The following is a 57,671-nucleotide window of genomic DNA, read 5'->3' as shown; positions in this document are numbered from 1 at the left end:
ACCGGCAACGCTCTGCTCAACGATGACAGTGTGCGTAAAGCTTACCTCGGCGGTTAATGGACGGATCGTATGCGCTTGTTGGTCATCTCCCTGCTGGCACTCTTTGCCAGCCTATCCCTGCTGATTATCGGCAACTCCTTTCTAATTACCCTACTCGGGCTGCGCTTCAGTCTGCTCGGGATTGACCCTTCCACCATCGGTATCGTCATGGTCTGCTATTCGGCGGGCTTTGTGATCGGTTCGCTCTATGCCGACCGGGTGGTACGCCGTGTGGGTCATATCCGCGCGTTTGCAGTTTTTGCCGCACTCGCCGGTATGGCTGCTCTGATCTACCCGATGACGTATAACGTCTGGTTCTGGGGGCTGTTGCGCGCACTCGGCGGCTTGTCCATTGCCGCCCTGTTCATCATTATCGAGAGCTGGTTCAGTGCCGTTGCCACCAACAGCAACCGCTCGACGATATTTTCGCTGTACCAGATTGCCGCCTATTCCGCGGCCGCTGGCGGACAGCTGCTGATCGGCAACGGCAACCCGATCAACTACACCCTGTTCTCGCTGGCAGCCCTGTTTATCGTGGCGGGGATCATTCCGCTGTCGCTGTCACGGATGCAGTCCCCGGAAATCCACGAAAACACCGAACGCATGTCGCTGCTGCAACTGATCCGGCTGGCCCCCCTCGGCGTTGTGGCCGCGTTCACCAGCGGCATTTTCCTGGGCTCCTTTTATGCTCTGGTGCCTCTGTTCGCCAGTTTAACCGGACTTGCCAGCGATCAGGTCTCGATCTACATGTTCGCCTCTATCCTGACGGCCATGCTCTTCGCCTGGCCGATCGGCTGGATCTGCGACCGAGCCAAGCGCAGCCACGTTCTGCTCGCCATTTCCACGCTCGCCGCTGTCGCCTGTACCGCCAATATTCTGGTGATCGATATGGCTTTCACTTGGCGTCTGGTCGCACTCTGCGCCTGCATGGGACTGGCTTCCACGATCTACTCGATCGCAGTGGCCATCACCAATGACATGATGGACAGCTCACAGATCATTGCTGCCAGCTCGGGGTTGATGCTCAGTTATGGCCTCGGCAGTGTCTTGGGGCCCCTGCTCAGCTCGACCCTGATGGAATATAGCACCCCGGTCGCCCTGTTCCAGACACTGGCCGCCGCGCTGACCGCGATGGCTGTCTTTACCCTGTACCGCCAGTACCGTGTACCGCCGCTACCGGTTGCCGCCCAGGAGCATTTCATCACCGCCATTCCCGACGTCCACGGCATGCCCGAGATGGACCCGCGTAACGAAGAGTTCGTGGACACGCCAATCGAGGAGCTGTTCAAGGATGAACCCGTCGAAGTGGAAACCGGGAACGAAGGTGAGTTGATGCCAACCGATAACAACATCGCCGCAGCGTCAACACAAACCGACGCCCCCACTGAGTCTGAAGGCCACGCCGATCAGCCCCGCAATGCGGGTGGCTGACGCACGGCTATCAGTTGCTGTGCGACACGCGTGAAGCCGCCGCCGACCTGCGTGTCGTCCCAGCGTTGCAGACACAGCATCTGCTGCTGCGGTAGCCACTCGATCACATTGAACGAATTGGCGATATCGGCACGTACGCGACGGGAGATTGCGGTCCCCGCCTGTGCCGTCCAGCATTGAGGCGGTATGCCCGGATAGCGATGCTCAAGATCGGCAAAGAACGGGTAATGAATGTGGCCAGCCAGATAGAGTTGCATGCCGGCAGCCGTCCACGCCCGCACCGCCGCTTCGGCACCCGCCGCCACATTCTGTTCATCGGTCGCCAACACCGCATCCACCGGATGATGTCCCATCACGATTTTCACCGTCGCCGTACTGGCCCGCAGGTATTGACTCACGGACGCGATGGTCGCCGCACTGAAGCCACCATCAACATGCTTGCCCGGACGCGTGGTATTCACCCCCACCACCAGCACATCGCCGTTATCATAGACCGGAGCCAAACGGTGGCCGAATATGCGCCGATAATGGGCATACGGCTGGCTGAAACGCTGCCATAGATTGAACAAGGGCAAGTCATGGTTGCCCGGCACGGCCAGCACCGGTACCGCCGGCAGCTGGTTCAGAAACCGGCGGCAAGCCGCAAACTGTGCTCGCCGGGCCCGCTGGGTAATATCACCACTGAGCAAGATCACATCCGGCTGCAGCTGCTGTACACGTGCCACCAGTGCAGCCACCACAGCCGGCTGCTCCGTACCGAAATGCAGGTCGGACAACTGGATCAATCGCATTGCACAGCCTCCGCCGGCACCAGGCAACGATAGGCATCCGGCTGTACTTCCAGGCGCAAGGGCGAACGGCAGCGGTGCAGTTCACCATCGACCGCAACCAGCAGGCGTCGTCGTCGGGTCGAGACCTGCAGCTGGCGCGTCAGGAAATAGTCCAGCGCATCCAGACGCTTCAACTCGCCCTTGAGGCTGGCCCACAGATAGCGGCACAACGCCAGCAGGGAGTCCGACTGCATCACGAATACCAGCATTCCCCCCTGCCTGATTCCCGCTATTTCCGACAGATCGAAATTTTCCAGCTGGGTTGGGCTGACACTGGCCAATAGCATGGGGGCGGTTTCAATTCGGCGTTGGCCATCATGCTCCAGCCACAATCGACGCCCGCGCGCCCGGGTCAGAAACACCCAGATCCCGCTGAGCAGCGACACCCAACGGTTACGGCCGGTGATCGCGCTGACTTGCTCACGGGCGGCAATGATCTTGGGATATACGCCGAGACTGGCACTGACACAGAAAGGAATACCATTGACCCGCGCCAGCACATTGGCCTGTTCATGGCCGTGCAGCAGCACGTCGATAGCGGCCTTGATGGCCACCGGGATACATCGGTCGCGGGCGAAAAAATTGAAAGTGCCGCGCGGAATGACCCCCAGAGTCACACCGGTACCCGCCAAGGCTGTCACCGCCGCATTCAGGGTACCGTCGCCCCCGGCAACTACCAGCACCAGCTCCTCCCGCTCACAGCGGCGGACCAGCCGCGCCAACTGTGGTTGCAACTGATCAGGCTGCAGGCGGATGAGCGCCACCAGCTGCGCGGCCGGTATGTGCATGCGGATCAACGCTTCCAGCTCGGCATCAGCCTGATCACCGGCCGCAGTATTGATGCAGACCAAAAATGTGCGCATTGCCTGCGACTTCATGACTATACTCCTGCATAGGCTCAACACCGGTTATCACGGAACCCGCAACGTGAATGGCGGTCAGAGCTTGAGTTCATCTTCATGGAGAGTCGATAAATGTTTTTTGCCCGTTCCCGCTCAGGTTACCTGACCTCAATCCTTGCAGCCACGGTGCTGTTGTCAGGGTGCAGTACGTTAACCGAACAGCAAACCCACACCGTATCCGGGCAGGCCCTGTACCGCGAGCGTATCACCCTGCCACCGGCCAGCAGTCTGGAAGTGAAAGTGCAGGACGTGTCCCGTGCTGACGCCCCGGCCGAAGTACTGGCCACCCTGATACGCGGCGACCTTGCCGCTCCGCCGTATGCATTCAGCTTCAAAATTCCGGCTGATCAATTGCAACCCGGTCATCGTTACAGTGTCAGAGCCACGATTTCTCACCAGGACCAACTTCTGTTCACAACCGACCAGCATTATCCGGTACTGGCCTCGGGGGACGACACCAACCTGATGCTGGTGATGAAACGGGTCGCCAGCGAACAGGCACGGGCGTCGCTGCAGAATACCTACTGGAAACTGACTCATGTAAACGGCACACCGGTACAGGTCGCCGAGGGCGAACGTGAACCTCACCTGATCCTGAAACAGGGTGACCGGGTACAGGGCTATTCCGGCTGTAACCAGTTCATGGGGCAGTTTTCACAGACCGCCACCCAACTGAGTTTCGGCCCCATCGCCGGTACCATGCGCGCCTGCATGCCCAGCCTGGATTACGAGCGTCCCTTCCTGCAGCTGATGCAGGGCCAGGTCGACTGGTCGGTTGAGGGCGAAACCCTCAAGCTGCACAACCCTGATAACAATATCAGCGCCCGGTTCAAAGCCGTCTATCTGCAATAAACCTAGCATTGAGCCCGCGTTGTGAACCAACAGCTCCGGGCAGCCTGATACCTGTCCTGCGCCCTCGACCGAGGGCGTTTTTTTACCTGAAAAAAAAGTGTTTCCCACGTGTAAGGATTGCACGTCAACGCCGACTAACGATCAGAACACACTAAGCGGCACACGTTTACAACGCGGCCGACACGGGGTTATCCGCCCCACACATCACACGAGGAATAATCATGTCCAATCACACCAAACCGACCATCGCCGCTGTAGGCACCGCATTTCTGCTTGGCCTCGGTGCCACCTCCGCCGTAGCGGCCGATAACCCCTTCGCTGCCCAGCCCCTGAGCAGCGGCTATGCCGAACTGGCTGAAGCCAAGTGCGGTGAGGCCAAGTGCGGCGGTGATACCAAGCCCAAAGCCGATACCGAAGGCAAGTGCGGTGAAGCCAAGTGCGGCGCTGAAGCGACCCCCAAGGCCGATACCGAAGGTAAATGCGGTGAAGCCAAGTGTGGTGGCAACCAGTAATTCCACTGGGCAGCCTGCGCTCCAGGCTGTCCTTCCACACCACCGCTCACTCACGGCCCGCTGACAAGGAGCGCACCATGTATCCCAAGACCCTGCCCCTGCACGGTACCGGCCTCGGCCTCAGGCGGCCGATGCTCAAGGAGCTGGCCGCTACCGACCTGAGCCGCATAGACTTCTTTGAAGTCGCACCGGAAAACTGGATGCAACTGGGCGGACGCCTGGGCAAGCAGTTTCGCGCCCTGACCGAACGCCATGCCTTCAGCGCCCACGGCCTGTCGCTGTCGCTGGGGGGACCGGAACCGCTGGACCTTGATTTCATTGATCAGGTGGGGCACTTTCTGGATCAGCACGACATTCACCTGTACAGCGAGCATCTGAGCAGCTGTAGCGATCATGCCCACCTCTATGATCTGATGCCGATCCCCTTTACCGAAGAAGCGGTACAGTACGTCGCGGCCCGTATCCGTCAGGTACAGGATCGATTGCAACGCCGTATCGCCATCGAAAATGTGAGCTACTACACTCCGCTGGCCACCGCGCTGAGCGAAGCCCAATTCATCAACGCCGTGCTGCAGGAAGCCGATTGCGACCTGCTGCTCGACGTCAATAACATCTATGTCAACAGCGTCAACCACCGCTACGATGCCGCAGCCTTCATGCGCAGCCTGCCTGCCGAGCGGGTGGTATGCATGCATATGGCGGGCCACTACAGAGAAGCCGAAGATCTGCTGATCGACACGCATGGCGCTTCGATCATCGATCCCGTGTGGGCATTATTGCAGCAAACCTATACCCACACCGGCCCCGTCGCGACCCTGCTGGAGCGTGATTTCAACCTGCCGCCACTGGCCGAACTGCTGCAGGAAGTGGCGCAGATCAGACACTACCAGCACGGGAGCGAACATGACCGTCTGCACGCCTGAGCCCGACTTCATCCGCCGTCAGCGCCGGTTCGCGGATCAGATCCGCAACCCCGATCAGCCACTGCCCGAGGGTATCGACGCCCGACGCATGCAGGTGTACGTCGATCTGTTTTTCAACAATATCGCCGGTTTCCTGCAAGGGGCGTTTCCGGTCTACCGCAGCCTGTGTTCGGACAGTTTCTGGCAGGCCGAGGTGCGCCGTTTCATCCAGCAGTACGGTGCCCAAAGCCCGCTGTTCCGTGATCTGGCCCAGGCCTATCGCGACTATGTCGAACAGCATCGGACACCACAACCGGATGATCTGCCATTCCTGCAGGAACTGCTGCACTACGAGTGGATCGAGCTGGCACTGGATATTGCCGAGGATGATCCCTTTGCCGACTGGCCCCCTGTGAATATCTCCACGGAACAGCTGCTGCAGGAACACCCGATCGTCTCACCGCTGGCCTGGTCGCTGGGCTACCAATGGCCGGTACACCGGATCAGCACTGAATGTCGTCCTGACTGCCCGCCCGAGCAGCCCACCTGGTTGCTGGTGTACCGCAACCGAGAAGATGCAGTGAAATTCATCGAGTTGAATGCGATCAGTGCCCGCCTGCTCTGGCGGCTCCACGAAGCGCCAGCGCTGAGCGGTCTGCAGGCACTGGAACAGATGGCCGATGAACTGCCCCATATCCCCCGTGACACCCTCTGCCAGGGAGGCGTGGATCTGTTACAACAATTTCAGCGTGACGGCGTTGTGCTGGGCACCCAGCCGTGCGAAGAGAGGCAGCCATGAACAGCCGACTGACGACCCTATACCGCCCCCTGCAAGGCAGCCTGCAACATGTGCAATGGGGGGATGGCCTGGCACCGCTGCTGCTGCGGCTCTATCTGGCACCGATCATGCTGCAGGCGGGCTGGAACAAGCTGAGTCATTTCGAGGATACCGCTGCCTGGTTCGGCAATCCGGACTGGGGACTGGGGCTGCCCTTTCCTGAACTGCTGGCGGCACTTGCGGCCGGCACCGAATTCTTCGGCGGTCTGTTGCTGTTGATCGGGCTGGCCGTGCGCTGGATCAGCCTGCCGCTGATGGTCACCATGATCGTGGCGGCCGTTACTGTCCACTGGGACAACGGCTGGCTGGCCATCGCCGACCCATCAAGCTGGCTGGCCAATGAACGGGTAATGGAGTCTGCCGAACGCTTGCAGCGCGCTCGCGCCATTCTGCAAGAACACGGCAACTACGACTGGCTGACCGGGCGTGGCTCCGTTGTCATCCTCAACAACGGTATCGAATTTGCCGCTACCTATTTCGTCATGCTGCTGAGCCTGTTCTTCACCGGAGGCGGCCGTTTCACCAGCCTGGACTACTGGCTGGCCCGTCGTACCGGTCTGGGGGTGCAACCGCCGTCAGACGGATAACGGCAGCATGCCCGCCAGCCCCAGCAGCCATAGCACCAGGTTGATACTGAGGAACGACAACGCCGTGGCCACCACCAGCGCCGGTGAACACAACGCCGATTGGCCATAACGCTGACTGATCAGGGACAACACGCTGGCCATCGGCATCGCTGCCATCAGAATGGCGATCGCCTGCATCACCGGATCAAACGGCGGCAACAGCCACACGGCCAGCGCCACCGCCGCCGGATGCAGTAACAGCTTGAACAGGGTCATCTGACCTATATCGGTCATCTGCCCCTTGAGTGAGGTGTTGACCAGGCTTCCGCCGATAACAAACAGGGCAACTGCTGGTGCCGAACGCCCCATCATCCCGACCACCTGATCCAGTGCTTCCGGCAACCGCAGCTCGGCCAACGACATCAGCAGGCCAGCGGCAATCGCCAGCACCAGCGGATTGGTCAGCGTACGACCGAGCATACTCAGTGTATTCTTCAACGCGCCACCGCGGCCGCTGAACAGATCGGCCAACAGCAGGCCCAGCGGTATCAACAGCAACAGGTCCACCAACATGGTCAGCGCCACCGCAACAGCGGCCGCACTGCCGAAAATCTTGCCCGCGACCGCCAAACCGATGAACGCGCTGTTGGCCAGCGTCGACCCTAGCCCTTGAAAGGCGGATGGCCAAAGATCCAGCCCTCGCCCGCGCCAACTGAATACAAAGGTGCTCACCAGCAACACCAGCGAACCCAGTGCGTAGACACGCAGATAATCCAGGTCCAGTGATTCGCTCACCGGACGCGACGCCATCGACTGGAACAGCAGTGCCGGCAGCGCCAGCTTGACCACATAACTGCCCAGCGATGGCAGCGCCGAGGCATTGACCCAGTCCGCCCGCACCGCCAGATAACCGATGGCCATGAGAATGAAAACGGGGGTGGTCAGTAACAGGGTCTGCAACATCGGCAATCATCCAGTAACGTAAAAGGGGCAGCAAGGCCCCCCATTGTGACATTCCCGGAACGCTGTGGGGCGACATTTACTCAGCCGTCCGTTTCATTTTATTCACGGTTGACGTGACCGGTGTGATACCGGATGATCAGGACTCACCAGCAAGGATTCATCATGCAGCCACGATTCAACGCCCCGATTGCCATCCGACGAGCGGACACCCGATGTGCACCGCCGAAGATGCGTCGTGCGCTGATGCTGCCCTGCCACTGATTCGTTTCTGTTATTGTTCAAGGCCGCAGCATTGCTTCTGCGGCCTTTGTCGTTGTAGCAATGCCCGCCGCTGACACGGAGTTATGTATGTCGGTCCCCCTGTCCTATCTTGCCGTGGTGCTGGTCTGGTCGACCACCCCACTGACCATTGCCTGGAGCAGCGAATCGGTTGACCCGGTCCTCGCCGGTGGCCTGCGCATGGCCATTGCCGCCGTGCTCGGCGTATTGCTGCTGCGCCTGTTACGTATCAAGCTGCCGCTGCACCGCCGCGCCCAGACCACCTATGCCTATGCCTCAATCGGTGTATTCGGGGCCATGTGCTGCACCTATATCGCCTCACGCTATGTGCCCTCGGGGCTGATTTCGATCATGTTCGGACTGGCCCCGATCCTGTCCGCCGTGATGGGGCAGTGGCTGCTCGACGAACCCCGTTTTCGCGCCTATCGCTGGATTGCATGCCTGCTGGCTTTCAGCGGCCTGGGGGTCATTTTTACCGATGATGTGGCACTGGGACCGCAAAGCCTGCCCGGCCTGTTGCTGCTTCTGCTGGCCGTCAGCCTGTTCAGCCTCAGTGGCGTCATGGTCAAGCGCAGCAGTGCCCAGATCAATCCGCTGGCGCATACCGTCGGCGCCCTGCTCTGGTCACTGCCCGGTTTTGCCATTACCTGGTGGCTACTCGGCGCAGCACCGCTGGAGATCGACCCCGGCAGCCGCTCGTTCTGGGCGATCATCTATCTTGCCCTGTTCGGCTCGCTGCTCGGCTTCGTCTGCTACTTTCATGTGCTGCGCCACCTGCCACCCAGCACGGTGGCACTGGTAACGCTGATCACGCCGATTTTTGCGTTGATGCTGGGACACTGGCTCAATGAAGAGCCACTGACACCGGGGTTGTGGCAGGGCTGCCTGCTGGTCGTGACCGGTCTGGCGCTGTTCTTCTTCGGTCACCGGCTGCAGCCTGAGCGCCGTTGATGCACCGCCAGACGTACCCGCAATGGGGTAGAATACCCCTTCCCCTCATCGCAGCCGGAGACCGGTCTTGAACCTCTACCTGCAAACCCTGGGCTACACCGCCAATATCGTTGCACCGATCTTTTTCATCCTGTTTCTCGGTTATCTGCTGCGCCGCTGCCGGTTGATCGACGAGGCATTTGTCGCCACCGGCTCCAAGCTGGTGTTTGTCATCACCCTGCCGGCACTGGTATTCATGTCGATTGCACGGATGGATTTTCAGGCCGTGTTCAATCCGCACCAGCTGGGCTATGTACTGGTCGGCATCCTGCTCAGTTTTGGCCTGATCTGGTGGTCGGCGGCACGCTGGATAAAGGCTCCAGAAGATCTCGGCGTGTTCATTCAAGGGGCGTTCCGCAGCAACTACGGCATTATCGGGCTGGCGGTCAGCTTCAACCTGTTCGGTGATGCCGGACTGGCTCAGGCCTCGTTGCTGTTGGCACTGGTCATCCCGCTGTTCAACGTGCTGTCGATCCTCTGCCTGAGCATCCCGATGCAGCGCAGTGAAAGCATGAAGCTCAGCAGCACACTGCTGGAGATCCTGAAAAACCCGTTGATTCTAGCGGTACTGGCCGCATTGCCCATGTCCTGGTTCAGCGTTCCGCTGCCTGAAGTGGTCGCCAAGACCGGCACTTACTTCGCCAACCTGACGCTGCCGCTGGCGCTGCTGACCATCGGTGCTTCACTGAACCTGAAGAGTCTGCATGACACCTCGGCACAGGCCTTCTGGGCCACCGCGCTGAAGTTGGTAATTTTGCCGGTGGTGCTCACCTGCGGTGCCTGGCTATACGGGTTTGACGGTGAAGAGCTGGCGATTCTGATGGTGCTGTTCGGCTGTCCTACGGCTGCGGCCAGTTTTGTAATGGCGCGCGCCATGGGCGGCAATGCCCAGCTGGCCGCCAATATCGTACTGACGACCACGCTGGGATCGGTACTCACGCTCAGTGCCGGTATCTATCTACTGCGCTTGACCGGCATGATCTGAACACGCCTGTAAGAGGTAGGACACTGTATGCTGACATCACTGTTCAACAGCCGTCATGAACGGCTGCTCAAGGCGATCATCGCCAACGATCCCGACAAGGTTGCCCACCACCTGTCCAAACTGGATGCCGAGCAATTGAGTGTGCCCGGCAGCGACGGCCGTCATGCGCTGGAACTGGCACTGACCGACTCGACCCCGCGTACGCTGGAACTGCTGCTGAACAAGGCGGCCCGCCCCCTGCCGCCGGCACGCTGCGGCACACCGCTGGTATGCCTGGCACTGCAGCACAGCGACAGCCTGCCACGGCTGACCCTGCTGCTGCAGGCCGGAGAAGACCCCAACCTGATTCACAGCCAACGCCCGTTGCTGCATCAATGTGTTGAACACTGTGAAACCGCCACTCTGATGCTGCATCTGAGTCGTTTATTGCAACACGGAGCCGATATCGACCAGTCCGATGCGGATGGTTGTACGCTGCTGCAGGGCCTGCTGGCCAACGGCGATCTGCCGCTGCTGCAGTTTCTGTTGCAGTCAGGTGCGCGCTGTGAGGAGGAGTGGTTGACGGCGCTGGAAGATGTGGCGCTGGCCACCCGGTTGAAACGGGTTCTGGATGACCTGCGCATACGCCAGATGATGCTGGGCGGCTGATCAGCCGACGGCGGCAATACCCAAACGTGGAATTTCAATCGCCGGGCAACGGTCCATGACCACTTCCAGCCCGGCCGCTTCGGCCCGCTCGGCGGCCTCTTCATTGATTACGCCCAACTGCATCCACACCGCCTTGACCCCTTTCTCAATCGCTTCATCAACCACATAGCCGGCATCCACCGAATTGCGGAAGATATCCACCATATCCACAGGCCCCTCGATATCGGCCAGCGAAGCTACCACCGGCTGTCCCTGCAGGATCTCGCCTGCCAGTGACGGGTTTACCGGGACCACTTCATATCCGCTGTTGAGCAGGTAGGACATTACCTGGTAACTGGCACGGTGCGACTTGGCGCTGGCACCCACCAGCGCGATACGGCGGCTACGCTCGAGCAGTGCTTTTATCTTGTTATCCTGCATGTTGCGCATTTCCTTTACAGATCGGACATTCGGGATCGGGGCGCAGCTTGAGGCTGCGCCATTGCATACGTTTGCCATCCAGCAGCAGCAGGCGACCGGTCAGCGGCTCACCCACGCCGGCCAGCAGCTTCAATGCTTCCATCGCCTGCATGCTGCCGATGATGCCCACCAATGGCGGAAACACCCCGGATTCACTGCAGGTCATCGCCTCGTCATCGCCGCTGCGATACAAACACTGGTAACAGGGTGAATCGGGCTGGCGCGGATCATAAACACTGATTTGGCCATCAAACCGGATCGCGGCGCCTGATACCAGCGGCGTACCGGTCTCGACACAGGCCTGGTTCAGGGCAAAGCGGGTAGCGAAGTTGTCACAGCAGTCGAGCACCAGATCGGCCTGATCAACCCAATATCGCAGGCGTTCGCCCTGCAGGCGCTCGGCCACCGGGGTAATGCGGATGTCGCTGTTGATTGCCGCCAGTGTGGCCGCCGCCGAGGTCACTTTGGTCTCGTCACAGGCGTCCTGACGGTGGATAACCTGACGTTGCAGGTTGCTCAGCTCGACCCGGTCGTCATCGACCAGTATCAATTCGCCGACGCCGGCAGCGGCCAGATACGCGGCGGCCGGCCCTCCGAGTCCGCCCAGGCCAAGAATCAATACCCGTGCATTACACCAGGCGGCCTGACCGGCAATATCCACTTCGGGCAGCATGATGCTGCGGCTGTAACGTAACAGTTGTAGGTCATCAAGCATTGTTCATTCCCCTTGCCAGCATCCCAGTGTGACCCGGTCGTTGTCGCCCAGATCCCGCACCGTCGCGACCTGCGTATACCCCAACGCCTGCAGGCAGGCGCGCACGGACATACCCTGATCATAGCCGTGTTCGAACAGTAACCAGCCGCCCGTACGCAGACAGGTCCGCGCCTGTTCGGCGATGGTGCGAATATCGGCCATGCCCTTGTCTTCGGCCGTCAGGGCCGACAAAGGTTCAAAGCGGACATCACCCTGCTGCAGATGCGGGTCTTCAGGGTCAATGTAGGGCGGATTGCTGACAATCATGTCGAAATGGCCTTGCAGCGGCTCGCACCAGCTGCCCGGCACAATCTCGACGTTATCGAGTCCATTGGCCGTGGCATTCTCCCGTGCCAGTGCCACGGCACCGAGGTGCAGATCGGTGGCGACCAACTGCCACTGCGGCCGTTCGCTGGCCAGCGCCAGGGCGATGGCACCGGTGCCGGTACCCAGATCAGCCACCCGCGCCGGAGCCGCAGGCAGATGCGCCAGCGCCTGCTCCACCAGGGTTTCAGTATCGGGGCGGGGAATCAGGGTGTCGGGGCTGACCTTGAGCCTCAGGGTCCAGAAGTCACGATAGCCCAGCAGATGCGCTACCGGTTCACCCTGCAGACGGCGCGCCAGCAGCTGCTCAAAACGGGCGACTTGCGCCTCGGTCAGCTGCGCGTCAGGCCACGTGAACAGCCAGCTGCGCGGTTTGTCGAGCAGATCGCACAGCAGCAGCTCCAGGTCCAGTCGTGAACTGTCGCTCACGTCGGCCAGTTCGGGTGCGCGCGCCAGGGCTTCGGCAACCGTCAACATGTTCATTCCGACAGCGCGCTGAGCTGCTCGGCCTGGAACTCGTTGCGCAGCGGCTGGATCACCTGGTCCAGATCACCGGCCATCACTTCGTTCAGGCGGTAGATGGTCAGGTTGATGCGGTGATCGGTCAATCGACCCTGTGGATAATTATAGGTGCGGATACGTTCTGAACGATCCCCTGAACCAACCAGACTCTTACGGGTACTGGCCTGCGCCGCATGCTGGCGATCCTGTTCGGCCTGCTGCAGACGCGAAGCCAACAGCGCCATCGCCTTGGCGCGGTTCTTGTGCTGCGAGCGCTCTTCCTGACACTCCACCACCAGCCCTGTGGGTACGTGGGTGATGCGCACGGCCGAATCTGTCTTGTTGATATGCTGACCACCGGCACCGGAAGCCCGATAGGTATCGACACGCAGATCCGCCTTGTTGATCTCGATCTCCGCCGACGCATCCATCTCCGGCATGACCGCTACAGTACAGGCCGAGGTGTGAATGCGGCCCTGGGATTCGGTTTCGGGGACACGCTGGACTCGGTGCGCGCCGGATTCGAACTTGAGCCGGGCATAGACATCTTCGCCGACCACGCGGCTGATGATCTCCTTGTACCCGCCATGTTCGCCTTCGTTGGCACTGACCACTTCGACCCGCCAGCCGTTCTGCTCGGCATAGCGTGAATACATGCGAAACAGATCACCAGAGAAGATCGCGGCTTCATCGCCACCGGTACCGGCGCGTACTTCCAGAAAGACGTTGCGGTGATCATTGGGATCACGCGGCAACAGCAGCACCTGCAGCTCGGCCTCAAGGTCCGAGGTCCGCAGCTTGGCAGCCGCCATTTCGTCCCGTGCCATCTCGCGCATCTCGGCATCCTCTTCGCCGAGCATCTCCTCGGCGGAGGCAAGATCTTCCTGCGCCTGTTGCCAGTGCGCAAACGCCGTCGTCACCGCTTCCAGATCAGAATACTCGCGTGAGTAGTCACGGAAACGATTCTGGTCAGCGATGACGTCCGGTTCACTGAGCAGCGCCGACAACTCTTCATGACGGTCGCACAGCTTCTCCAGCTTGTGCTTGATGGATGTTTTCATGACAGCCTTGATTCCTGTGCTGATGCGCTCACCCGGTCGGGTTGGAGTCGTCCAGCTGGTAAAGTTCCTGCACCAGCTGCAGCAGATCGGTGCGGCCCTCGGAAGAGGCGCGGCGCAGCTGTACCGTCGGCTGGTGTAACAGTTTATTGGTGAGACCGTGCGCCAGTTGCTGCAGCACATCCTCGGCCGTCCTGCCGTTGCGCAGCTGACGCAGCGCCTTGTTCAGCTCCTGGGCGGCCGTCTGCTTGGCCTGGGCACGCAGCTGAATAAGGGTATCGACGGCATCCAGTTCACGCAGCTGGCGCATGTAGCCCTGGGTACCGGATTCAATAATGATTTCGGCCTGCGCAGCGGCACTCTGGCGCTCACGCTGGTTCTCTTCGATGACTTCACGCAGATCATCCACGGTGTACAGATAGACGTCATCCAGATCACCGACCTGGGGTTCGATGTCCCTTGGCACCGCGATATCAACCATGAAGATCGGCCGATGCTTGCGTTTTTTCAATGCCGCTTCCACCGCCCCCTTGCCCAGAATCGGCAACTGGCTGGCGGTGGAGGCGATCAGAATATCGGTATTGGGCAGTTCGTCGGGGATCTGACTCAGTTCGATCGCACGGCCATCGAACTCTTCAGCCACTGCCAGGGCCCGCGCCAGCGTCCGGTTGGCTACCGTGATCTGCTGCACACCGGCACGGGCCAGATGCCGGGCAACCAGCTCGATGGTCTCGCCGGCACCGATGAGCAACGCGCGGCTGGACGCCATATCGGCAAAAATATGCTGCGCCAGACTGACCGCGGCATAGGCCACGGAAACCGGGTTCTGACCAATCGCGGTTTGGGTGCGGACCTCTTTCGCCACCGAAAAGGTTCTGCGGAACAAACGTCCCAGTTCGACACTGGCCAAGCCTTCCGCCTGGGAGACCGAATAGGCAGACTTGAGCTGGCCGAGAATCTGCGGCTCGCCCAGTACCAGCGAGTCCAGTCCACAGGCCACCCGCATCATGTGCCGTACCGCGTCCGCATCCCAATGGGCATAGGCGCAGCGCTGCAACTCTTCGACATCGAGCCCGTGATACTGCCCTAACCATTCCAGCAGGGCACGCGTACCTTCCAGCTCGGTCGAACAGTACAGTTCGGTCCGATTACAGGTGGACAAAATCGCCACTTCGGAGAGGCCGGCCTTGAGCTGCGCTTCGTGCAGCGCCTCGGCCAGTTTTTCGGGCGCGAACGCAACGCGCTCACGCACCTCTACCGGTGCCGTTTTATGATTGATTCCTAACGCCAGCAAAGCCATAAAAGGTTCGCATCGCCCCCTTACAAACAAGCGCGTCATCATACACCTTTGACGCCGCCGGATTAACCCACTTACTCTTTGTTGACGTACGAAGGAACCCTGGGGGTCGATTGCGTACCAAACAAGGTACGGCATGACAGCCGGGAGCCCCGTGCTCTATAGTGACATTTCACCCCTCCAGCAGGACCGGACACGTGTATCGATTCAGCAAAAAGCCTTTCATGATCAGCCTGCTGGCCGGACTCGCTCTTGGCGGCTGCAGCCAGCAGACGATTCAACCTCCAGCCCCGGTGTCGGCCGATACCTATGTGCCGTCCGCCTACACCCCTGGTGAATTCAACGCCAACAGCCTGTACGCACTGCTTAGTGCAGAATTGGCCGGCAAACAGGGCCGTTTTGATATCGCCCTGGACAACTATCTGAGCGAAGCGGAAAAAACCGGGGATGCAGCCGTATCCGAACGGGCGACCCGTATCGCCCAGTTCCTGCGCAACTCCGACGCCGTACTCCAGGCCAGTACACTGTGGAGCCGGCAGGCACCTGACGCTCTGGAACCCCTGCACATCCAGGCCAACATTCTGCTGCATGAAGGTCGCTTCGAGGAGGCGTTGCCGCTGCTGCAACGCCTGCTGAAGCAGGGCGGCGATCAGGCCTTGACGCTGATCAGCGGCCGTATCGATGACATGAAACCGACTGTTGCCGGGCAGTATTTCAATGCCCTTACCGAGCTGCAGGCCAGTGCCCCCGAACGCCAGGACCTGCTACTGATCCGCGCCCTCCTGCTCAAACAGCAGCAACAGCCTGCCGCCGCTGCTCGCCTGCTTGACCAGGGTCTGCACAAGAACCCGGCACAGGCCGATCTGGCGCTGCAACGCGCCGAACTTTATCGCCAGCAGGGCGAACCCGAGCAGGGTCTGCGACTGGTCGAACGTGCACTGAAACAGGATCCCGACAATGGTCGTCTGGCCGCAGCACAGGCGCAACTGTTGCTGCTCAGCGGCCAACCTGCCCGCGCCTGGCGCATCATTCGCACACTGCTGGACGGTCAGGAAAACCCGCAACTGGGCTACTATTTCGCTCTGTTGCTGCTGGAAAACGACCGCTGGCAGGAAAGCAGTGTCCTGCTGCAACAGCTGCTGGAACACAATACCGATATCACCGCCCCGCACTTCTATCTCGGGGTCATCGCCCAATCACAGGGACAGAACGAGCAGGCCCTGCGCCACTTCCTGCTGGTCGAGGACGGCCCCAATCTGGTGCAGGCGTACGCCCGTGCGCTGGCTCTGCATGAACAGCCCCAGCAGGCCGCCGAAGTGGAAGCGCTGATCGATTTTGCCACCCGTAAACACCCTGAACAGCGTGAGCCACTGACCATTCTCTATGTCGAATGGCTACAACGTCAGGCGCTACGCGATGCTGCACTGGAAACATTGGATCAGGCGCTGGCCACCGCACCGGACAGCGTCAACCTGCTGTATACCCGCGCCATGCTCGGCAATGCCGACACCGCCGAGCAGACCATCAGCGATCTGCGCCGGGCATTGGCACTGGCGCCGGACAACCCCATGCTGCAGAACGCGCTGGGCTACACACTGACGGAATATACCGACCAGTTCGACGAGGCTCATAGCCTGATCAGCCGTGCGCTGGCACAGCAGCCCGAAGATGCCGCCACGCTCGACTCCATGGGCTGGATACTGCACAAACTCGGCCGTAATGCCGAAGCCCGCCACTTCCTGCAGCGCGCCTACGCCGCCTACCCCGACCCTGAAGTCAACGGCCATCTGATCCAGGTGCTCTGGGCATTGGGCGAGCAGCAGGCTGCACGCGAGCGCCTCGACACTGGCCTGCAGCAGCATCCTGACAACCCGCATCTGCTCAACGCAGCGACCGTGATTGGAGTAAATCCCTGATGCGCATGCCTGTATTATTCGGCATCCTGCTGCTGACCCTGCTCAGTGGCTGCAGCACCCTGAAGCAGCCACCGACTGCCCCGCTGGTGATCGACCCGGAGCAGGCCATGAACCTGCAACAGTGGTCGGCACAAGGCCGTATCGGTATCCGCTGGGCCGACGACAGCCAAAGCGCCAATCTGAACTGGCAGCAGGACCAGGATCGCTACCGCATTCGCATCAGCGGCCCGCTCGGCCAGGGCGGCATGAGCATCGATGGCAATGCACAGGAAGTCAGCCTGCAACGCGCCGGTGAACCCGAAATCCATCGTGCCCGTACGCCGGAAGCCCTGATGCAGCAGCTGCTGGGCTGGCACTTGCCCCTGACCCAGGCACAATTCTGGATTCGCGGCATTCCGGCCCCCTCTGGTGCGCCTCATCGCTACGCAACAACGGGATCGGGCTTCACTCAATCCGGGTGGCGTATTGAATACCCGCGTCTGACCCAAGCGGTCGGCCGGGTATTGCCGGAAAAACTGCGCCTGAGCCGTGAAGACATGAAAATCACCGTCATTATCAATGAATGGGAACCCGGCACCGACCCTTAATGGTCGAAAAACAGGAACAAATTTGCTGCAGGGGTTGATTTTGGTCAGCACCTTGTAGAAAATATGCGCCTTCTTGGAGCGTGGTTCTCACCACAGGAGAACGACTGGGGTATCGCCAAGCGGTAAGGCACTGGATTCTGATTCCAGCATGCGCAGGTTCGAATCCTGCTACCCCAGCCAATTACCATGACTGACTTCCTCTCTACTACATCAAACTCCGACGCAATCGAGAAGGTAATCGCCGTGTCTAAAATGATGGTCTTCACCGGCAATGCAAACCCGGAGCTGGCTCAGAAAGTTGTCGAACGCCTCGATATTCCCATGGGCAAAGCACACGTAGGCCGCTTCAGTGACGGCGAAGTCAGTGTTGAAGTTCAGGAAAACGTGCGCGGCAAGGATGTGTTCATCATCCAGTCCACCTGTGCACCGACCAATGACAATCTGATGGAGCTGATCGTTTTCGCTGACGCCATGCGTCGCGCATCAGCCACCCGTATCACCGCTGTTATCCCCTACTTTGGCTACGCCCGTCAGGATCGCCGTCCGCGTTCCGCACGTGTGCCGATCAGCGCCAAAGTCGTGGCCAGCATGATCTCCAGCGTTGGCATCGACCGTGTTCTCACCGTCGACCTGCACGCTGACCAGATCCAGGGCTTCTTCGACATTCCTGTCGATAACGTCTATGGTTCGCCGATCCTGCTCGACGACATCATCGACCAGCAGTACGAAGATGTCATCGTGGTATCACCGGATGTGGGCGGCGTTGTCCGTGCCCGCGCCGTGGCCAAGCAGCTGGATTGCGATCTGGCGATCATTGACAAGCGCCGTGAGCGCGCCAATGAAGCTCAGGTCATGAACATCATCGGTGATGTTGCCGGCCGCACCTGTATCCTGGTCGACGACATGTGCGATACAGCAGGTACACTGTGCAAAGCCGCCAAGGCATTGAAAGAAAAAGGCGCAGCCCGCGTGGTGTCCTATGTGACGCACCCGGTACTGTCTGGTCCTGCGATCAATAACATTATCGCTTCGGAACTGGATGAGATGGTTGTTTCCGACACCATCCCGCTGTCCGAACAGGCGCAGAAATGTGACAAGATTCGTCAGTTGTCACTGTCGCCGCTGTTGGCAGAAGCGCTGCGTCGCGTCTGCAACGAAGAATCCATCAGCGCCATGTTCCGCTAACCGGAACCGGCACTGAACCACGGGCTTGCCCCGTGACTTAACAGGCCCATAACGGGCCGCCCACATGCTGCATGCTTCTGGTCGCGGGGGTATGCAGCTTTAATATATAAGGTAAACAATCACATGGCTAAATTTACTGTTGACGCAGTTGCGCGTAACGATCAGGGGAAAGGTGCGAGCCGCCGCCTGCGTCGTGAAGGTCTGGTACCGGGCATCATCTACGGTTCTGCTGAACCGAAAGCTGTTTCCGTAATCGGTAAAGACCTGTACCGCATGCTGCTGGAAGACGGTTTCTACTCTTCCATTCTGGACATCAACCTGGAAGGTCAGACTGAAAAGGTCATCATCAAGGACCTGCAGCGCCACCCGTCCAAGCCGGTCGTTCTGCACGCTGACTTCCAGCGCATCGACGACAACCAGAAGATCAAGCTGCAGGTACCGGTTGCTTTCGTTAACTTCGAAAAATCCGCTGCTGCCAAGGCCGCTGCCAAGTTCGCTCAGGAAGCGTCTACTGTCGAAATCCTGTGTCTGCCGAAAGATCTGCCGGAAGCTCTGGAAGTTGATCTGAGCAACATCGCACTGGGTCAGATTGCTCACACTTCTGACATCACCGTGCCGGAAGGTGTTGAAATCGTTGCCCTGCGTCGCGGTGAAGACCACGACCAGAGTATCGGTTACTGCTACGCTCCGCGTGGCGCCCGCGCAGCCAAGTAAGCGTAGGCGACAGGCACTGGCATGAAAGACCGGATTCAACTGATCGTCGGCCTCGGTAACCCTGGGGCAGAGTACAGCCAAACCCGCCATAATGCTGGTGCTGCGCTGGTGGAGCAGCTTGCTGCCCACCAGCACACCCCTCTGAAAGCGGAGAAGAAATTCTTCGGCCTATATGGCAAGGTCATTATCGACCACCGCCCCGTTCACCTGTTGATTCCTACCACCTACATGAATCGCAGCGGACAAGCCGTGGCGGCACTTGCCAACTTCTACAAGATTCCTACCAGTGACATACTGGTTGTTCACGATGAGCTGGATATTCAGCCCGGCACTGCACGCCTGAAATTGGGCGGCGGCCATGGCGGTCACAACGGCTTGCGCGACATCATCAGTCAACTGGGGAATGACAAGAATTTCTATCGCCTGCGTGTTGGCATCGGCCACCCCGGAAGTGCGGCTCAGGTCTCCGATTTCGTCCTGAGCAAGGCCCCCGTATCCGAGCGCGACAAAACACAGGCGGCAATTGATGAAGCTCTGCACGCCCTGCCACTTGCTGTTGGCGGCGACTGGGCACGGGCAATGAACCAGCTTCACAGCTTTAACGGCTAACCTCAATCACAGGATCTGACCATGGGTTTCAAATGCGGTATTGTCGGCCTGCCTAACGTCGGCAAGTCTACGCTCTTCAATGCCCTGACCAAAGCGGGCATCGACGCCGAGAACTTCCCCTTCTGTACCATCGAGCCGAACGCCGGTGTGGTACCGATGCCGGACCCGCGGCTGAACGCACTGGCCGAGATCGTCAAGCCCGAGCGCGTACTGCCGACCACCATGGAGTTCGTCGACATCGCCGGTCTGGTGGCGGGCGCATCCAAGGGTGAAGGCCTGGGTAACAAGTTCCTCGCCAACATTCGCGAGACTGATGCGATTGCACATGTCGTGCGTTGCTTCGAGGACGACAATGTCATCCACGTCGCCAACCGTATCCACCCGCTGGACGACATCGAAACCATCAACATGGAACTGGCACTGGCGGATCTTGATTCCTGCGAGAAGCAGTTGCAGCGCGTACAGCGCAATGCCAAGGGCGGCGACAAGGAAGCGATTGCAGCCAAGGCCCTGCTGGAAAAAATGATCCCGCACCTGGCCGAAGGTCTGCCGGTACGCGGCCTGGGCCTTAACGAAGACGAGCAGAAGCTGGTGCAAACCTTCCACCTGCTGACCACCAAGCCGACGATGTACATCGCCAACGTGGCTGAGGACGGCTTCGAGAACAACCCGCACCTGGATCAGGTGAAGGAACTGGCGGCTTCCGAAGGTGCCGAAGTGGTTGCCATCTGTAACAAGCTGGAATCCGAAATCGCTGAGCTGGAAGATGACGAGAAAGTCGAATTCCTGCAGGAGATGGGCATGGAAGAGCCGGGCCTGGACCGTGTCATCCGCGCTGGCTACCGCCTGCTGGGCCTGCAGACCTATTTCACCGCCGGGGTGAAGGAAGTCCGCGCCTGGACCGTCAAAATCGGCGCAACCGCCCCTCAGGCGGCTGGTGTGATCCACACCGACTTCGAGAAAGGCTTCATCCGTGCCGAAGTGATCAGCTACGATGATTTCATCGCCCATAACGGCGAACAGGGTGCAAAAGATGCCGGTCGCTGGCGTCTGGAAGGCAAGGAATACATCGTCAAGGATGGCGATGTCGTGCATTTCCGTTTCAACGTATAAGCCCATCGCCTGACACCGACTCCGGTGCCAGGCTCCGTCATGGCAGGCAATATCGCTTTGCGCCTGCCATGACCATGCTTCTGGACTAGAAGCGCACACTCATCTGAATATACCCTTCCTGCACATCACTCTCGTCCGAGTGTTCGCCTCTGTAGCCAAAGCTGATATCGGTATTCTCTGAAACCGGCACAACCAGCCCCGCATCCAGCACAACCGTACTTTCGGCAATCGGCGCGCCCTTGATCGTAAAGCGGCTGTCACCGCCCAGGAAGCGGTGCTCACTGACCGTATCAATATCCTCAACAGCATGGCGCCAGCTGACAGAGCCCTGCACGCGAACCGGTAAAGGGTCCGCGCCCAGCTCCGCGCCACCGCGCACACCGACACTGGCAAAACCGGTACTCGACTCCGTGCGTTCCACCGCCAGAGCCGCCGAGCCACCAGATTCCGTGAACCTATCATTACGCTGGTTCAGCCAGGACAGGCCCACAAACGGCTGTACCCAGCCATGATCAGACTCGAAGCGATAGCCGCTTTCGGCAAAGGCTTGCCAGCTACTGGCGTCGTAATCGGCTTTCAGTGTCTGGCCCAGCGCATGGCGTTGCGTTTGCAACTGGTGCTGCCCGAACGTAGCCCCTAAGCCCAGGTGCCAGTTGTTGTCCCAGTGACGAGAGGCATAAACACCCAGATACAGACTATCCACTTCCGCAGAGGATGAGCGCGCAGCAAGGTCCATATTACTGTCCTGATAGCCACCCAGTACCCCAAGGCGCCAGCCGTTTTGCAGTTGGCCATCAGCGCCCAGTAACAGGCCCCGGCTTTGGCTATCCAATGTCGCGATGCCACTCTTGCCATTCAGTTCAGCGTCGCCGTACAACATGTCGAACCATAGACCACTGCTCTCATCCCTGGGGGCATACTGCAGCCGTTCCAGTGCCGCCAGGCGAATACCGTCGCTCTGGGTCGCCAGCTGGGCGCGGGCACTGGCATGCAGCTCACCCGACAACGCATTCAACGCCGCCCTTGCCTGAGCTTCACTCATATTCAGAACCTGATCATATATAGGATGCCCCGCTGCCAGTCTGAAGGCGCTATCACCAGTACGACACTGGTTGCCGGACATGCCATCGAGACAGAAGCTCTGAATGGGTTCCGGCTCAGGCTCAGGCTCAGGTTCTGGTTCTGGCTCAGGTTCCGGTTCTGGCTCAGGCTCAGGTTCCGGTTCAGGCTCTGGCTCGGGTTCAGGCTCAGGTTCCGGCTCAGGCTCAGGTTCTGGCTCCGGTTCCGGCTCGGGTTCCGGTTCCGGCTCCGGCTCTGGTGGCGGCGTGATGACCCGCAGATCACTGATCAGGTAATAGGCATTGCCGTCATCGTCGGTACGGAAATCCAGGTAGGCGTAGTCATCGGTCACGGTCTGCTGGCCGTTGACGGTCAAACCGCTACCTGTCTGAACCACGGTATAGATGGCACCATCGGAATAGCCTGTGCGCCCTGTATCCGTTCCATTCTCTGGTGTCACATGGAACAGGGCTCCATCAGCAATGGTGGCAGTACCGGCCACATCCACCAGGTCATTATGGGTGCCGGCGGTGGTGCCGCCACCGATCAGTTCCACCTCGTAGGTAGCCCCAGCCCCCAGGGTCCAGTCGCCGCCCACCGTGAGCGTGCCGATGGAGTTACCCGGAGTGATAGTACCGCTGTTGACGGTGACGTTACCCACCGACCCGCTGCCACCGAGGGTACCGCCGTTGACGTTGATCGATGAACGTTCGATAGAGCCATTAACCAGCAGAGTGCCATCTGAAATGGTGGTATCGCCGGTGTAATAGTGTGTGCCGGTCAGGATGGTTGTGCCGCTACCACGCTGATGAACGCTACCCGAACCGCGACTCTCTCTCGTATCAGCCGCCAGAGTCAGGGTATTGGTCTGGTTGAAATTGATAATACCCATACCACCCCCATCATCCGAACCGACTACAATAGTATCGGCTCCAAGTGACCCAGCAGTACTTGCGACAGACAAATCGTACCCGCCAAAATTGAGCACCCCTGTACCGTCGTCCCCCGACAGGTATAGACCCCCTTCTCCAACCGATACATTGCCGCCATTTTCCAGTGTCAACGAACCACTGCCACGTAGCCCAACCCACAGACTATCGGCATTCAGCGAAGACCCAGGACCACTGACCCTTACCGCAGAGTCAGAACTAACACGTAACTCGTGGGCGACGTCCACAACACCTTCGTCATGAATTCTCAGGATGCCAGAACCGCCGCTATTCATATCGATGCGACCATCAACCTGCCAATGGGCACCGGTACCGCCAATATCGACCTCACCCGCGCCTGCTTGCCCAATGGTGGCTTGCGCACTAGCGACAAGACTTCCCGGCCCAATTTCCAGAGTGCCCGTCTGTCCTGCAGTATCACCCACGGTCATCACTGCAGCGCCATGGCTGATGCTGCCGCCATCGCGCACGGCCAGGGTGCCGTTGGAGATGGTGGTGCCGCCGGTGTAGGTGTTGGCTCCAGTAACAACCAGGGTACCGGAGCCATTTTTGCTCAGGGATACCGGCGTGGTGCTTTCTCCCAAAATGCCGCTAAAGGCTGCACTGTCTGCGCTCTCCACGGTAAACGTAAAACCGGGGAAGTGATCCGGAAAGGCCAGGTCATCACTGAAGGTAGCGCCATCGGCAAGGGTAATGCCGGTACGGTAACTGTCAGCCGCCAGGTCGTTGCCATCCCCGCCCGTGGTAGAAAGCACAGAAAACAGTTCACCGTCACTGCCGAGGCTGCCTGTACCCGGAGTAAAGCTGCCAGCGATGGGATCTGCCCCATCATTATCGATCAGGGTGTGCTGGCTATGGATTGGCAGGCTGTCTAGAGCATCCAGGGCAATGATGTCGATGATCACACCATCGTTCAGGGTCACCCCACCGGCCACCGCCAAAGTGTCCGAGGCCCCACTACTGTCCACCTCGAATTGCAAGATAGAACCGGTGTTAGCCGTCACATCACCGGTGCTGAGCGTGCCGATGGAGTTGCCGGGGGCCAGGGTGCCGCCATTGAGCGTCACACCCGCAACCGACCCGCTGCCACCCAACACGCCGCCACTGACAATAGTCTGTGAGTTGGCGATAGAGCCATTGACCAGTAGGGTGCCCCCAGAGACCGTGGTGCCACCCGTATAGGCATTGTTACCCGTGAGGATGGTGGTGCCGGTGCCGCGCTGGTTGACGCTGGACGTTCCACCGCCCTGTACGATATCGGCCGCCAGGTTCAGGTCGTCGGTCTGGTTGAAATTGATGGTGCCCGTACCTCCACTATAAATAGGGTCGATTTCGAGACGGTCAGCGTCGAGCACGCCCGCAGTGGTCGGATCAGCAAGGTCGTAGGCGCCGAAATTCAGGGTGCCATGCCCATTGACTTGGGCGCCTACATAAACCGTTCCAGTGCCCTCGTCAACTGAAACCGTGCCTCCATTCGCCAGGGTCAGGGTGCCGTTTCCAGGGTCCCCCACGACCAGTCGCCACGCCCTGAGCTCCGCCCCGGCGCCATCCACGGTTACCCGACCAGTTACACCCTGGTTAGTGCCCACGTAAAGCACGCTGGCAACCTCTACCTCACCACCATCGTGGAGTTCCAGGGTGCCCTCGCTACGGACTCCAACGTAAAGTTGTTCTGTCAATTGCCACAGCGCGCCGCTGCCACCGACGCGAGCCACCCCGGTACCGCCTAAGCCGACAGAGGACCGGTGACTCGTCACAGAGCTGCCCGCCCCGATCTCAAGGGTGCCGGTCTGGCTGGCGGTATCGCCCACACTCATCTGCGCAGCGCCATGGCTGATGCTGCCGCCATCCTGGACTGACAGGGTGCCGTTGGAGATGCGGGTCTCGCCGGTGTAGGTGTTGGTGCCGGTGAGGATGGTGGTGCCGATACCACGCTGGTTAACGCTGGCCGTTCCCGTATGCTCAAGAATATCGGCCTCCAAATTCAGGGTATCGGTCTGGTTAAAATTGAGGGTGCTGAGTCCGTACACCGCTTTGATGCTGCCGGCTTGTAGGACGCCAGCCGTGGTGGCTTCCCCCAGGTTGTAGGTGCCGAAATTCAGAGTGCCACTGGTCGACCAATTACCCTCAAAACGAACCTCACCACTGCCATCATTAAGGGATGCTGAGCCACCGTTTGCCAGGGTCAGGGTGTCACTGTTTCCCAGTCTCAACTCCTCCCCTCTGAGAACCGACCCGGAGCCATCCACGATGATTTGGCTAGCTACGCCTGGAGCATTACTCCCCACATACAGCTCTCCAGTGATATCAACCTCACCGCCATCGTGGAGCTCCAGGGTTCCTTCGCTGTCTTGTCCTATATAGAGCCCATCCATCACCTCCCATCGCGCACCACTGCCACCAACACGAACCACCCCAGTATTGCCAATATAGGACCGGTGACTCGTCACGGAGCTATCCGCCCCGATCTCCAGAACCCCGGCCTGACCAGCGACGTCTCCCACCGTTAGCCCTGTCGCCCCATGACTTATACTGCCGCCATTGCGCACGGCCAGGGTGCCATTGGAAATGGTGGTGCCGCCGGTGTAGGTGTTGGCACCGGTGAGCGTCAGAGTGCCGCTGCCGGTTTTATTGAGACTACCGGAGCCTGAGTAGTCACTTATAACGCCAGAGAAAACAGAGTCGGTATTCAGGACGCGAACTTCCAGGCTTTTCCCGTCATCTATTGTCACCTGACCACTGCCTTCAAGACCACCGATGGCGCCAGACTCGAGCAATCTGAGCTCGCCATTGACGATATGTCGGGATGCAGCACTAAGAGCGTTGGGCGTGCGCCAAGCATTCACTAGAATCCCGCCTGCTTCTATGGTGGTGTCGCCGGTATAAAGCCCGCCATCATTGGCGGCCAGATGAACGGCCACGCCCTCTGAAACCCTGAGCCCACCGACTCCCGATATGCCGCCAGTAACAAGGACAGTATTGTTCGATGTTGAATCACTGGTAGCTACCGTAAGGGTGCTATCGAGCACTACCTTAGGGTTAATATATACTTCAAAGCTGGCATCCGAAGGTGATGACATATCAATCGTTGCGTTTCCCCCGGCAAAAGTGAGTTTGTCGTCCACACTAGCCGCATCGATGTCAATGAATGGGAAAACCGGGTTCGAGGTGGAGAAATTGAGCCTGTTTACTTTCAAATTACCAAGATCGTGGGTCGACTTATCTCCGTTTTCAAAATCGACATATTCGAAATTCAGCTGCAAATTATCATCGGAAACCGGAGCCGTGCCGTCCTCCCAGTTGCTACCAACCCACCAATTCCCGGACGCCGCGGTAAAGGTTTCCTCCACCGCCCCGGCGGACGATGCCCCCAGCAGCAGGCCGCTGAGCAGGACCGAGGCTTTGGTTTTACCCTTACTGCGGCTGATCTCGGCAACCGCCATCCAGACCTGAAGCGCCTGATTCCAGACAACACGATAGGCGTGATTCATGAGTACCTCCCTGTAAACGCTTGATGGCCCGATGGCTGGCTCGAGTTTTAATACTGGATTATCGTCAAACAGGTGTTGGCCCACTATCGGAAATCCGCAAAGTGAGGTTGTCCCTTAGGCTTAATCTGGGCGTTGCACGAGGGTTTCTGACGGCCGTTCTCCGAACAGGCGCTTGTACTCTTGGGAAAATTCGCCCAGATGGACAAATCCCCAGCGCATGGCGACTCGGGTGACGGTTGTGTGGGCCGGCAGTGCGATTAACAGCTCTGCACGTACCCGGTTGAGCCTGAGCGTACGCAGATAGGCAATGGGCGTGAGCTGCATGGTGCTGCGAAAGGCATACTGCAGCGTACGTTCCGACACGCCGGTGGTGGCGCAAATATCGGTAATGGAGGGCACCTGCCCCACTTGGAGGCAGGCATCCATGTAGTCTCGGGCGGTCGAAACGAGCCGCTGGGCTCGCCAGCCGGCACGGACGCTGCGGCAGACACCGGTATCGATCGCGGTTGCCTGGCTGAGCGCAACAACAACGCTATCACGCAGCAGCCGGGCGCAGTTGGCCAAGGGCAGCAGGCCTTCCGGGTTGCGGTGATGAAGCAAGGCGCTGAAATCAGCCATCAGACCGGCCGTGAGCTTGCTGTTGAACGCTTGCGGCGCTTCAGGACGCAGCGCCTCATCGCCCTGACCAAGAATACGCGCCCCGTCCAGCAGACTGTCTTGATCGAGACAGAGGTAGAAGGTTTCGCTTGCCGGCATCACTCGGATATCCAGCTCCGCGTCTTTGGGCAAAAAATATAGCCAGGAATCCATCGGGCTTAAAAACTGGGAGAAGCGCATTCCGGGGCTGACTGTTTTCGCAATAGACAGCGCGCAGAGGTTGCCTTGGGTGACACCCCTTTTGTGGACCGCCTGGTTCTGGTGCTCATGTACCAGATGCATGCCATCCAGTGTCAGCGTTGCACACGCCCCCTGGTAATGCCCCGGGCTTAACTGATGCATTTCCAGATCAAGCCAGGGCTGAGCAGCCGCCTGCCGAGAGGCATCGTCCAGTTGATGATGTGTCTGCTTGCGTTCAACATTCATCGATCAACGATGCATGTGACTGATTTTCACTGCAAGCATTCTGTTTTATGATTTTCGCGCATTTTTATGCGTTTTGAACACTCGATCAGTTCTGGTAGCGTAAAAAGGACTCTGTGGTTTTGCCCCCAACTGATTCAGCCCTTGGCCAGAAATGAATAAAAACAAAGATAACTTTGAACACCTGAACAGCGATCAGCGTGCCCTGTGGGATTTTGAAGCCCAGGACTTTCCCCTGCCGGATGGCGGCGGCATGGGACGCATACAACGCTTTGATTTCAATGATGTGCTGCGGCTTTATCGGTCCGAATTCCGGGTCCAGCGCGACTGTGTGATCGATACCAGCGCAGGCGAATCCGAACTGCCTAACCTGCTCTGCAGCGTGCTCCTGTTAAGCGGCGAAATGCTGCTGGAAACCCCGGATGGCAAACAATACGAGATCACGCCTCAGTCCGGCATCGTCTACCGCGTGCGTGATAACGGCACCCGTTTTCTTATGAAAGGCGGCCAGACGCTTCGACATATCGGGGTGGCCGGTAAAATATCAGGCCTTCACAAACAGCTTGGTGAGACACTGCCCGGCGCCCTCGCCTGCTTTTCCTCATTTCCCGAGTCTGGAGTTGTCAGCCGTGAAGTGCCGGTCAACACCCGCTTGCGCAGTCTGTTAGCCAATGTGTTTGCACCCGGCACCTGCGCATCCGACCCGCTGCAGGAAATTGCGCTGGAAGGGGTGTCCATGTCTATTCTGGCGGAGCTGGCTCGAACCATACTGGCCGGCGATACGGAGTGCGAAGACAGAGCCTCACTTTGGGGGGAGCAGATTTTCAGTAACCTGACGACCTACATCCGCAGCAACCTGGACGCGCCCCTCAAGGCAGATGATATATGCCAACGCTTCGGCATTACCCGGCGCCAGCTTAGCCAATTGTTTTTGGTATCGGCACAGTGTACGCCCCGGGAGTTTCTGCGCCGTGAGCGGCTTGAGCGCGCACGGGAACTGATCGAGCAGGAAAGCGTTCCGGTAAAGCTGGTTGCGGCTGCGGTGGGCTACAGCCATGTCAGCAATTTTTCCAAAGCCTATCGTGATTACTTTGGCGAAACGCCAGGTCATACGCTAAGGATGAGCGCGATCAACACAAGCTCTGATGAATAGGTGTTTGACGCCACTAACGCCCCCCGTTTTGTCGTATAGATAGGGTAACCTGCCCCCTGTTTGCGCCCAATTATGACCACCCCTCATTTTTTTAAACTTCTTTGCTTTCAGGGTGTTGACAGCACTTCAAAAACAGGGAATAATTCGCGGCCTTGAAAGCAGTTGGCAATGTAGCTCAGTTGGTTAGAGCATCGCATTCATAATGCGAGGGTCGCAGGTTCGAATCCCGCCATTGCCACCACTTTCAACGTGTTGGGGTATAGCCAAGCGGTAAGGCAACGGGTTTTGATCCCGTCATGCGCAGGTTCGAATCCTGCTACCCCAGCCATTTTTGTGTGGCAATATAGCTCAGCTGGTTAGAGCATCGCATTCATAATGCGAGGGTCGCAGGTTCAAATCCCGCTATTGCCACCATTTCACGACAGGGGTATCGCCAAGCGGTAAGGCACTGGATTCTGATTCCAGCATGCGCAGGTTCGAATCCTGCTACCCCTGCCATTCGTGTCCAATCTGTTCCATCCCCTGACAATTCTTCTGCAAAAACGATAAGCTTACCGATACTATTTCAGACATATGTTCTGCAGGTATTCGACATGAGCGGCTCGAGCGATCAGATCATCCATGCACTGGCTCAACACAGCCAGACAGATTCCCCCCGACATACCATCAATCTGCTGTTTGCGCATTGTGATGACCTGCAGACCGATCAGATTCTCAGCCATTTGCGCGCTGCACGTTATGCCCCCCGTGGACTCAATGTCAGCCAACTGGATGATCTGCAGAACGCACTGAGCACACGCTCCTGGGATCTTCTCGTCATTGCCTGGAAACCCGACTATCAACAGGGCCTGACACCAGAGAGCGCAGTGGAACGCCTGCACCATCTGGATCGCGACCTTCCCGTTCTACTTCTGCTGCCCGGCGCAGAGCTGCCTGACCCGACCCATTGGCTTGGCAGCGGCATCCGTGCCGTTATTCCGGCGGCCAATACCGAGCTGCTGCTGTTGCTGCTGGGGCGCGAGTTCGAGGCACTGAATACCCGTCGGGAACTGCTCAAGGCGCAAATGCACCTGCACCAGCTGACCGAGCACAACCAGCACCTTGTCCAGCATTCGTCACTGGCGATCTGCTTTGTCCACAACGGCCTGATCCTGTACGCCAATGACAGCTTTGCGCACCTGTTTGGCTATGAACAGGGCACACGCCTGCAAGACCATTCTTTGCGGCAGCTGATCCAGCCCCAGCACCATGATGACCTGGATCTGATGCTGCACGAGAGCCTGCGCAACGGCACCACGATACAGCGCACCCTGGGTGCCCAGCGCCCCGACACCACCCGCTTCGACAGCCTGTTCAGCATGCATCCAACCGAGTACCGGCACCAGCACTGTCTCAGTATCGAAGTCGTCCCTGATGCCGATTGTGCCGAACAGGTCTTCCGTGACATTAATCCGATCAGCGGTCTGAGTAATGAGCATGCTTTCATGCACGCACTCGAAACCGCCTGCCAGAACGCCCACCGGGGTGGCCAGGACCGTAGCCTGCTGCTGCTCTCTTTGGACCATCTGGACGTCATCCGCAGTGAAGTGGGGGCCGACGGCGTCGAGCTGATTCTGCGCACGCTGGCGGCCACGTTGAAGGAACAGATCAGCCAGGCTCACCTGCTCGGCCATCTGGACAACAACTGCTTCGCGGTACTGATGCATAATGCCAACCCCGACACGGCGGTCGAGGCCGGGGACCGGCTCTGTCATGCCATCAGCCGCCACTCGTGCCAGGTGCGGAGCACATCCATCCACACCACCGTGTCCATCGGGGTGGTCATGATCAATGACAGCACGCCATCCAACCAGGAGGTGCTGCAGCGTGCCCTGATGACGGCCAACAGCCTGCACAGCGGCAACCGACCCGGCAATGGCGTCAGTCTGTACCAGGCCGAAAAGACCCTGCTCTCCAGCATCGATACCAAAATGAGCCGCCGCCTGCTTAACGCGCTCAAGCTGAATCGTTTTCGCCTGCTGTTTCAGCCAGTCGTACCGCTGCGCCTGGATACCCAGACCCAATACTATGAAGTACTGCTACGCCTGATCAGTGACAGTGAACGTGCGCTGTCGCCCAACGCGTTCATCGCCCAGACCATCGAACCTGATGTTTTGATCGAACTGGACCGCTGGGTAATCGAGACAGCGCTGGAACGGCTCTCTGAGGTGTTTGCGGCAGGTCGGCGCGTTCATCTACTCCTTAATCTTTCCGGCGCGTCACTGCGCAATACGGACCTGCTGCAGTGGCTGGCCGATACCTTGCGTCAATCCCAGATCCCGGCGGAGTATCTGATCTTCCAGATCAGCGAAAGCGATGCCGCCGTGAACCTGATGCAAGCCCGTACCTTCACCCACACGCTGCAACAGATGAACTGCAAGGTTTGCCTGAAGCATTTCGGCAGTTCACCCAACTCCGGGCATGTTCGCCATGAGCTGGATACCGAGTTCATCAAGCTGGATGGTTCCTACATTCAGGATCTGGAGAACCGCAATATCAGTGTGGATACACTGCAGGACATGCTGCAGCCACTGCATCAGCAGCATAAGCTGATCATTGCGCCACTGGTGGAGAAGAGCCGTGTCATTGGTGATCTGTATACGGCAGGCATCCATCTGATCCAGGGCTACTACCTGCAGCAGCCCCGGGAAAAGATGGATTACGATTTCTTCAACGACGGCCAGTAGGACAACCGGCCGGAAACGTGTGCAGCCTAAAGCAGGCTGTCGCGGTCACGGAAGCCGATCAGGTAGAGAATACCGTCCAGTCCCAGCGTCGAGATCGCCTGCTTGGCGCTCTGGCGTACCAGCGGCTTGGCACGGAAAGCGATGCCCAGACCCGCAATGGACAGCATCGGCAGATCATTGGCACCATCACCAACAGCAATGGTCTGCTCCAGACGCACCCCTTCACGCTCGGCGATTTCACGCAGCAACTGTGCCTTGCGCTCGCCGTTGACGATCTGGCCGGTGACTTCACCGGTAACCTGACCATCACGGATGTCCAGCTCATTGGCATAGACATAATCAAAGCCCAGCTTGTCCTGCAGGTAACGGCCGAAATAAGTAAAGCCGCCCGACAGAATCGCCGTCTTGAAGCCCAGCGCCTTGAGATGACCAACCAGCTCGGCAGCGCCTTCAGTCAGCGGCAGACGCTCGGCGACCTGTGCCAGCACCGCTGCATCCAGCCCGGCCAACAGCGCCACACGACGGCGGAAGCTCTCATCGAAATCGATCTCGCCACGCATGGCCGCTTCCGTGATTGCCACCACCTGATCGCCCACACCGGCTTCCTTGGCCAGCTCGTCGATCACTTCCGCCTCGATCAGGGTCGAATCCATGTCGAATACCACCAGACGGCGGTTGCGGCGGAAGATATCATCCTTCTGGAAGGCAATATCCACATCCAGGTCACTGGCCGCCTTGAGGAATTCTTCCCGCAGAGCTGAGGCATCTGCAGGCATGCCGCGCACGGAGAATTCGACACAGGCACGGGTGCGTGGGCAATTGTCTTCCTGCAGCGAGATGCGTCCTGACAACCGGCTGATGTTGTCGATGTTAAGGCCATGATCCGCCGCAATCGCCGTCACTCGGGCAATGTGGTCGGCACTGATCCGCCGCGCCAGCAAGGTGATAATGTGACGTGACTTGCCCTGACCTTCCACCCAGCCTTCATAGGCGCTGTTATCCACAGGCTCAAAACGCACCTGCATGTTCATCTCATGGGCCTTGAACAGGACATCACGGAGCAGAGGTGAAGATTCCAGCTCGGCAGGTACTTCAATCAGCACACCGAGTGATAAGGTGTTGTGGATAACTGCCTGGCCGATATCAAGGATGTTGATATGATAGCGGGCGAGAATACCGGTGATTGCCGAGGTTACACCCGGACGGTCGTCACCGGATAGTGTCAGCAGGATGATTTCTTTCATCGCACCCTTCCGTTAAATGAGGCATCGCTGGCAAGACCAGCACTAGACTGCGATTATATCAGAGGGAACACAACCACCGCATTGCCTCGCAATCAAACCAGAACCGGGAATCCGTACTGTGCCGGAAGATCTGTTCACGACTCTGAGCCTGACCCCAGCAACACTGCTGCTGCTGATCGCGCTGGCCGCTCTGCTGGAATCTCTGGCGTTTGTCGGCCTCCTGCTGCCGGGCGTTGCCCTGCTGTTCGGCCTGGCCTTCGCGGCCGGTTCCGCCGGCGTCGATCTGGTCGACTGCCTGCTGGCAGGGCTGGTCGGAGCCATTCTGGGAGACGGCATCAGTTTTCAGCTGGGCCGCCATGCTGCGCCCTGGGTACGACAGTTACGCTGGATCCGGCGACATCCCGAGTGGCTGAACAGAAGTGAAGCCTTTTTTCAGCGTTGGGGCGGACTGAGCATTGTCACCGGCCGCTTTGTCGGCCCGATACGTCCCATTATTCCATTCATTGCCGGCAGCTGTCGGATGCCCCCCCTGCGATTCATGGGCTATAACCTGTTTTCAGCGCTCGGCTGGGCACCCCTCTACCTGCTGCCGGGTTACCTGACCGGCATGGGTATTCAGACACTGCCAAAACCACTGATCCCCTTGCTCTGGAGCCTGGCCGTCATCATTTTTATGCTGCTTGCCCTGCAACAGACACACCGCTATCTGCATCCACAGAGTGGCCTTTATCAATACTGCCGCCAGCATCTGCCTGCCGGTTGGCAACCGGCACCGACGCTGATGCTGATCTTTACCGCCATCCTGTTTACCAGCATGACGCTCCTCAGCCTATCGGAACCGGGCCAGTATCTGAACCGGCAATTACTGCCTCCCCTGCAGCAGTTGGGCGCACAGCTGCCATTGTGGACACTGGCAACCACCTTGCTGGGCGATCCGGCCATTTGTGCCGCGCTGGCACTGATCACGGCGTTATACGGCCACTGGCGACACCGGCAGAAACAGGCTTGGGGGGTGTTGATCGGTGTAGGGACAAGTCTGCTGTTGAACTACCTGCTGAAGCTGCTGTTCGCACTGCCACGCCCGGACGGGGCCGCCTTGACGACGTTCAGCTTCCCCAGTGGTCACGCAGCCGCGATCACCGCTCTGGTGGGTCTGAGTGTAGTCTGGGTAGTACACAACCGACACCATAGCGTCCGTCATCTGACCTATTTGCTGGTTGCACCGGTGATTTTGTTGGTAGCGCTGTCACGCCCCATGCTGGGCGTACACTGGCCGCTGGATATTGTTGCAGGATGTGCGGAGGGGTTGGCGATTGCAGCGGTGTACCGATTATGGCTTTACCGCCATCCGGCTGAGCACCAAGTACCGATCGCCTGGTTATTGCTATTGCTGGGCACCGCCATGCTATACAGCGGTGCCCGCCTGAGTATTGCCGCCGGACTCTATTTAAGCTGAGTCCGGCAGACCATCCACTCAGTCCTTGCGCGGCTGACGCTTGGGCTTGTTCGTCCCTTTGCGCTTCTGCCGTGGGGCCTTGGGTTTATCCCCATCTTCACGCTTGGGCTGACGGGCACCACTACTGGCGTGCCCTTCAGTCTTTTTTGCGCGACTGCGTCCCCGCTTTTTCGCCGGGCGCTCGCCGTCAAACTGACCCTTGGACAGCTTTTCACGCTGGCTGGGTTTCTTCGGTTTAGGATCGGCCTTCTCACCGGCAATTTCGAAATCGATCTTGCGGTCTTCCAGGTCTACCCGTACCACGGTGACTTCAAGCCGGTCGCCCAGTTTGAATACACGCCGGGTCCGATCACCCACCAAACGCTGCTTGGCGGCTTCAAAGTGGTAATAATCACTGGGCAATGCCGTGATATGTACCAGACCTTCGACATACAGGTCTTCCAGCTCAACGAACACACCAAAACCGGTCACAGCCGCGACGACGCCAATGAAGTCGACACCCACCTGACTTTCCATGTACTCGCACTTCAGCCAGGACACCACATCACGCGTCGCTTCGTCTGCACGGCGCTCGGTCATGGAGCAATGCTCGCCCAGCATCAGCATCTGTTCGAGGCTGTAGTTGTACTTGAAGGCACTGTCGGCGACGAACTTCTTCGGTCGCTCAACCCCCTTCGCCCGGCCTTCACCGTGAATTGCACCACGGATGGCACGGTGTACCAACAGGTCAGGATAGCGACGAATCGGTGAGGTGAAGTGGGTATAGGCCGAGTATGCGAGGCCAAAGTGACCCTGATTATCCGGGCTATACACAGCCTGCTGCATGGAACGCAGCATCATCGTTTGAATGACGTGCTTGTCCGCACGCCCTTCGATCGCGGCGGCCAGCTTCAGATAATCCTTGGGCTCAGGGCTGTCGCCACCAGGCAGGTTAAGGCCCAGTTCGCCCAGGAATGCCCGCAGGTTTTCCAGCTTCTGTGCCTTCGGTCCTTCATGGATACGGTACAGCGCCGGCTTGCCATACTTGTCGAGGAAGCGAGCGGTTGCCACGTTGGCAATCAGCATGCACTCTTCGATCATCTTGTGCGCATCGTTACGATGTACCGGCACAATCTCATCGATCTTGCGCGACTCTTCATCAAATACGATACGCGTTTCCACAGTATCGAAATCGATGGCGCCACGCTCATCACGCGACTTGCGCAGTGCCTTGTACAAGCCATGCAGCTGCTCGATATGCGGCAATACATGCGCGTACTCCTGACGCCACCGGCCATGCTCCGCATGCTCGGCGTCCACCATGGCACCGACCTTGGTGTAGGTCAGACGCGCCTTGGAGTTGATTACCCCTTCGTAGAACTTGTAGCCGGACAGCTTACCGGCACGGCTCACCGTCATTTCGCAGACCATCGCCAGACGGTCCACATTCGGGTTCAATGAACACAGACCGTTGGACAGCAGTTCCGGCAGCATCGGTACTACAAACTCGGGGAAATACACCGAGTTGCCACGCTTGACCGCTTCCTTGTCCAGCGCTGAATCCGGCTGTACGTAGTAGGAAACATCGGCAATGGCAACCCAGAGACGCCAGCCACCGAAAGTCTTCTTCTCGCAGTAGACAGCGTCATCGAAGTCTTTGGCATCTTCACCGTCGATGGTGACGAACGGCATGTCGCGCAGGTCAAAGCGATTTTGCTTGTCATGCTCATGCACTTCCGGTGCCAGCTCGCTGATCTCCTGATCTACGTCGGCCGGGAACTCGTCCGGAATTTCGTAGTTGTTGATCGCAACCTTGATTTCCATGCCCGGTGCCATACGGTCACCCAGCACTTCGATCACGCGCGCACGCGCAGGCTGCTTGCGGTTCGGCTGCTGGATCAGTTCAGCAACGACCAGCTGGCCATCTTCATAGTCGAGACCGGTGGTCGGGTCAGGGATCACCATCACCTGGTTGGTGATGCGCTGATTTTCACAAATCAGGGTGCCGAAGCCGGTGCTGCCGTCAAACCGGCCCACCAGTTTGGTGGTGTTGTGTTCCAGTACTTCTACAATCTTGCCTTCACGGCGGCCACGCTGATCAACACCCACCGCCTGCACCAGCACACGGTCGCCATCAAACACTTCACGCATGTTACGCGGACTGAGGAACAGGTCGTCACCACCGGCATCCGGCTTGAGGAAGCCGAAACCGTCACGATGGCCAATCACGCGACCGGCAATCAGGTCCATTTTGCTGATCAGGCCATACTCGCCCTTGCGGTTGGAGATCAGCTGACCATCACGGCACATGGCGATCAGACGGCGACGCACGCCCTCAATACCATCGTCATCGGTGATGCCGAGCTCACGACACACCAGCGGATGGCTGATGGGAGCGCCCCATTTTTCAAGGAAATTCAGTAAAAAATCACGGCTGGGGACCGGCTGGTCATACTTCTCAGCTTCCTGCTGCAGGTTGGGATCTTTATCTTGCCAATTCTTAGTCATTCAGAATCCAATATTGTCTGTAACAGTCTCTAGACTGCCAGAGTCGACTTTCATTTAGAATAGTCGGTCAATCCATAAAAAATAAAGCCGGCAGTGCCGGCTTTACAGTATCAGGGAAGTTCCTCTGCCTCTTCACCGTCTTCTTTTTGCGGCGGTAACAGATCTTCCCGGGTGACCTTGAGCACCAGCAACGCATTGGCGGCTACATAGATCGATGAGTAGGTGCCGATCACGACGCCCACCAGCAATGCCATGGCAAAGCCGTGAATCATCTCGCCACCGAAATAGAACAGTGCAATCAACACCAGCAGCGTTGTGATGGAGGTCATCAACGTACGGCTCAGAGTCTGGCTCAGTGAGGCATTCAGCACCTCGATCGCATCGCTCTTGCGCATGAGGCGGAAATTCTCGCGAATTCGGTCATACACGACAATGGTATCGTTGAGCGAGTAGCCGATTACCGCCAGCACCGCCGCCAACACCGTCAGGTCGAACTCGACCTGCAGCAGCGCGAAGAAGCCAAGCACGACGATAACATCATGCACCAGCGCCAACACCGCGCCAAGCGAGAACTTGAGCTGGAAGCGGAACGCCAGGTACACCATGATCATGAACAGTGCCAGCAGCATGCCCAGACCGCCCTGCTCGCGCAGTTCTTCACCGACCTGAGAGCCGACGAACTCATTGCGGCGCAGCTCCAGCGTCTGCTCTGACTCGGCCTGCAGAGTGTTCAGCACCTTGTCACCCAAGGCGGGGTCGTGGTCTGCCTGCAGTCGAATCAGTACATCACGCGGTGAACCAAAGGTCTGCACCACCACGTTTTCGAAACCGGCGCCTTCCAGCTGGTCTCGCACCACTTCCAGGTCTGCCTGCGTTTCATACCCGATTTCAACCAGGCTGCCGCCGGTGAAATCGAGACCGAACTTGAGGCCGTTCACGGCGATGGCGCCGATCGAGACCAGCATCAGGATCAGGGAGAACGCCAGCGCCAACTTGCGCACGCCCATGAAATTATACAGTTTGCTCGGGGTAGCCATGGGGGTCTCCTCAGATCATCACTTTTTTCAGCGTGCGGCCACCGTACACCAGATTAACCAGTGCTCGGGTAACCAGCAGCGCAGTGAACATGGAGGTCAGGATACCAACCGACAGGGTCACGGCGAAGCCCTTGACCGGCCCCGTGCCCATCGCAAACAGGATCACGGCGGCAATCAACGTGGTGATGTTCGCATCCAGAATGGTGGTAAAGGCACGCGCAAAACCGGAATGGATCGCCGACTGTACCGGCAGGCCATTACGCAGCTCTTCCTTGATCCGCTCGAATATCAGCACGTTGGCATCCACCGCCATGCCGACCGTCAACACGATACCAGCGATACCCGGCAGCGTGAGCGTGGCCGACAATAGCGACATCACCGCCACCAGCAACACCAGGTTCAGCGTCAACGCAATGTTGGCCAATAGACCAAACACCTTGTAGTAGATGAACATGAACAGCAGCACCAAAGCAAAGCCGATCTGTACCGACAGCGTGCCCAGCTCGATGTTTTCTGCCCCCAGGCTCGGTCCGACCGTACGTTCTTCAACGAAGTAGATCGGTGCAGCCAGCGCACCGGCGCGCAACAGCAGCGCCAGCTCGGACGATTCCTGAGCGCTGTCCAGACCGGTAATACGGAAGGAGTTGCCCAGCGTGCTCTGGATCGTTGCCAGCGAGATGATGCCCTTCTCGGTGTACGGGATGCGTTTTTCGACCCGTTCGCCATCAATGGTCTGCACCAGAGTACGCTGCTTGTATTCAACGAACAGCACCGCCATGCGACGCTGAATCGCGTTACGGGTGACCCGGTTCATCAACTGGCCGCCCTTGGCATCAAGGGTGATGGATACCTGCGGCATGCCGTTTTCATCAAAGGCGGCCTGCGCGTTGGATACGCTGGCACCGGTGATGATCACGTCTTTCTCCAGCACGGCGGTACGGCCCGGCTGGTTACGGAAATCATAGGTTTCGGTGAGGGCACGACTGGCATCCGGTGCCGCTTCAAGGCGGAATTCCAGATTGGCGGTCTTGCCGATGATGCGCTTGGCTGCAGCAGCATCCTGCACACCCGGCAACTGCACCACGATCCGGTTACGGCCCTGACGCTGTACCAGCGGTTCAGCCACACCCAGTTCGTTGACACGGTTACGCAACGTGGTCAGGTTCTGCTTGATCGCATAGTCTTCGATCTCGCGGATCGTCTGCTCGGTCAGATTGACATACAACCAGGCCTCGCCGTCTATATCCTGACTGTCGACCAGAAACTCCTGGTAGGTCCGCAACAGCAGGCTGGACGCCGTATCGCGGGTCTCGGCATCGACGAAACGGATCGCCAAACGGCCGTCATCCAGGTGATCAACCGCACGGTAGCGCAGCTTTTCGTCACGCAGCTTGCTCTTGATCTCACTGACATAGACATCGAGACGCTGGCCTACAGCCTGCGCCATATCCACTTCCAACAGGAAATGAACACCGCCGCGCAGGTCAAGGCCCAGCTTCATCGGCCCCGCACCCAGGCTGCTCAGCCAATCGGGCGTGGTCGGAGCCAGGTTCAGCGCCACCACATAGCCGCTACCCAGTTGCTCCGTGATCACCTCTTTGGCGGCCAACTGCGCATCGGAACTGGCCAGACGGATGAGCCCGACGCCATCCTGTTGCATTTCGGTCGCTTTCGCCTCGACGCCGGAAGCCGTCAGCGCCGCTTCGAGACGCTCAAGGGTGGCAGTATCCATGGCGGCCGTATTACGGCTGCCGGATACCTGAATGGCAAAGTCATCGGGGTACAGGTTAGGCACTGCATAGAGACCGGCAATAGCCAGCACCAGCAGGATCATCAGATTTTTCCACAGGGGGTAGCGGTTGAGCATCGTGCTCCATCCTCACCAAAAACAAAAGCGCCACCTGAACAGTGGCGCTGGGTCACTCGACGGGGCGATCAGATACCTTTGATCGTGCCCTTGGGCAGTTCGGCCGCTACATGAGCCTTCTGGAACTTGAGCTCGGTGCCTTCAGACACTTCCAGCACGATGTAGTCGTCGGTCAGGCGGGTCACCTTGCCGATGATGCCACCCGCGGTGATCACTTCATCACCCTTGGCCAGGTTGGCGATCAGGTTCTTGTGCTCTTTCGCGCGCTTGGCCTGGGGACGCCACATGAAGAAGTAGAAAATCAGACCGAAGCCGACCAGGAAGATGATGTTGAACATGCCCGCATCAGGGCCAGCAGCAGGTGCATCAGCGGCCAGTGCCGGAGAAATCAGAAAACTCATTCAGGTTGTACTCCCGATTACAGTAAAGGTGTTCGTTTTCACGCCGTCAGCGGCGGAGTGGTCTGGCCGCGCCGACGATAGAATTCGTCTATGAAGTCGCTCAATTTACCCTGTTCAATAGCGTTGCGCAAACCAGCCATTAGCTCTTGATAGTAGTGCAGGTTATGGATGGTGTTGAGCTGCGCCCCAAGGATCTCCTTGCACTTGTCCAAGTGGTGTAAATAGGCACGACTGAAGTTCTGACAGGTATAACAGCTACAGGTTTCATCCACCGGTGCCGTATTGGTCTTGTTGGCCGAGTTACGGATCTTGACGATGCCGTCACGGGTAAACAAAAAGCCGTTGCGCGCATTACGGGTCGGCATTACACAGTCGAACATGTCGACGCCACGGCGCACGCCTTCCACCAGATCTTCCGGCTTGCCGACGCCCATCAGATAACGCGGCTTGTCTTCCGGCATTTTCCACGCCAGATGATCCAACACTCGCTTCATGTCTTCTTTCGGCTCGCCCACCGAGAGGCCGCCAATGGCATAGCCGTCAAAACCGATACTGGTCAGCCCTTCAAGGGACTCATCACGCAGGTCTTCATACATGCCGCCCTGAATAATACCGAACAGCGCCGATGGGCTGTCACCGTGCGCATCCTTGGAGCGTTGCGCCCAGCGCAGTGACATGCGCATGGAGTCAGCCGCTTCCTTGTGCGTCGCCGGATAAGGGGTACATTCATCGAAGATCATCACGATATCAGAGCCCAGCTCACGCTGAACCTGCATCGAGCTTTCCGGCGTCATCACCACCTTGCTGCCGTTGACCGGCGACTGGAAGACCACACCGTTTTCGGTAATCTTGCGCATCTTGCCCAGGCTGAACACCTGAAAGCCACCGGAATCGGTCAGGATCGGCCCTTTCCAGTTCATGAAATCGTGCAGATCACCGTGCTGCTGCACGATCTCGGTGCCCGGACGCAGCATCAGATGAAAGGTGTTGCCGAGGATAATCTGGGCACCCGTGGCCTCGATATCTCGCGGCGTCATCCCCTTGACCGTGCCATACGTACCCACCGGCATGAACGCCGGTGTTTCCACCACGCCTCGCGGGAAAGTCAGACGGCCACGGCGCGCCTTGCCTTCACTGGCGGTGGTTTCAAACTGCATAAAACATTCTCTGCTCACAGGGATTCCTCATCCGCCGCTTCGCGACGGGTCAAAAACATGGCATCGCCATAACTGAAAAAACGGTAACGTTCGGCCACGGCATCGGCATACGCCTGCATCATCGCCTTGTGCCCAGTGAAGGCACTTACCAGCATCAACAGCGTTGATTCCGGCAGGTGGAAGTTGGTTACCAACGCTTCCACCGTGCGATAGCGGTAACCGGGGTAGATAAAGATGTCGGTATCACCATAGAAAGGTGCAATCTCACCGGACTGACTGGCGGTTTCCAGACAACGCACGCTGGTAGTGCCCACGGCAATCACGCGACTGCCCCGTGCCTGCGCCGCTTTCACCGCCGCACAGGTTTCTTCCGACACCTCGATATATTCGGCATGCATGTGGTGATCGGTAATGTTGTCGACCTTCACCGGCTGAAACGTCCCTGCGCCCACGTGCAGCGTCACGAAAGCCTGTTCCACACCCATGTCACGCAACTGCTGCAACAGCGGCTCATCAAAGTGCAGACCCGCTGTGGGTGCGGCCACCGCCCCCGGCTTGCGGTTGTAAACGGTCTGGTAACGTTCGCGGTCGGACAGCTGGTCTTCGCGATTCATGTACGGCGGCAGCGGCATATGGCCATGCTGTTCCAGCGCGCTCACCAGATGCCCGTCCAGATTGGTAAAACGCACCTCGAACAGGTTTTGCTGACGACCGGTCACTTCCGCTTCCAGGCCACCCTCCAGCTGCAGGCAGGTACCCGGCTTGGGTGCGCGACTGGAGCGAATATGCGCCAGCGCCTCGGACTCGGACGTGACCCGTTCAATCAGCATCTCGATTTTGCCGCCGCTCGCCTTCTGCCCGAACAATCGAGCCGGGATCACCCGGGTATCGTTGAACACCAGCAGATCGCCGGGCTGCAGCAATGACGGCAGATCAGAAAATTGGCGATGTGCTCGCTCACCCGTATTGCCGTCGACACAGAGCAGCCGGCTGGCACTGCGCTGCTCCAGAGGGTAACGCGCAATCAGCTCTTCCGGCAGCTCGAAATGGAAATCTTTTACCTGCATGGGACTCTATCAAACCGGTTTGGGAAAGCGTGAAGTTTACCCGAAATGAAGGTTTTTTTCAGTCTTGATTGACGCCAGCTACAAGTCGCATATAATATGCGCCAACTTCAGCAGGGAATGCACTCGCAGATCCTGCCAAATGAAGTGCCAGCGTGGTGAAATTGGTAGACACAGGGGATTCAAAATCCCCCGCCTTAACGGGTGTGCCGGTTCGAGTCCGGCCGCTGGTACCACTTATTCAAGCCACTGAATAAGTACAGAAAAAGCCTGTAAATCAGAGGCTTAAGATTAAGCGGAACCGAAAGGTAGCCGCTTTTTTTGTGCCTGAATTTCACACCTTGTCCACATTATGTCCACCGCCTGTGCGGTTTCTGTACGCCGTGACATCCAACGGTATCCATCAAAAGGCAAGGCTATCCAACATCGGGGATTGAGTTGCATGTCACGATGCGAGACAGCTCACCCTTCAGGCCACGCTACATCTGCGCTTCAATTCCCGGTCGAGAACGGTAACGCGGCAAGTCACTCTTTGGCCCATAGCGGACATTAACGCCTACATAACGGGCCGGTTTATGAAGCATCAGCAAAAAAAACGGTCCAGTTTATGCGTTGGTTAAGACCGGCCCCCTCTATCCAGTAGAAATCTTACTAAAACTACTAGTAAAGTACTGGGAAGCACAAGGACTAAGAACCAAGAGGCCCATACTCCGAATGTATATCCATAATCTAATTCGCATTTGGCGATACCAGGATTAAGACAGAACTCTCCCATCGCATTGTGCTGAAGTCCAACATACAATATATAAGTGGCAATTAGTGCTGAGAAAATTACGCATGATATTAATGCTTTTTTCATCGCACACAACCTTGTTTAACCCATGGTTTTTCTTTCATTAATTTTCCTACTCGCGCGCCGTATTTATTTACTTTTTCAGCCCCAAGAAAATTATATACTGTTGCCACTTTTCTTGGTGTTGGGTTTTTAATTCGGGCGGAAATGCGAGCTAAAAGAATGACGCCAATCTCAATGTTATTAAATGGGCAATTCAAGTTTTCCTCAGTAGCACCTAAATCGCGCCAATACTGATAGTGTACATTCATTGGGAGAATTGTTTTTCGAAAAGGATAAAATTTATCATACCAACCATGAGTTGTTTCCATATACATGATCGCTTTTGCGAGATTTGGATCAACTTTGTGCTTAATGGCAAGGCTTTGAATTAAACCGCACCATTTTGATACTTGACTCGCTACTTCCAACTCAATTAAAGGCTCGGACCCAATGGCTGATGAATTTTCCTCAATATTGAAAAGCGCAGGTGTGTCATCAATGATACTTTTCTTTCTTGCCTTACTATCTGATAAAACTGGAATGTCTTTCACTAAGCTCTCCGAACTTTTCCATGTGCTATAACATTTAATACTGTGCATGCATATATTTGCTCTCAGCCGAAGGCTGGAGGAGCTGTCGTAAGCACCTGAAAAGCAAGGATAGGTCAAGATATCACTGCCATTTTCTTCCGGTGAAAACGAGCATGCGAGTTTTGCTGCTTTGCCGTGCGCATTATCTTGCAACGGCCAGTCTATAGTATCCCTGATACTGAACGATTTTTCCGTCTGTTACCAGTCGTATTTGAGCAAAGTTAAGTGGAAAAACAAGCTCTCACGGCATATGACCTTCAATACACTGTCAGTAACCACAAACTCAGACCCGCTTGTCCACAGGCCAAGTGGTGCATGGATCGATCGGCTGATTCCTGCGAATGTCCGCTTCGTGCGCTAAGCAGATTTTCTGCTGCCTTACTGATATTCCAGTCAAAGAACCACATCGGCATCAACGACAAGGTAATGAGTCTTTACTATCATCATCATTGGAATGTTCAATTTCATAATGTTATAAACTTAGATGATTATGTTCTCTATGCAGGCGCTAATGCGTGTAAACGGACGACAATTGGAGATCTAACAGATGGCACTTCGCATCAATGACACCGTACCGAACCTGGATTTGAAAACCGATCTGGGTGATTTCAAACTACACGACTTCATCGGCGACAGCTGGACGATTCTGTTCAGCCACCCGAAAGATTTCACGCCCGTTTGTACAACCGAGTTTGGTGCGGTTGCTCAACTTGCAGCCGAGTGGGAAAAGCGCGGTACTAAAGTTATCGGCCTGTCTGTTGATGGCGTTGATGAACACGTTGCATGGAAAGCAGATATCGAGACGTTTTCGGGCGCACCGGCCACTTTCCCGATCATTGCTGACGATGATCTGGCCGTTGCCAAAGCTCTCGACATGCTGCCCGCCGATGCCTACCTGCCAGACGGCAGAACCGCTGCCGATTCTGCCAGCGTGCGCGTCGTCTTTATTTTTAGCCCGGACAAAAAGCTGCAGCTGTCGATGACCTACCCGATGTCTGTAGGTCGTAACTTTGCTGAAGTACTTCGTGCACTGGATGCGCTACAAGCGACTTATCAGACCCCGATCGCCACGCCTGCAAACTGGGTGGCCGGTGAAGACGTGATTGTGGCTTTGTCGTTGAATGATGATGAAGCGAAAGCAAAATTTGGCGCTGTTGATATCAAGCTGCCTTACCTGCGGACAACCAAACAGCCGTAAAACGAATTGGCCGCTGCCGTAACACGACTCCCCGCACGGAAGCCTTGGCTTTCGGTGGGGAGTTTTTAGCTGATCGCTATAGATGCTCAACTGTATCCTCTACTCCCTACATATATATCCCCCCTGAACATCCGCGAAAATCAAGTGTATTTCCAGCAGACATGTGCCAGCATTAAAGATATAAAGTGCCTCTTTTGACAACCCCTGAGGTCTGCATGGACTGTACGAATGATAACGCCGCAGCAGCGGCTGTAGAGCCCGCTTTAAGCATCGCCGGATGGCGGGAATGGATCTCTTTGCCCGAGCTGGGCATTTCCCATATCAAGGCAAAAATGGATACCGGTGCCCGTACCTCCTGCATCCATGCATTCGAAGTCGAACCCTTTGAGCGCGACGGTGCAAAGTGGGTCCGCTTCCGGGTTCACCCGGACCAGGGCAGTACTGAACGTGTCATCACCTGCGAAGCTGAAGTGGCCGATTTCCGTGCTGTCACGGATTCAGGCGGCCACACAGAGATGCGCTATGTCATCAAGACCATGATCGAGTTCAACAATATGCGCTGGCCGGCAGAGTTTACGCTGACTAACCGCGACACCATGAAATTCCGCATGTTGGTGGGTAGAACCACCATGAACGGACGACTGGTCGTTAACCCTTCTCTTTCTTATCAGCTTTCGGTTGAATGCGAGGCACTATGAAAATCGGCATCCTATCGCGTAACTCTTCACTTTACTCAACACGCCGTCTCATTGAAGCCAGCAAAGAACGCGGCCACGAAGTCAAAGTGATCGATGCACTGCGCTGCTATATGAATATCAACTCCGAACTGCCATCAATCCATTTCAAGGGTGAAGACCTGGTGGATTTTGATGCCATCATCCCGCGTATTGGTGCCTCGGTTACCTTCTATGGCTGCGCCGTGTTGCGCCAGTTTGAGATGATGGGCGTGTTTCCGGTGAACGAGTCCGTTGCCATCACCCGCTCCCGCGACAAGCTGCGCTCGTTGCAGTTGCTGTCCCGCAAAGGCATCGGCATGCCGGTGACCGGCTTCGCCAGCAAACCGGACGATGTTAAAGACTTGCTGGATATGGTTGGCGGCGCTCCCGTCGTGATCAAGCTGCTGGAAGGCACTCAGGGGATCGGTGTGGTACTGGCTGAAACCCGCAAGGCCGCCGAGAGCGTGATCGAGGCCTTCATGGGCCTCAAGGCCAACATCATGGTGCAGGAATATATCAAGGAAGCCGGTGGTGCTGACATTCGCTGCTTTGTCATTGGCGACCGTGTTATCGCCGCCATGAAGCGTCAGGGCGCTGAAGGCGAGTTCCGCTCCAACCTGCACCGCGGCGGCCACGCATCACTGATTCGTATCACGCCGGAAGAACGTAAAACGGCAATCGATGCCGCCAAATCCATGGGACTCGGCGTTGCCGGTGTTGACCTGCTGCGCTCGTCACGAGGGCCGCTGGTGATGGAAGTAAACTCCTCTCCTGGCCTTGAGGGCATTGAGAAAGCGACGGGCAAGGATATTGCCGGCATGATCATTGAGCACATCGAGAAAAATGCCAAACCGCAAAGGACGCGCACCCGTGGCAAAGGCTAAGCTCAACCAGCCAATCACGCTGGCCGGGGTCACTGTACCGCCCGGCGAGCGTACTATCATCGATCTGGAAGTTGCTCAGCTGTATACACACTCCCCGCTGGGTACGCCAATTGAAGTTGTAAACGGCAAATATGCGGGCCCGGTCCTGCTGGTCAGTGCTGCTATTCATGGCGATGAACTGAACGGCGTGGAAGCTGTCCGCCAGTTGCTGAACCAGATCAAACCGGAACGCTTGAAAGGTGTGTTGATCGCCGTGCCGGTGGTCAACGTGTTCGGTTTTGTCCACAAGTCACGTTATCTGCCTGATCGACGTGATTTGAACCGCTGCTTCCCCGGCTCCGAGCGCGGTTCCATTGCATCCCGCCTGGCCTATCAGTTCCTGAACCAGGTGGTGAAGCACTGCACCCATATCATCGACCTGCATACCGGTGCCCTGCACCGCTCCAACCTGCCGCAGATCCGCGCCAACCTCGCCAATCCGGCAACGGATGAGATGGTTCGTGCCTTCGCCGCGCCCATCATTATTGATGCCGAGCTGCGCGACGGTTCACTGCGGGCCGTTGCCGAGTCACTGGATATCCCGACCATTACCTATGAAGGCGGTGAAGCCCTGCGCTTTGATTCGCTTGCTATCGGTGCGGCTGTTAACGGTATTCTCGGTGTGATGCGTGAGCTGGGCATGATCCGTAAAACCCGCAGGAAGGGGCTGATCAATCCGGTGATTGCTCGCTCTACCAGCTGGGTTCGCGCCAATGAAAACGGCATTGTACGCAGCCAGGTACAACTGGGAGATAGTGTTACCAAAGGTCAGATTCTGGCCTATGTCAGCGCTCCCCTTGGCCTGAATGAAGGCACCATAGAAGCGCCCAAGAGTGGGGTCGTCATCGGTCAGCTTACCTTGCCGCTGGTGAACGAAGGTGATGCCGTCTTCAATCTGGCGTACTTCGAAGAAGAGGATGAACACGTCGTTGAACAGGTGGGCCACCTGATTGATGAAGTGAACGAGGGGCTGGGCGACGAAGCACTGCGCATCGGTATCCCCAGCAGGCCCTACGACGAGATGTAGACACCATTTCAATGCCCCATGTGGACTGTCGGTTATTGTGTCTCTACATGCACTGCTATATACTACTAAGGTCTAACACACATATTGGGGAGTGTTGTTATGAACGAGAAGCACTACACCGGAATTCCACATGAGGATCGTCGTATCCACTTGGAGCTGGTCGCAATGGGCTATACCGAATGCTCCGAGGAGCATGGTCCCAGTGCTTGTGCCCGACTGCTCAAACAGGTAGGCGAATTGCTGACCTGGATGCGTTGGAAAGGCGAGATTGCTGTCAGCGGTCACCGTATTGGTGCCCATGTGACCCGTCACATGGAGTCGGTCCAGACTGCCTGATGCCTTCAGGATGTAGATTCTTGATCTGTTGTTTGTTGTTTTAGGCCCGCAAGGTTTTCCTTGCGGGTTTTTTTATGGCCAATCACCGGAGCAATCCAAACGCGGCCAAGCCACGTAGCATGGTCAACCTCTTGATCGAGTACTGACCCGTGCCCTCTTCCCCCAGCCTCCGCCTGATCCTTGGCGACCAGCTCAGCGCCGCAATCTCCAGTTTGCGGGACGCCAACCCTGCCACCGATCTGATTCTGATGTGCGAACTGCGCGCAGAAGCCTGCTATGTACCCCACCACAAGAAAAAGCTGGTGCTGGTATTCTCGGCCATGCGCCATTTTGCCAAGCAATTGCAGGCACGGGGCTTCAAGGTAAAGTACGTGCGTCTGGACGACGCGGACAACTCGGGCTGCTTTACTACCGAAATGGAGCGCATACTTACCCATTCAGGCTGCCGCAATTGTGTGCTGACCGAACCGGGGGAGTATCGACTGCGCCAGCAGTTTGAGCACTGGCAGGCTGCGCATCCGGAGTACAACTTCGAGATCAGGGAAGATGACCGTTTCCTATGCAGCCACGCTGAATTTGCTCGCTGGGCAAAGGGGCGCAAGCAATTGCGCATGGAGTATTTCTACCGTGAGATGCGCCGCCGTTATGACATTCTGATGGCAGGCTCCAAGCCACTCGGGGACCAGTGGAACCTGGACCGCAACAACCGCAAACCGATGCCCGCCTCGGTACAGCCACCTGCACCCACACGGTTTGAGCCAGATACCATCACTCGCAGCGTTATCACTCAGGTGGCTAAAACCTTCGATGATCATTTTGGTGACCTGGATGATTTCCACTTTGCCGTTACCGCTGAACAGGCACAGCAGGTACTGGCGGCGTTTATCAGCGAACGTCTGCCGCTGTTCGGTGATTATCAGGATGCCATGCGCCAGGATGATCCCTGGCTGTATCACTCGCACTTGGGCGCTTATATCAATCTTGGGTTACTGCACCCGATGGAAGCCATCAAAGCCGCAGAACAGGCATACCATCAGGGGCTGGCCCCGCTGAATGCGGTCGAGGGCTTCATCCGGCAGGTGCTGGGCTGGCGTGAGTATGTTCGCGGTCTGTACTGGTTGAAAATGCCGGACTATCGCAACCTTAACCAGCTGCAGGCAACCCGTCCATTGCCCCGCTTTTACTGGGATGCCGAAACCGACCTCAACTGCCTGCGCCAGTGTGTACAGGACACCAAGGCTCATGCTTACGCACATCACATTCAGCGGCTGATGGTGTTGGGAAACTTCGCCTTACTGGCGGGGCTCGACCCGGAACAGGTCAATGAATGGTATCTGCTGGTGTATGCCGATGCCTACGAATGGGTGGAATTGCCCAACGTGCACGGTATGGTGCTGTTTGCTGATGGCGGCATAATGGCCAGCAAGCCCTACGCTGCCGGGGGTGCCTATATCAACCGCATGTCGGATTACTGCAAGCACTGCCGCTATGACGTAAAACTCAAAAGCGGCCCCGACGCCTGCCCGTTCAATTACCTGTACTGGAATTTCATGGCCGAGCATGCCGAGCAGTTGCAGCAGAATCCGCGGATGGCACTGGCCTATCGCCACTTGGAGCGCATGTCTGCGGAGCAGCGCCAGCAGGTCGATGACAGTGCACGCATTTTCCTTGAACAACTGACGTAAACGTCTAGCGCAGCAGAACGCCCAAGGTACCGACCGGCAACTCGGTGATCGGCACCTTACGGTAGCTTTTCAACTGGTGCTGACGGAGTTGTTCGGCGGTTTCCAGCGGTAAACGTTCAGTCAGGCGCAGGTAGCGATCCACCATCTTCAGTCGTTCTTCACGCTTGTTACTGCTGTCACGCGCCGCTTCCAGAAACAGCTGTGCCAGGTTCAACAGGGCGGCCGCATTACCAGGATCATATTCGAGCGCCAAACCAAAGTAGCGGATCGCTTGAGTCAACTTGCCAGCCAGGTAATGCTTCACGCCCAGGCGGTTGACCTTTTCGCTCATGCCCTGGTCACGACGCCCGCTCTTCACCTGCGCGAGCTCTGTTTCCGGCTCCAGTACCGGTACCGGATCACCCGACAATATCAGGGCTTCCCGCTCCAACTGTAGCGGTTGTGCCAGCTCGGCATTGCGCTGTTTAGCCTCTTCACGGTATTTGCGGGCTTCCTGCCCGTCTCCCAAGTCCTGACAGGCCTGCGCACGTAACAGCGCCGTACGCACTTTCAGTGTCTGGTCCTTGGGAAAGCTGTATTCGGCATTATTCAGCAGTGCATCCAGATCATTACGCAATTCGATCTGACGTCGCACATCCGCATTATGCAGCTCAAGGCGACGGATGTTGGCCAAACGCAGGTAAGGCTCTGCTGAACGGTAACAGCTGCGCCGCCCCAGCACGATGGATTTGCGATAGGCCCCTTCTGCCAAATCCAGAACCCGCGTCTGTGTTGCCACCCGCCCCAGCTCCATCTGCCGGGGAATGCCCAGCGGGGCCTTGGACGTTGCCGTTTTCAGAATTTCGCGGGCGCCGTCCAGATCACCGCTCTGTTCATGTACCTGAGCCAGCAGATCATACGCGGCAATCAGCAGAGGGTAGTGTTCAATCAGACTTTCCAGCAAGTCCTGCGCTTCTGCCAGGCGCTGCATCGCTACCAGCGCCTGCGCCATGCACAAGCCTACTTCCTTGTCCGGCACCTCCCAGAACACACGCTCCAATACTGCATAGGCTTCATCAGGCCGATTAAGTTGCAATAACAAACTTGCCTTCAAACGTCGCGCATATTCGCTGTTGCTGTCCTGACGCGGAATATCGTCACACGCCAGCACGGCCCCTTCCAGATCACCCACTTCGATCGCCTGCTCTACCGGGCGCATCACTTCCTTGCGCAACACCAGATGGTCAAGGCGACTCTTCAGCTCATCGATCGAAAACGGGCGGGTCAACAGGTCATCGGGACGGCTGTCGATGGCATGCAACACCACTTCCTGGGACGCATCGCTGGTCATGAAGATCCAGCCTGCCGTCGGCCGGATGAAACCGCGAAAGCGGGCCTCTTCCAGTATTTGCATGCCGGTAACAGCATCACTGCTGTTATGTCCCAGCAGGATAATATCGAAGGGCTCCTCCTGAATCAGGGTCAGCACCTTCTCATTGACCGTGGTCGCCTTGAGGTTCCGTACACCCAGCTCGCGCAACATGTAATAAATTGTTGAGCGCAGGTTGCCGCTGCTGTCGATCAGCAGAACGCTCTTGTTGGTGTAGTCAATGTTGCGAGAGCCCACAGCGGTGTATCCACCTTTGAGTTTGATGCCAGTATTCAGGGGGGTGGCATCAGTATACAGAGGGATGTATGTTGCCAGAAGAACGGGAAGCGGATGAAAGACATAAAAAGCACCCGCTGTTCGATATGAACGCCTGATACCGAGAAAATACGACACGGTGCCGACACTACAGGCACCGCAGTCATGACAAGGGTCAAACTTCCCCGACTTTGACAAGGTTTTAATGAACTAAGACCATCGCCTAAGCCTCTGCCCTGCTGTTTTCCTCTAGAATGTTGACAATAGAGGAGCAGGCTAGCGTTATGACTACGGCATTTATTACTCACAAGGACTGCATGCTGCACAATCTGGGCCCCGAACATCCGGAAAGCCCTCTCCGTTTGGCAGCCATTCACAAGGTGCTGGAACGTACCGGCCTTATCGATCATCTTGACCAGCTGACCTCGGTTGACGTCACCGATGAACAGATCGCGATGGTACACCACAAGCTGCACCACAAACGCCTGGAAGCCAAGCAGCCCACATCAGGCATTGCCTATACCGACGATGATACGGCCATGTGTCCCGAATCGCTGCACGCAGCCAGCCTTGCTGCCGGCAGCGTGATTCTGGCAGTCAACCGCGTGCTCAGCGGCAAAGCCGATAACGCCTTCTGTGCCGTGCGCCCACCCGGCCATCACGCCGAGTACAACCTGGCAATGGGTTTCTGCCTGTATAACAATGTCGCTATCGGTGCCGCCCATGCGCTGGAGCAGCCAGGCATTGAGCGCGTGGCAATCCTCGACTTTGATGTCCACCACTGCAACGGCACGGTGGATATCTTCAAGGACCGCGCTGAAGTGCTGGTCTGTTCCACCTTCCAGCACCCCTATTACCCCGAACGCTTCCACGAAATCGAACGGCCGCACATCATCAACTGCCCGATTGCCGCCCACACTGAACCCAGTGTTTTCCATCAAGCCATTGCCGATAAATGGTTACCGGCGCTGGCTGCGCACAAGCCGGATATGATCTTCATTTCGGCCGGCTTCGATGCCCACAAGGATGATCCGATGGGCGACCTGAACCTGGAAGAGGAAGACTTCCGCAAGGTCACTCAGGTGATCAAGCAGTATGCCGATGAACATTGTCAGGGCCGCATCGTCTCCGTGCTGGAAGGCGGTTACAACCCGGTTCCGCTGGCATTCAGCGTACAGGCCCACCTCGAAGTGCTGGCCGGCTTCTAAGCCCGCCAGTACGCTTTAGTCGATCAGCGGCACTTCGGGGAAATCGATCTTCGGACGAATCAGATTATTGATCCAGTTACTGTAGCTGTTGATGCCCACCCAACTGGTGATCTCCACCAGGGTGGCATCATCCAACCCCATCTGGCGTGCGGCGTTCAGGCTATCGTCCGGCAGATGCCCACGCTGTTCCAGCACATCCAGGGCAAAATCCAGCATTGCCTGATCTTTTGCTTCCTGCGCCTGTCCCTGCTGAGCCCGTTTCGCCGCTGCGGCATCCACACCGGCATGCCTGGCCGATAAGGTATGGCCACTGACACAGTAATGACAGCCATTGGCATTCGCCACGGCCAGCGAAATCATTTCTCGCTGGGCCGCTGTCAGTCGGCTGCCGGTGGATAACTGATCCTCAAACGCCAGATAGGCATTCAACGAAGCGCCATGATTGGCCAACCCGGCAAAAAAATTCGGCAGCATCCCCAATTGCTTGCGAATGTGTTCAAGTGTCGGGGCACCTTGTTCACATGCAGTTTCAGGACCTAGCATCGGCATACGGGACATGATTAACCTCCAAAATAAAAAGAAACAGATCTGTACACCCATCCGATACTAGGTGTACAGATCTGTAGTGTCAACGGGTTTTATACAAGCTGGTATGATGCCCACACCATTCTTGCACAGAGAGAACCCGCAACATGCCAGCGCCCAGACGCGAGTTACTTATGGATACCGCGGAGCAACTGTTCTATCGCGACGGCTTTCATGCCACCGGCATCGACCGTATCCAGGCTGAATCAGGCGTAGCCAAAACCACCCTGTATAAGCATTTCGCCTCCAAAGATGCTCTGATTCTGGCCGTGCTGGAGCGTGCGAGCATGCGCGTACGGTCCAGTCTGCAGCAGCAGGCTCAACGGCTGCGCGGGAAAGGGCTGGAACGCATATTGGCACCATTCGAAGACTTGCAGGGAGTCTGTGGAGAAGACGATTTCAACGGTTGCCTGTTCAACAATGCCGCCGCCGAATTCATGTATTCAAACCCGCCCATTCATGCATTGGCCAGAGAACACATGGACTGGATGCGACAGTTTTTGCACCAGCTGCTGGAAGAGGAAGGCTTCGATCCACAGCAGGCATGGCTGCTGCTGCCATTGTACGAAGGAGTGCTAACCGTGGCGCGTGTTCAGGATAGCGAGCCTGCCATTAAACAAAGCCTGACCGCTATCAGAGCGTTACTGCAGACATAAAAAAACGGAGCCCGAAGGCTCCGTTCTTGGTTATGCCAGGCTATATCAGCCCACAAACTTGATCATCACACCCGCCGCAACTGCCGAGCCGATAACGCCGGCCACATTCGGGCCCATTGCGTGCATCAGCAGGAAGTTCTGCGGGTTGGCTTCCAGACCCAGCTTGTTGGATACACGCGCCGCCATCGGTACCGCTGATACACCGGCAGAACCGATCAGCGGGTTGATGGCGTTGCCGCCCTGCAGCTTGTTCATGAACTTGGCCATGATCACGCCGCAGGCAGTACCGATACCAAAGGCAACAATACCCAGCACCAGAATACCCAGCGTCTGCACATCCAGGAACTTGTCAGCGGACAGTTTGGAACCGACCGACAGACCCAGGAAGATGGTAACGATGTTGATCAGCGCGTTCTGGGCAGTATCGCTCAGACGGTCAACCACACCACACTCGCGCATCAGGTTACCGAAGCAGAACATACCCAGCAGCGGTGCCGCATCCGGCAGCAGCATGGCTACCAGAATCAACAGCAACAGCGGGAAGAGGATCTTCTCGGTCTTCGACACATGACGCAGCTGGCTCATGCTGATCTTGCGCTCGGCAGCGGTGGTCAGTGCGCGCATGATCGGCGGCTGAATCAACGGTACCAAAGCCATGTAGGAGTATGCCGCGACTGCAATCGCACCCAACAGCTGAGGTGCCAGCAGACTGGCCACATAGATGGCCGTCGGGCCGTCAGCACCGCCGATAATGCCGATAGCGGCAGCATCCTGAATACTGAAGTCCAGAATCCCGAAACTGCTCAGGGCAACCGCCCCCAGCACTGTCGCAAAGATACCGAACTGGGCTGCAGCGCCAAGGAACAGCGTACGCGGATTGGCCAACAGCGGACCGAAGTCCGTCATCGCGCCCACACCCATGAAGATGATCAGTGGCGCGGCACCTGAAGCGATCGCAATCAGATAGAAGTTATACAGCATGCCGTTGCTGTAACCGGCATCCTGCGCAACCATGCTGGCAGCCGCATGTGTGCTGACATTGGAGACGTGATAGGCATGAGTCAGTTCATGCACATCTGCGCCACTGACACCCAGAGTGACTGCCAATTGCTGCAATACTTCAGGCTTGGCAAAATGGATCGCATTTTCCACCGCCGAGAACGCCAGACCCGCTTCAGGGATATTCGCCAGAATACCGCCGAAGCCAATCGGAACCAGCAGAAGCGGCTCGAAGTTCTTGCGGATCGCAAGGTAGAGCAGCCCCAGACCGATAATCATCATGCTGAACTGACCGACGGAGATATTGGATATCCCCGACGCCAGCCACAGATCGAGTAGCTTATCCATGCATCTGTACCTTAGGCTAGCGTCAGCAGGGAGTCACCGACCTGTACGGCATCACCCTCTTTGACATCGATAGAGACAACGGTACCGGCACGAGCGGCACGGACTTCAGTTTCCATCTTCATCGCTTCCAGAATCACCAGCACATCACCTTCCTGTACGGACTCACCCGGTGCAACCTCAACCTTCCAGATGTTACCCGCCAGCGGTGCCGGTACCGGCTCACCAGCGCCTGCAGCCGGAGCGGTGGCCGGGGCAGCAGCAGGGGCCGCTGCAATAGAGGAAACATCACCGCCTTCGCTGACCTGAACCACATAGTTCTGGCCATTAACATTGATGGTGTAGACTTCCGGTCCGGTGTTTTTCGGGGCTGCCATGATTTTCGCGTCCTCAAGAGTCGGTACAGGTTCAAAAGCGTCGGGGTTACCGCGGTTTTCCAGGAATTTAAGGCCAATCTGCGGGAACAGTGCGTAGGTCAGAACATCATCAATCTCGTTCTCACCTTTCGCCAGTGCGATGTCCTTGTCGACCGCCGTCTGCTTCAGCTCAGCGGTAAGCTTGTCCATTTCAGACTGCAGCTGGTCAGCGGGGCGGCAGGTCAGCGGCTCCTTGCCATCCAGTACCCGGGCCTGCAATTCGGCATTGTAAGGGGCCGGCGCAGCACCGTACTCGCCCTTGAGGATGCCCTGCACCTCTTTGGAGATGGTCTTGTAACGCTCGCCCATCAGTACGTTGATCACTGCCTGGGTACCAACAATCTGAGACGTCGGCGTTACCAGCGGGATGTAGCCCAGATCTTCGCGCACGCGCGGAATCTCGGCCAGTACGTCATCAAACTTGTCAGCAGCGCCCTGCTCCTTGAGCTGGCTTTCCATGTTGGTCAGCATGCCACCCGGCACCTGAGCCACCAGGATGCGCGAATCGGTACCGCGCAGCGAGCCTTCAAATTTGGCGTACTTCTTCCGTACTTCACGGAAGTAGGCGGCAACTTCTTCCAGCGCCAGCAGATCCAGCCCTGTATCGCGGTCAGTGCCCGCCAGTGCGGCCACAACCGACTCGGTGGCTGTATGGCCGTAGGTCATGGACATGGACGAGATTGCCGTGTCGACACGGTCAATACCGGCTTCGACAGCTTTGAGGATAGTCATGTCGGACAGGCCTGCCGTTGCGTGTGCATGCAGCTGCACTTCAAGACCGGTCTGGGCCTTCAGACGGGAGACCAGATCAAACGCACTGTACGGCGTCAGGATACCGGCCATGTCCTTGATGGCGATAGAGTCGGCGCCCATGTCTTCCAGCGTCTTGGCATAGTCCACCCACATTTCGGTGGTGTGTACCGGGCTGGTCGTAAAGGAGATGGTGCCCTGTGCATGCTTGCCGCACTCTTTCACGGCCTTGATTGCCATTTCGAGGTTACGCGGATCGTTCATCGCATCAAAGATACGGAATACGTCCACGCCATTAACAGCGGCACGCTCGACAAACTTGCTGACCACATCATCGGCGTAATGACGATAACCCAGAAGATTCTGGCCACGCAGCAGCATCTGCTGCTTGGTGTTTGGCATCACCGCCTTCAATTCACGAATACGGGTCCAAGGGTCTTCACCCAGGTAACGGATGCAGGAGTCAAAAGTGGCGCCGCCCCAGCTTTCCAGGGACCAGTAGCCGATCTTATCCAGTTTTTCGGCGATCGGAAGCATATCATCGAGTCGCAGGCGGGTCGCAAACAGGGACTGATGCGCATCACGCAGGACGACGTCGGTAATGCCTAGCGGTTTTTTTACGTCGGACATGAGTTAGCCTTTCTCTATCAGAGGTTCTTGTTATCTACCCGCTTCACTTACGGTACTTGTGTACTGCAGCAGTAATCACGGCGACCAGCTCGTCGTTGTTACCGGCAGAACCGGCAGCAGCAGGCCGGGGGCGTGCCTTGGGCGCTTTAGCAACCGGTTCCGGTACAAACCGGGTCACCAGTCGTGACATGGTGCCGGTCACAAGCACCAGCAATGTCAAAAAGACAAAAACGAACCCCATGCCGAAGGCCATGAGGGTGAGGCCCTCCGAGAACAGATTATCCATCTATGGGTGCTCCTGTTGTTGTTCGAAACCCTTGAACCTGTCGGCGACTTTTGGCCGCACTCAACTCTCCTGGTAACAGAGCCGGGACGACAGGCTGATGTTCAGACTATGTTGTCTGGATTACAAAAGCTATTGACCAGATCCACACAATCAGCGGATCTATTCTAACGCAAACTCAGGGGGCAATTGCAAGATTGTCGACAATCTGTAATTTTTTTACATTTAGCCGGACAGAGACTGCCGTTTGCGACAATAGTGTCGACATTGACACAGGGAAGGATGATTTAAACAACAATATGCAGTTAGCCTTTTGGCTAATTTACAAGCCGGGGACAAAAAAAGGCTATGTCTGAGTTAGTTGTTGTGGATATCGCTCAATAGCTTCTAACAAACATAGCTCAGCTGTTATTCCAGTAGAATAACGTTCCAGCATCCG

The 57,671-nt window shown here is 57.5% G+C and carries 50 protein-coding genes and 6 tRNA genes (1 of these 56 running past the window's edge); 33 read left to right on the top strand and 23 right to left on the bottom strand.

Annotated elements, in window-relative coordinates; all coding sequences use genetic code 11:
• Both CLV44_RS14710 and CLV44_RS14705 read left to right on the top strand, forming a co-directional pair.
• Window positions 1-57: the 3' end of an ABC transporter ATP-binding protein gene (locus CLV44_RS14710; protein ID WP_106592880.1), read on the top strand. 645 nt of this gene lie to the left of the window's left edge; only the last 57 of its 702 coding nucleotides appear in the window; the start codon falls outside the window, past its left edge; its stop codon occupies window positions 55-57.
• Window positions 58-69: 12 nt separating this feature from the next.
• Complete coding sequence (locus tag CLV44_RS14705; protein WP_106592879.1) at window positions 70-1,470, top strand: MFS transporter; 1,401 nt, start codon at window positions 70-72, stop codon at window positions 1,468-1,470.
• Here CLV44_RS14705 and CLV44_RS14700 read toward each other — a convergent pair.
• Window positions 1,446-2,261 carry a metallophosphoesterase family protein gene (locus tag CLV44_RS14700; RefSeq protein ID WP_106592878.1) on the bottom strand — a complete coding sequence of 272 codons (816 nt, stop codon included), beginning with the start codon at window positions 2,259-2,261 and terminating at the stop codon, window positions 1,446-1,448. The two genes, CLV44_RS14705 and CLV44_RS14700, sit on opposite strands and share 25 nt — an antisense overlap.
• Window positions 2,252-3,178: a diacylglycerol/lipid kinase family protein gene (locus CLV44_RS14695; RefSeq protein ID WP_106592877.1), complete on the bottom strand. Its 927-nt coding sequence runs from the start codon at window positions 3,176-3,178 to the stop codon at window positions 2,252-2,254. Before CLV44_RS14695 ends, CLV44_RS14700 begins: the two co-directional genes overlap by 10 nt.
• Before the next feature lie 96 nt (window positions 3,179-3,274).
• On the opposite strand from CLV44_RS14695, the gene CLV44_RS14690 reads away from it, so the two are divergent.
• From CLV44_RS14690 to CLV44_RS14670, 5 genes are all read left to right on the top strand, one after another.
• Entirely contained in the window at window positions 3,275-4,054 is a 780-nt protein-coding gene (locus tag CLV44_RS14690) for a YbaY family lipoprotein (protein ID WP_106592876.1), read from the top strand.
• Window positions 4,055-4,275: 221 nt separating this feature from the next.
• Window positions 4,276-4,566, top strand: a complete 291-nt coding sequence (locus tag CLV44_RS14685) for an HvfA family oxazolone/thioamide-modified RiPP metallophore (protein WP_211298155.1) — start codon at window positions 4,276-4,278, stop codon at window positions 4,564-4,566.
• Between the two features lie 77 nt (window positions 4,567-4,643).
• Complete coding sequence (locus CLV44_RS14680; RefSeq protein WP_106592875.1) at window positions 4,644-5,489, top strand: HvfB family MNIO-type RiPP peptide maturase; 846 nt, start codon at window positions 4,644-4,646, stop codon at window positions 5,487-5,489.
• Complete coding sequence (locus CLV44_RS14675; protein ID WP_106592874.1) at window positions 5,470-6,267, top strand: HvfC family RiPP maturation protein; 798 nt, start codon at window positions 5,470-5,472, stop codon at window positions 6,265-6,267. Before CLV44_RS14680 ends, CLV44_RS14675 begins: the two co-directional genes overlap by 20 nt.
• Complete coding sequence (locus tag CLV44_RS14670) at window positions 6,264-6,893, top strand: HvfX family Cu-binding RiPP maturation protein (protein WP_106592873.1); 630 nt, start codon at window positions 6,264-6,266, stop codon at window positions 6,891-6,893. Before CLV44_RS14675 ends, CLV44_RS14670 begins: the two co-directional genes overlap by 4 nt.
• Here CLV44_RS14670 and CLV44_RS14665 read toward each other — a convergent pair.
• Window positions 6,882-7,835, bottom strand: coding sequence for an AEC family transporter (locus CLV44_RS14665; RefSeq protein WP_106592872.1), 954 nt, complete (start codon window positions 7,833-7,835; stop codon window positions 6,882-6,884). The genes CLV44_RS14670 and CLV44_RS14665 overlap by 12 nt on opposite strands.
• Before the next feature lie 348 nt (window positions 7,836-8,183).
• Between CLV44_RS14665 and CLV44_RS14660 the strand changes: the two genes are divergently transcribed.
• The 3 genes from CLV44_RS14660 to CLV44_RS14650 all read left to right on the top strand — a co-directional run bounded on the left by CLV44_RS14660 (window position 8,184) and on the right by CLV44_RS14650 (window position 10,737).
• The gene (locus CLV44_RS14660) at window positions 8,184-9,065 is read left to right on the top strand and encodes a DMT family transporter (RefSeq protein WP_106592871.1); all 882 of its coding nucleotides are present in this window, start codon (window positions 8,184-8,186) and stop codon (window positions 9,063-9,065) included.
• 67 nt (window positions 9,066-9,132) lie between these two features.
• Window positions 9,133-10,089: an AEC family transporter gene (locus CLV44_RS14655; protein WP_106592870.1), complete on the top strand. Its 957-nt coding sequence runs from the start codon at window positions 9,133-9,135 to the stop codon at window positions 10,087-10,089.
• A 27-nt stretch (window positions 10,090-10,116) separates the two neighbouring features.
• The gene (locus CLV44_RS14650; protein ID WP_106592869.1) at window positions 10,117-10,737 is read left to right on the top strand and encodes an ankyrin repeat domain-containing protein; all 621 of its coding nucleotides are present in this window, start codon (window positions 10,117-10,119) and stop codon (window positions 10,735-10,737) included.
• Here the strand turns inward: CLV44_RS14650 and CLV44_RS14645 are convergent, their stop codons facing one another.
• The 5 genes from CLV44_RS14645 to hemA are packed head-to-tail and all read right to left on the bottom strand — an operon-like array spanning window position 10,738 to window position 15,133.
• Window positions 10,738-11,157, bottom strand: a complete 420-nt coding sequence (locus CLV44_RS14645; protein ID WP_106592868.1) for a CoA-binding protein — start codon at window positions 11,155-11,157, stop codon at window positions 10,738-10,740.
• On the bottom strand, window positions 11,147-11,911 hold the full coding sequence (locus tag CLV44_RS14640; protein WP_106592867.1) for a HesA/MoeB/ThiF family protein: 765 nt from the start codon (window positions 11,909-11,911) through the stop codon (window positions 11,147-11,149). The genes CLV44_RS14645 and CLV44_RS14640 overlap by 11 nt, the downstream gene beginning before the upstream one ends.
• Before the next feature lie 3 nt (window positions 11,912-11,914).
• Window positions 11,915-12,751 carry a peptide chain release factor N(5)-glutamine methyltransferase gene (gene prmC / locus CLV44_RS14635; protein WP_425436456.1) on the bottom strand — a complete coding sequence of 279 codons (837 nt, stop codon included), beginning with the start codon at window positions 12,749-12,751 and terminating at the stop codon, window positions 11,915-11,917.
• Between the two features lie 2 nt (window positions 12,752-12,753).
• Window positions 12,754-13,836, bottom strand: coding sequence for a peptide chain release factor 1 (gene prfA / locus CLV44_RS14630; protein WP_106592865.1), 1,083 nt, complete (start codon window positions 13,834-13,836; stop codon window positions 12,754-12,756).
• Window positions 13,837-13,864: 28 nt separating this feature from the next.
• Window positions 13,865-15,133, bottom strand: a complete 1,269-nt coding sequence (hemA, locus tag CLV44_RS14625; RefSeq protein WP_106592864.1) for a glutamyl-tRNA reductase — start codon at window positions 15,131-15,133, stop codon at window positions 13,865-13,867.
• Window positions 15,134-15,327: 194 nt separating this feature from the next.
• Between hemA and CLV44_RS14620 the strand changes: the two genes are divergently transcribed.
• The 7 genes from CLV44_RS14620 (at window position 15,328) to ychF (ending at window position 21,254) form a co-directional block, all read left to right on the top strand.
• A complete protein-coding gene (locus CLV44_RS14620) occupies window positions 15,328-17,046 on the top strand; it encodes a tetratricopeptide repeat protein (RefSeq protein ID WP_106592863.1) in 1,719 nt (572 codons plus the stop codon).
• Entirely contained in the window at window positions 17,046-17,633 is a 588-nt protein-coding gene (lolB, locus tag CLV44_RS14615; protein ID WP_106592862.1) for a lipoprotein insertase outer membrane protein LolB, read from the top strand. Before CLV44_RS14620 ends, lolB begins: the two co-directional genes overlap by 1 nt.
• Before the next feature lie 105 nt (window positions 17,634-17,738).
• Window positions 17,739-17,813, top strand: a tRNA-Gln gene (locus CLV44_RS14610).
• Window positions 17,814-17,876: 63 nt separating this feature from the next.
• Window positions 17,877-18,818 carry a ribose-phosphate pyrophosphokinase gene (locus CLV44_RS14605; RefSeq protein WP_106592861.1) on the top strand — a complete coding sequence of 314 codons (942 nt, stop codon included), beginning with the start codon at window positions 17,877-17,879 and terminating at the stop codon, window positions 18,816-18,818.
• A 123-nt stretch (window positions 18,819-18,941) separates the two neighbouring features.
• A complete protein-coding gene (locus CLV44_RS14600) occupies window positions 18,942-19,532 on the top strand; it encodes a 50S ribosomal protein L25/general stress protein Ctc (RefSeq protein WP_106592860.1) in 591 nt (196 codons plus the stop codon).
• Window positions 19,533-19,553: 21 nt separating this feature from the next.
• The gene (gene pth / locus CLV44_RS14595) at window positions 19,554-20,141 is read left to right on the top strand and encodes an aminoacyl-tRNA hydrolase (RefSeq protein WP_106592859.1); all 588 of its coding nucleotides are present in this window, start codon (window positions 19,554-19,556) and stop codon (window positions 20,139-20,141) included.
• 21 nt (window positions 20,142-20,162) lie between these two features.
• On the top strand, window positions 20,163-21,254 hold the full coding sequence (ychF, locus tag CLV44_RS14590) for a redox-regulated ATPase YchF (RefSeq protein WP_106592858.1): 1,092 nt from the start codon (window positions 20,163-20,165) through the stop codon (window positions 21,252-21,254).
• A gap of 85 nt (window positions 21,255-21,339) precedes the next feature.
• Here the strand turns inward: ychF and CLV44_RS14585 are convergent, their stop codons facing one another.
• Together CLV44_RS14585 and CLV44_RS14580 are read right to left on the bottom strand one after the other, a co-directional pair.
• On the bottom strand, window positions 21,340-26,754 hold the full coding sequence (locus CLV44_RS14585; RefSeq protein ID WP_106592857.1) for an autotransporter domain-containing protein: 5,415 nt from the start codon (window positions 26,752-26,754) through the stop codon (window positions 21,340-21,342).
• Between the two features lie 120 nt (window positions 26,755-26,874).
• On the bottom strand, window positions 26,875-27,837 hold the full coding sequence (locus CLV44_RS14580) for a helix-turn-helix domain-containing protein (RefSeq protein WP_106592856.1): 963 nt from the start codon (window positions 27,835-27,837) through the stop codon (window positions 26,875-26,877).
• 151 nt (window positions 27,838-27,988) lie between these two features.
• Between CLV44_RS14580 and CLV44_RS14575 the strand changes: the two genes are divergently transcribed.
• From CLV44_RS14575 to CLV44_RS14550, 6 genes are all read left to right on the top strand, one after another.
• Window positions 27,989-28,987 (top strand): helix-turn-helix domain-containing protein, encoded by a 999-nt coding sequence (locus CLV44_RS14575; RefSeq protein WP_106592855.1) that lies wholly within the window; start codon window positions 27,989-27,991, stop codon window positions 28,985-28,987.
• A 164-nt stretch (window positions 28,988-29,151) separates the two neighbouring features.
• Window positions 29,152-29,228: transfer RNA gene (locus CLV44_RS14570), tRNA-Met, on the top strand.
• Between the two features lie 12 nt (window positions 29,229-29,240).
• A tRNA-Gln gene (locus CLV44_RS14565) sits at window positions 29,241-29,315 on the top strand.
• A 9-nt stretch (window positions 29,316-29,324) separates the two neighbouring features.
• Window positions 29,325-29,401: transfer RNA gene (locus CLV44_RS14560), tRNA-Met, on the top strand.
• A 9-nt stretch (window positions 29,402-29,410) separates the two neighbouring features.
• A tRNA-Gln gene (locus CLV44_RS14555) sits at window positions 29,411-29,485 on the top strand.
• A gap of 95 nt (window positions 29,486-29,580) precedes the next feature.
• Window positions 29,581-31,713 (top strand): EAL domain-containing protein, encoded by a 2,133-nt coding sequence (locus CLV44_RS14550; protein WP_106592854.1) that lies wholly within the window; start codon window positions 29,581-29,583, stop codon window positions 31,711-31,713.
• 26 nt (window positions 31,714-31,739) lie between these two features.
• On the opposite strand, the gene serB is transcribed toward CLV44_RS14550, so the two are convergent.
• Window positions 31,740-32,957 (bottom strand): phosphoserine phosphatase SerB, encoded by a 1,218-nt coding sequence (gene serB / locus CLV44_RS14545; protein WP_106592853.1) that lies wholly within the window; start codon window positions 32,955-32,957, stop codon window positions 31,740-31,742.
• Window positions 32,958-33,075: 118 nt separating this feature from the next.
• On the opposite strand from serB, the gene CLV44_RS14540 reads away from it, so the two are divergent.
• Window positions 33,076-34,413 carry a VTT domain-containing protein gene (locus CLV44_RS14540; RefSeq protein WP_106592852.1) on the top strand — a complete coding sequence of 446 codons (1,338 nt, stop codon included), beginning with the start codon at window positions 33,076-33,078 and terminating at the stop codon, window positions 34,411-34,413.
• 18 nt (window positions 34,414-34,431) lie between these two features.
• Here CLV44_RS14540 and rnr read toward each other — a convergent pair whose 3' ends face one another.
• The 6 genes from rnr to queA form a co-directional block, all read right to left on the bottom strand.
• Window positions 34,432-36,900, bottom strand: coding sequence for a ribonuclease R (gene rnr, locus CLV44_RS14535; protein ID WP_106592851.1), 2,469 nt, complete (start codon window positions 36,898-36,900; stop codon window positions 34,432-34,434).
• A gap of 110 nt (window positions 36,901-37,010) precedes the next feature.
• On the bottom strand, window positions 37,011-37,937 hold the full coding sequence (secF, locus tag CLV44_RS14530; protein ID WP_106592850.1) for a protein translocase subunit SecF: 927 nt from the start codon (window positions 37,935-37,937) through the stop codon (window positions 37,011-37,013).
• Between the two features lie 10 nt (window positions 37,938-37,947).
• Entirely contained in the window at window positions 37,948-39,804 is a 1,857-nt protein-coding gene (gene secD / locus CLV44_RS14525; protein WP_106592849.1) for a protein translocase subunit SecD, read from the bottom strand.
• A 68-nt stretch (window positions 39,805-39,872) separates the two neighbouring features.
• Window positions 39,873-40,205 carry a preprotein translocase subunit YajC gene (gene yajC / locus CLV44_RS14520; RefSeq protein WP_106592848.1) on the bottom strand — a complete coding sequence of 111 codons (333 nt, stop codon included), beginning with the start codon at window positions 40,203-40,205 and terminating at the stop codon, window positions 39,873-39,875.
• 38 nt (window positions 40,206-40,243) lie between these two features.
• Window positions 40,244-41,362, bottom strand: a complete 1,119-nt coding sequence (tgt, locus tag CLV44_RS14515) for a tRNA guanosine(34) transglycosylase Tgt (RefSeq protein WP_106592847.1) — start codon at window positions 41,360-41,362, stop codon at window positions 40,244-40,246.
• Between the two features lie 14 nt (window positions 41,363-41,376).
• On the bottom strand, window positions 41,377-42,429 hold the full coding sequence (queA, locus tag CLV44_RS14510; protein ID WP_106592846.1) for a tRNA preQ1(34) S-adenosylmethionine ribosyltransferase-isomerase QueA: 1,053 nt from the start codon (window positions 42,427-42,429) through the stop codon (window positions 41,377-41,379).
• A gap of 146 nt (window positions 42,430-42,575) precedes the next feature.
• Here queA and CLV44_RS14505 point away from each other — a divergent pair.
• Window positions 42,576-42,662, top strand: a tRNA-Leu gene (locus tag CLV44_RS14505).
• A 619-nt stretch (window positions 42,663-43,281) separates the two neighbouring features.
• Here CLV44_RS14505 and CLV44_RS17250 read toward each other — a convergent pair.
• Window positions 43,282-43,812: a lysozyme family protein gene (locus CLV44_RS17250; protein WP_146140015.1), complete on the bottom strand. Its 531-nt coding sequence runs from the start codon at window positions 43,810-43,812 to the stop codon at window positions 43,282-43,284.
• Window positions 43,813-44,398: 586 nt separating this feature from the next.
• On the opposite strand from CLV44_RS17250, the gene CLV44_RS14500 reads away from it, so the two are divergent.
• From CLV44_RS14500 to CLV44_RS14475, 6 genes are all read left to right on the top strand, one after another.
• A complete protein-coding gene (locus tag CLV44_RS14500; protein ID WP_106592845.1) occupies window positions 44,399-45,049 on the top strand; it encodes a peroxiredoxin in 651 nt (216 codons plus the stop codon).
• A 215-nt stretch (window positions 45,050-45,264) separates the two neighbouring features.
• Complete coding sequence (locus CLV44_RS14495; protein ID WP_106592844.1) at window positions 45,265-45,747, top strand: ATP-dependent zinc protease family protein; 483 nt, start codon at window positions 45,265-45,267, stop codon at window positions 45,745-45,747.
• Window positions 45,744-46,649 carry a 30S ribosomal protein S6--L-glutamate ligase gene (gene rimK / locus CLV44_RS14490; protein WP_106592843.1) on the top strand — a complete coding sequence of 302 codons (906 nt, stop codon included), beginning with the start codon at window positions 45,744-45,746 and terminating at the stop codon, window positions 46,647-46,649. Before CLV44_RS14495 ends, rimK begins: the two co-directional genes overlap by 4 nt.
• Entirely contained in the window at window positions 46,636-47,715 is a 1,080-nt protein-coding gene (locus tag CLV44_RS14485; protein ID WP_106592842.1) for a succinylglutamate desuccinylase/aspartoacylase family protein, read from the top strand. Before rimK ends, CLV44_RS14485 begins: the two co-directional genes overlap by 14 nt.
• 99 nt (window positions 47,716-47,814) lie before the next feature.
• On the top strand, window positions 47,815-48,051 hold the full coding sequence (locus tag CLV44_RS14480) for a hypothetical protein (protein WP_106592841.1): 237 nt from the start codon (window positions 47,815-47,817) through the stop codon (window positions 48,049-48,051).
• Window positions 48,052-48,200: 149 nt separating this feature from the next.
• On the top strand, window positions 48,201-49,736 hold the full coding sequence (locus tag CLV44_RS14475; RefSeq protein ID WP_106592840.1) for a cryptochrome/photolyase family protein: 1,536 nt from the start codon (window positions 48,201-48,203) through the stop codon (window positions 49,734-49,736).
• 4 nt (window positions 49,737-49,740) lie between these two features.
• Here CLV44_RS14475 and CLV44_RS14470 read toward each other — a convergent pair whose 3' ends face one another.
• A complete protein-coding gene (locus CLV44_RS14470; RefSeq protein WP_106592839.1) occupies window positions 49,741-51,342 on the bottom strand; it encodes a tetratricopeptide repeat protein in 1,602 nt (533 codons plus the stop codon).
• Between the two features lie 302 nt (window positions 51,343-51,644).
• Between CLV44_RS14470 and CLV44_RS14465 the strand changes: the two genes are divergently transcribed.
• Window positions 51,645-52,568 carry a histone deacetylase family protein gene (locus tag CLV44_RS14465; protein ID WP_106592838.1) on the top strand — a complete coding sequence of 308 codons (924 nt, stop codon included), beginning with the start codon at window positions 51,645-51,647 and terminating at the stop codon, window positions 52,566-52,568.
• Window positions 52,569-52,583: 15 nt separating this feature from the next.
• On the opposite strand, the gene CLV44_RS14460 is transcribed toward CLV44_RS14465, so the two are convergent.
• Window positions 52,584-53,126, bottom strand: coding sequence for a carboxymuconolactone decarboxylase family protein (locus CLV44_RS14460; RefSeq protein ID WP_170069363.1), 543 nt, complete (start codon window positions 53,124-53,126; stop codon window positions 52,584-52,586).
• Between the two features lie 161 nt (window positions 53,127-53,287).
• Here CLV44_RS14460 and CLV44_RS14455 point away from each other — a divergent pair, with 161 nt between their 5' ends.
• Window positions 53,288-53,809 (top strand): TetR/AcrR family transcriptional regulator, encoded by a 522-nt coding sequence (locus CLV44_RS14455; protein ID WP_170069362.1) that lies wholly within the window; start codon window positions 53,288-53,290, stop codon window positions 53,807-53,809.
• Between the two features lie 45 nt (window positions 53,810-53,854).
• Here the strand turns inward: CLV44_RS14455 and CLV44_RS14450 are convergent, their stop codons facing one another.
• The 3 genes from CLV44_RS14450 to CLV44_RS14440 are packed head-to-tail and all read right to left on the bottom strand — an operon-like array spanning window position 53,855 to window position 57,235.
• Window positions 53,855-55,156 (bottom strand): sodium ion-translocating decarboxylase subunit beta, encoded by a 1,302-nt coding sequence (locus CLV44_RS14450; protein ID WP_106592835.1) that lies wholly within the window; start codon window positions 55,154-55,156, stop codon window positions 53,855-53,857.
• Window positions 55,157-55,167: 11 nt separating this feature from the next.
• Window positions 55,168-56,949 (bottom strand): sodium-extruding oxaloacetate decarboxylase subunit alpha, encoded by a 1,782-nt coding sequence (gene oadA / locus CLV44_RS14445; protein WP_106592834.1) that lies wholly within the window; start codon window positions 56,947-56,949, stop codon window positions 55,168-55,170.
• 43 nt (window positions 56,950-56,992) lie between these two features.
• The gene (locus CLV44_RS14440) at window positions 56,993-57,235 is read right to left on the bottom strand and encodes an OadG family protein (RefSeq protein WP_106592833.1); all 243 of its coding nucleotides are present in this window, start codon (window positions 57,233-57,235) and stop codon (window positions 56,993-56,995) included.
• Window positions 57,236-57,671: the final 436 nt, after the last annotated feature.

It is taken from the genome of Marinobacterium halophilum (assembly GCF_003014615.1).
Classification (GTDB): Bacteria; Pseudomonadota; Gammaproteobacteria; order Pseudomonadales; family Balneatricaceae; genus Marinobacterium; species Marinobacterium halophilum.
This window is presented reverse-complemented; position numbering and strand designations above follow the sequence as displayed.

What these genes read in the sequence shown, in the direction of transcription:
- CLV44_RS14705 (WP_106592879.1), top strand. Translation starts at nt 70, where the DNA reads ATGCGCTTGTTGGTCATCTCCCTGCTGGCACTCTTTGCCAGCCTATCC.
- CLV44_RS14700 (WP_106592878.1), bottom strand. Translation starts at nt 2,261, where the DNA reads ATGCGATTGATCCAGTTGTCCGACCTGCATTTCGGTACGGAGCAGCCG.
- CLV44_RS14695 (WP_106592877.1), bottom strand. Translation starts at nt 3,178, where the DNA reads ATGAAGTCGCAGGCAATGCGCACATTTTTGGTCTGCATCAATACTGCG.
- CLV44_RS14690 (WP_106592876.1), top strand. Translation starts at nt 3,275, where the DNA reads ATGTTTTTTGCCCGTTCCCGCTCAGGTTACCTGACCTCAATCCTTGCA.
- CLV44_RS14685 (WP_211298155.1), top strand. Translation starts at nt 4,276, where the DNA reads ATGTCCAATCACACCAAACCGACCATCGCCGCTGTAGGCACCGCATTT.
- CLV44_RS14680 (WP_106592875.1), top strand. Translation starts at nt 4,644, where the DNA reads ATGTATCCCAAGACCCTGCCCCTGCACGGTACCGGCCTCGGCCTCAGG.
- CLV44_RS14675 (WP_106592874.1), top strand. Translation starts at nt 5,470, where the DNA reads ATGACCGTCTGCACGCCTGAGCCCGACTTCATCCGCCGTCAGCGCCGG.
- CLV44_RS14670 (WP_106592873.1), top strand. Translation starts at nt 6,264, where the DNA reads ATGAACAGCCGACTGACGACCCTATACCGCCCCCTGCAAGGCAGCCTG.
- CLV44_RS14665 (WP_106592872.1), bottom strand. Translation starts at nt 7,835, where the DNA reads ATGTTGCAGACCCTGTTACTGACCACCCCCGTTTTCATTCTCATGGCC.
- CLV44_RS14660 (WP_106592871.1), top strand. Translation starts at nt 8,184, where the DNA reads ATGTCGGTCCCCCTGTCCTATCTTGCCGTGGTGCTGGTCTGGTCGACC.
- CLV44_RS14650 (WP_106592869.1), top strand. Translation starts at nt 10,117, where the DNA reads ATGCTGACATCACTGTTCAACAGCCGTCATGAACGGCTGCTCAAGGCG.
- CLV44_RS14645 (WP_106592868.1), bottom strand. Translation starts at nt 11,157, where the DNA reads ATGCAGGATAACAAGATAAAAGCACTGCTCGAGCGTAGCCGCCGTATC.
- CLV44_RS14640 (WP_106592867.1), bottom strand. Translation starts at nt 11,911, where the DNA reads ATGCTTGATGACCTACAACTGTTACGTTACAGCCGCAGCATCATGCTG.
- prmC (WP_425436456.1), bottom strand. Translation starts at nt 12,751, where the DNA reads ATGTTGACGGTTGCCGAAGCCCTGGCGCGCGCACCCGAACTGGCCGAC.
- prfA (WP_106592865.1), bottom strand. Translation starts at nt 13,836, where the DNA reads ATGAAAACATCCATCAAGCACAAGCTGGAGAAGCTGTGCGACCGTCAT.
- hemA (WP_106592864.1), bottom strand. Translation starts at nt 15,133, where the DNA reads ATGGCTTTGCTGGCGTTAGGAATCAATCATAAAACGGCACCGGTAGAG.
- lolB (WP_106592862.1), top strand. Translation starts at nt 17,046, where the DNA reads ATGCGCATGCCTGTATTATTCGGCATCCTGCTGCTGACCCTGCTCAGT.
- CLV44_RS14600 (WP_106592860.1), top strand. Translation starts at nt 18,942, where the DNA reads ATGGCTAAATTTACTGTTGACGCAGTTGCGCGTAACGATCAGGGGAAA.
- pth (WP_106592859.1), top strand. Translation starts at nt 19,554, where the DNA reads ATGAAAGACCGGATTCAACTGATCGTCGGCCTCGGTAACCCTGGGGCA.
- ychF (WP_106592858.1), top strand. Translation starts at nt 20,163, where the DNA reads ATGGGTTTCAAATGCGGTATTGTCGGCCTGCCTAACGTCGGCAAGTCT.
- CLV44_RS14585 (WP_106592857.1), bottom strand. Translation starts at nt 26,754, where the DNA reads ATGAATCACGCCTATCGTGTTGTCTGGAATCAGGCGCTTCAGGTCTGG.
- CLV44_RS14580 (WP_106592856.1), bottom strand. Translation starts at nt 27,837, where the DNA reads ATGAATGTTGAACGCAAGCAGACACATCATCAACTGGACGATGCCTCT.
- CLV44_RS14575 (WP_106592855.1), top strand. Translation starts at nt 27,989, where the DNA reads ATGAATAAAAACAAAGATAACTTTGAACACCTGAACAGCGATCAGCGT.
- CLV44_RS14550 (WP_106592854.1), top strand. Translation starts at nt 29,581, where the DNA reads ATGAGCGGCTCGAGCGATCAGATCATCCATGCACTGGCTCAACACAGC.
- serB (WP_106592853.1), bottom strand. Translation starts at nt 32,957, where the DNA reads ATGAAAGAAATCATCCTGCTGACACTATCCGGTGACGACCGTCCGGGT.
- rnr (WP_106592851.1), bottom strand. Translation starts at nt 36,900, where the DNA reads ATGACTAAGAATTGGCAAGATAAAGATCCCAACCTGCAGCAGGAAGCT.
- secF (WP_106592850.1), bottom strand. Translation starts at nt 37,937, where the DNA reads ATGGCTACCCCGAGCAAACTGTATAATTTCATGGGCGTGCGCAAGTTG.
- secD (WP_106592849.1), bottom strand. Translation starts at nt 39,804, where the DNA reads ATGCTCAACCGCTACCCCCTGTGGAAAAATCTGATGATCCTGCTGGTG.
- yajC (WP_106592848.1), bottom strand. Translation starts at nt 40,205, where the DNA reads ATGAGTTTTCTGATTTCTCCGGCACTGGCCGCTGATGCACCTGCTGCT.
- tgt (WP_106592847.1), bottom strand. Translation starts at nt 41,362, where the DNA reads ATGCAGTTTGAAACCACCGCCAGTGAAGGCAAGGCGCGCCGTGGCCGT.
- queA (WP_106592846.1), bottom strand. Translation starts at nt 42,429, where the DNA reads ATGCAGGTAAAAGATTTCCATTTCGAGCTGCCGGAAGAGCTGATTGCG.
- CLV44_RS14500 (WP_106592845.1), top strand. Translation starts at nt 44,399, where the DNA reads ATGGCACTTCGCATCAATGACACCGTACCGAACCTGGATTTGAAAACC.
- CLV44_RS14495 (WP_106592844.1), top strand. Translation starts at nt 45,265, where the DNA reads ATGGACTGTACGAATGATAACGCCGCAGCAGCGGCTGTAGAGCCCGCT.
- rimK (WP_106592843.1), top strand. Translation starts at nt 45,744, where the DNA reads ATGAAAATCGGCATCCTATCGCGTAACTCTTCACTTTACTCAACACGC.
- CLV44_RS14480 (WP_106592841.1), top strand. Translation starts at nt 47,815, where the DNA reads ATGAACGAGAAGCACTACACCGGAATTCCACATGAGGATCGTCGTATC.
- CLV44_RS14465 (WP_106592838.1), top strand. Translation starts at nt 51,645, where the DNA reads ATGACTACGGCATTTATTACTCACAAGGACTGCATGCTGCACAATCTG.
- CLV44_RS14460 (WP_170069363.1), bottom strand. Translation starts at nt 53,126, where the DNA reads ATGTCCCGTATGCCGATGCTAGGTCCTGAAACTGCATGTGAACAAGGT.
- CLV44_RS14455 (WP_170069362.1), top strand. Translation starts at nt 53,288, where the DNA reads ATGGATACCGCGGAGCAACTGTTCTATCGCGACGGCTTTCATGCCACC.
- CLV44_RS14450 (WP_106592835.1), bottom strand. Translation starts at nt 55,156, where the DNA reads ATGGATAAGCTACTCGATCTGTGGCTGGCGTCGGGGATATCCAATATC.
- oadA (WP_106592834.1), bottom strand. Translation starts at nt 56,949, where the DNA reads ATGTCCGACGTAAAAAAACCGCTAGGCATTACCGACGTCGTCCTGCGT.
- CLV44_RS14440 (WP_106592833.1), bottom strand. Translation starts at nt 57,235, where the DNA reads ATGGATAATCTGTTCTCGGAGGGCCTCACCCTCATGGCCTTCGGCATG.